The 57,039-nt window shown below is 70.0% G+C and carries 47 protein-coding genes and 1 pseudogene (2 of these 48 cut by a window edge); 34 read left to right on the top strand and 14 right to left on the bottom strand.

Going from position 1 to position 57,039, the window contains the following annotated elements:
- The 4 genes in view from ACMGDM_RS18065 to ACMGDM_RS18050 are tightly spaced (each overlapping or abutting the next) and all read left to right on the top strand, a layout consistent with a single transcriptional unit that may run on beyond the window.
- On the top strand, positions 1-380 hold the final stretch of the coding sequence (locus ACMGDM_RS18065; protein ID WP_436805518.1) for a 2-dehydro-3-deoxygalactonokinase. The gene continues 496 nt to the left of window position 1, outside the view; the window shows 380 of its 876 coding nt (coding positions 497-876); its start codon lies beyond the left edge, outside the window; its stop codon occupies positions 378-380.
- Positions 377-1,015: a 2-dehydro-3-deoxy-6-phosphogalactonate aldolase gene (locus ACMGDM_RS18060; protein ID WP_436805517.1), complete on the top strand. Its 639-nt coding sequence runs from the start codon at positions 377-379 to the stop codon at positions 1,013-1,015. Before ACMGDM_RS18065 ends, ACMGDM_RS18060 begins: the two co-directional genes overlap by 4 nt.
- Positions 1,012-2,007: an AraD1 family protein gene (gene araD1 / locus ACMGDM_RS18055; protein ID WP_436805516.1), complete on the top strand. Its 996-nt coding sequence runs from the start codon at positions 1,012-1,014 to the stop codon at positions 2,005-2,007. Before ACMGDM_RS18060 ends, araD1 begins: the two co-directional genes overlap by 4 nt.
- Complete coding sequence (locus ACMGDM_RS18050) at positions 2,004-2,960, top strand: Gfo/Idh/MocA family protein (RefSeq protein ID WP_436805515.1); 957 nt, start codon at positions 2,004-2,006, stop codon at positions 2,958-2,960. Before araD1 ends, ACMGDM_RS18050 begins: the two co-directional genes overlap by 4 nt.
- Positions 2,961-3,063: 103 nt before the next feature.
- Here ACMGDM_RS18050 and ACMGDM_RS18045 read toward each other — a convergent pair whose 3' ends face one another.
- Positions 3,064-3,876: a M15 family metallopeptidase gene (locus ACMGDM_RS18045; RefSeq protein WP_436805514.1), complete on the bottom strand. Its 813-nt coding sequence runs from the start codon at positions 3,874-3,876 to the stop codon at positions 3,064-3,066.
- Here ACMGDM_RS18045 and ACMGDM_RS18040 point away from each other — a divergent pair.
- The 4 genes from ACMGDM_RS18040 to ACMGDM_RS18025 all read left to right on the top strand — a co-directional run bounded on the left by ACMGDM_RS18040 (position 3,875) and on the right by ACMGDM_RS18025 (position 5,637).
- Positions 3,875-4,528 (top strand): RluA family pseudouridine synthase, encoded by a 654-nt coding sequence (locus ACMGDM_RS18040; protein ID WP_436805513.1) that lies wholly within the window; start codon positions 3,875-3,877, stop codon positions 4,526-4,528. The genes ACMGDM_RS18045 and ACMGDM_RS18040 overlap by 2 nt on opposite strands.
- A 34-nt stretch (positions 4,529-4,562) precedes the next feature.
- Positions 4,563-4,985, top strand: coding sequence for an alternative ribosome rescue aminoacyl-tRNA hydrolase ArfB (arfB, locus tag ACMGDM_RS18035; protein WP_436805512.1), 423 nt, complete (start codon positions 4,563-4,565; stop codon positions 4,983-4,985).
- A gap of 203 nt (positions 4,986-5,188) precedes the next feature.
- Positions 5,189-5,506, top strand: a complete 318-nt coding sequence (locus tag ACMGDM_RS18030) for a hypothetical protein (RefSeq protein WP_436805511.1) — start codon at positions 5,189-5,191, stop codon at positions 5,504-5,506.
- Positions 5,503-5,637: a hypothetical protein gene (locus ACMGDM_RS18025; RefSeq protein WP_436805510.1), complete on the top strand. Its 135-nt coding sequence runs from the start codon at positions 5,503-5,505 to the stop codon at positions 5,635-5,637. The genes ACMGDM_RS18030 and ACMGDM_RS18025 overlap by 4 nt, the downstream gene beginning before the upstream one ends.
- Positions 5,638-5,662: 25 nt before the next feature.
- Here the strand turns inward: ACMGDM_RS18025 and ACMGDM_RS18020 are convergent, their stop codons facing one another.
- Positions 5,663-6,898, bottom strand: coding sequence for a DUF1996 domain-containing protein (locus ACMGDM_RS18020; protein WP_436805509.1), 1,236 nt, complete (start codon positions 6,896-6,898; stop codon positions 5,663-5,665).
- A gap of 281 nt (positions 6,899-7,179) precedes the next feature.
- On the opposite strand from ACMGDM_RS18020, the gene ACMGDM_RS18015 reads away from it, so the two are divergent.
- The gene (locus ACMGDM_RS18015) at positions 7,180-7,665 is read left to right on the top strand and encodes a GAF domain-containing protein (RefSeq protein ID WP_436805508.1); all 486 of its coding nucleotides are present in this window, start codon (positions 7,180-7,182) and stop codon (positions 7,663-7,665) included.
- A gap of 52 nt (positions 7,666-7,717) precedes the next feature.
- Here ACMGDM_RS18015 and ACMGDM_RS18010 read toward each other — a convergent pair whose 3' ends face one another.
- Positions 7,718-9,019 (bottom strand): M20/M25/M40 family metallo-hydrolase, encoded by a 1,302-nt coding sequence (locus tag ACMGDM_RS18010; RefSeq protein WP_436805507.1) that lies wholly within the window; start codon positions 9,017-9,019, stop codon positions 7,718-7,720.
- A gap of 151 nt (positions 9,020-9,170) precedes the next feature.
- Between ACMGDM_RS18010 and ACMGDM_RS18005 the strand changes: the two genes are divergently transcribed.
- Positions 9,171-10,922, top strand: a complete 1,752-nt coding sequence (locus tag ACMGDM_RS18005) for an AMP-dependent synthetase/ligase (RefSeq protein ID WP_436805506.1) — start codon at positions 9,171-9,173, stop codon at positions 10,920-10,922.
- Between the two features lie 66 nt (positions 10,923-10,988).
- Here the strand turns inward: ACMGDM_RS18005 and ACMGDM_RS18000 are convergent, their stop codons facing one another.
- The gene (locus ACMGDM_RS18000; protein WP_436805505.1) at positions 10,989-13,952 is read right to left on the bottom strand and encodes a M16 family metallopeptidase; all 2,964 of its coding nucleotides are present in this window, start codon (positions 13,950-13,952) and stop codon (positions 10,989-10,991) included.
- A gap of 175 nt (positions 13,953-14,127) precedes the next feature.
- On the opposite strand from ACMGDM_RS18000, the gene ACMGDM_RS17995 reads away from it, so the two are divergent.
- The 9 genes from ACMGDM_RS17995 (at position 14,128) to ACMGDM_RS17955 (ending at position 20,736) form a co-directional block, all read left to right on the top strand.
- Positions 14,128-14,985 (top strand): aspartyl/asparaginyl beta-hydroxylase domain-containing protein, encoded by an 858-nt coding sequence (locus tag ACMGDM_RS17995; RefSeq protein WP_436805504.1) that lies wholly within the window; start codon positions 14,128-14,130, stop codon positions 14,983-14,985.
- 218 nt (positions 14,986-15,203) lie between these two features.
- Positions 15,204-15,776 carry a NifU family protein gene (locus tag ACMGDM_RS17990; RefSeq protein WP_436805525.1) on the top strand — a complete coding sequence of 191 codons (573 nt, stop codon included), beginning with the start codon at positions 15,204-15,206 and terminating at the stop codon, positions 15,774-15,776.
- Positions 15,777-15,820: 44 nt separating this feature from the next.
- Positions 15,821-16,411, top strand: a complete 591-nt coding sequence (locus tag ACMGDM_RS17985; RefSeq protein ID WP_436805503.1) for a malonic semialdehyde reductase — start codon at positions 15,821-15,823, stop codon at positions 16,409-16,411.
- The gene (tsaB, locus tag ACMGDM_RS17980; protein WP_436805502.1) at positions 16,362-17,051 is read left to right on the top strand and encodes a tRNA (adenosine(37)-N6)-threonylcarbamoyltransferase complex dimerization subunit type 1 TsaB; all 690 of its coding nucleotides are present in this window, start codon (positions 16,362-16,364) and stop codon (positions 17,049-17,051) included. The genes ACMGDM_RS17985 and tsaB overlap by 50 nt, the downstream gene beginning before the upstream one ends.
- The gene (gene rimI / locus ACMGDM_RS17975; RefSeq protein ID WP_436805501.1) at positions 17,048-17,524 is read left to right on the top strand and encodes a ribosomal protein S18-alanine N-acetyltransferase; all 477 of its coding nucleotides are present in this window, start codon (positions 17,048-17,050) and stop codon (positions 17,522-17,524) included. The genes tsaB and rimI overlap by 4 nt, the downstream gene beginning before the upstream one ends.
- 150 nt (positions 17,525-17,674) lie before the next feature.
- On the top strand, positions 17,675-18,094 hold the full coding sequence (locus ACMGDM_RS17970; RefSeq protein ID WP_436805500.1) for a Fur family transcriptional regulator: 420 nt from the start codon (positions 17,675-17,677) through the stop codon (positions 18,092-18,094).
- Between the two features lie 133 nt (positions 18,095-18,227).
- A complete protein-coding gene (locus ACMGDM_RS17965; protein WP_436805499.1) occupies positions 18,228-19,010 on the top strand; it encodes a lysophospholipid acyltransferase family protein in 783 nt (260 codons plus the stop codon).
- On the top strand, positions 19,001-20,347 hold the full coding sequence (miaB, locus tag ACMGDM_RS17960) for a tRNA (N6-isopentenyl adenosine(37)-C2)-methylthiotransferase MiaB (RefSeq protein WP_436805498.1): 1,347 nt from the start codon (positions 19,001-19,003) through the stop codon (positions 20,345-20,347). Before ACMGDM_RS17965 ends, miaB begins: the two co-directional genes overlap by 10 nt.
- Positions 20,348-20,592: 245 nt before the next feature.
- A complete protein-coding gene (locus ACMGDM_RS17955) occupies positions 20,593-20,736 on the top strand; it encodes a lmo0937 family membrane protein (RefSeq protein ID WP_219747946.1) in 144 nt (47 codons plus the stop codon).
- 103 nt (positions 20,737-20,839) lie between these two features.
- Here ACMGDM_RS17955 and ACMGDM_RS17950 read toward each other — a convergent pair whose 3' ends face one another.
- The 4 genes from ACMGDM_RS17950 to ACMGDM_RS17935 form a co-directional block, all read right to left on the bottom strand.
- Positions 20,840-21,658 carry a hypothetical protein gene (locus ACMGDM_RS17950; RefSeq protein ID WP_436805497.1) on the bottom strand — a complete coding sequence of 273 codons (819 nt, stop codon included), beginning with the start codon at positions 21,656-21,658 and terminating at the stop codon, positions 20,840-20,842.
- A 43-nt stretch (positions 21,659-21,701) separates the two neighbouring features.
- Positions 21,702-23,120 carry a dihydrolipoamide acetyltransferase family protein gene (locus ACMGDM_RS17945; protein WP_436805496.1) on the bottom strand — a complete coding sequence of 473 codons (1,419 nt, stop codon included), beginning with the start codon at positions 23,118-23,120 and terminating at the stop codon, positions 21,702-21,704.
- 6 nt (positions 23,121-23,126) lie between these two features.
- A complete protein-coding gene (locus ACMGDM_RS17940) occupies positions 23,127-24,131 on the bottom strand; it encodes an alpha-ketoacid dehydrogenase subunit beta (RefSeq protein WP_436805524.1) in 1,005 nt (334 codons plus the stop codon).
- A 204-nt stretch (positions 24,132-24,335) separates the two neighbouring features.
- Positions 24,336-25,613: a 3-methyl-2-oxobutanoate dehydrogenase (2-methylpropanoyl-transferring) subunit alpha gene (locus tag ACMGDM_RS17935; RefSeq protein ID WP_436805495.1), complete on the bottom strand. Its 1,278-nt coding sequence runs from the start codon at positions 25,611-25,613 to the stop codon at positions 24,336-24,338.
- Positions 25,614-25,922: 309 nt separating this feature from the next.
- On the opposite strand from ACMGDM_RS17935, the gene ACMGDM_RS17930 reads away from it, so the two are divergent.
- The 4 genes from ACMGDM_RS17930 to ACMGDM_RS17915 all read left to right on the top strand — a co-directional run bounded on the left by ACMGDM_RS17930 (position 25,923) and on the right by ACMGDM_RS17915 (position 33,558).
- Positions 25,923-26,672, top strand: coding sequence for an ImuA family protein (locus ACMGDM_RS17930; RefSeq protein ID WP_436805494.1), 750 nt, complete (start codon positions 25,923-25,925; stop codon positions 26,670-26,672).
- Positions 26,587-29,337 carry a DUF6504 family protein gene (locus ACMGDM_RS17925; protein WP_436805493.1) on the top strand — a complete coding sequence of 917 codons (2,751 nt, stop codon included), beginning with the start codon at positions 26,587-26,589 and terminating at the stop codon, positions 29,335-29,337. The genes ACMGDM_RS17930 and ACMGDM_RS17925 overlap by 86 nt, the downstream gene beginning before the upstream one ends.
- A gap of 37 nt (positions 29,338-29,374) precedes the next feature.
- Positions 29,375-33,046, top strand: a complete 3,672-nt coding sequence (locus ACMGDM_RS17920) for an error-prone DNA polymerase (RefSeq protein WP_436805492.1) — start codon at positions 29,375-29,377, stop codon at positions 33,044-33,046.
- A 110-nt stretch (positions 33,047-33,156) separates the two neighbouring features.
- Positions 33,157-33,558 carry a BLUF domain-containing protein gene (locus tag ACMGDM_RS17915; RefSeq protein WP_436805491.1) on the top strand — a complete coding sequence of 134 codons (402 nt, stop codon included), beginning with the start codon at positions 33,157-33,159 and terminating at the stop codon, positions 33,556-33,558.
- A gap of 8 nt (positions 33,559-33,566) precedes the next feature.
- On the opposite strand, the gene treF is transcribed toward ACMGDM_RS17915, so the two are convergent.
- The 3 genes and pseudogenes from treF to ACMGDM_RS17900 form a co-directional block, all read right to left on the bottom strand.
- Positions 33,567-35,120, bottom strand: a complete 1,554-nt coding sequence (gene treF / locus ACMGDM_RS17910) for an alpha,alpha-trehalase TreF (protein WP_436805523.1) — start codon at positions 35,118-35,120, stop codon at positions 33,567-33,569.
- Positions 35,121-35,122: 2 nt separating this feature from the next.
- Positions 35,123-36,124 (bottom strand): fumarylacetoacetate hydrolase family protein, encoded by a 1,002-nt coding sequence (locus ACMGDM_RS17905; RefSeq protein WP_436805490.1) that lies wholly within the window; start codon positions 36,122-36,124, stop codon positions 35,123-35,125.
- A 64-nt stretch (positions 36,125-36,188) separates the two neighbouring features.
- Positions 36,189-38,252, bottom strand: a pseudogene (locus ACMGDM_RS17900) (hybrid sensor histidine kinase/response regulator); the annotation flags it as partial.
- A gap of 302 nt (positions 38,253-38,554) precedes the next feature.
- Between ACMGDM_RS17900 and ACMGDM_RS17895 the strand changes: the two are divergent.
- Entirely contained in the window at positions 38,555-39,952 is a 1,398-nt protein-coding gene (locus ACMGDM_RS17895) for a DEAD/DEAH box helicase (RefSeq protein WP_436805489.1), read from the top strand.
- A gap of 179 nt (positions 39,953-40,131) precedes the next feature.
- Here the strand turns inward: ACMGDM_RS17895 and ruvA are convergent, their stop codons facing one another.
- From ruvA to ACMGDM_RS17880, 3 genes are all read right to left on the bottom strand, one after another.
- Complete coding sequence (ruvA, locus tag ACMGDM_RS17890; RefSeq protein WP_436805488.1) at positions 40,132-40,728, bottom strand: Holliday junction branch migration protein RuvA; 597 nt, start codon at positions 40,726-40,728, stop codon at positions 40,132-40,134.
- A gap of 230 nt (positions 40,729-40,958) precedes the next feature.
- Positions 40,959-43,448: a TonB-dependent receptor gene (locus ACMGDM_RS17885; RefSeq protein ID WP_436805487.1), complete on the bottom strand. Its 2,490-nt coding sequence runs from the start codon at positions 43,446-43,448 to the stop codon at positions 40,959-40,961.
- A 269-nt stretch (positions 43,449-43,717) separates the two neighbouring features.
- Positions 43,718-44,728 (bottom strand): adenosine kinase, encoded by a 1,011-nt coding sequence (locus ACMGDM_RS17880; RefSeq protein WP_436805486.1) that lies wholly within the window; start codon positions 44,726-44,728, stop codon positions 43,718-43,720.
- A 90-nt stretch (positions 44,729-44,818) separates the two neighbouring features.
- Here ACMGDM_RS17880 and ACMGDM_RS17875 point away from each other — a divergent pair, with 90 nt between their 5' ends.
- From ACMGDM_RS17875 to ACMGDM_RS17830, 10 genes are all read left to right on the top strand, one after another.
- Positions 44,819-45,487 carry an EI24 domain-containing protein gene (locus ACMGDM_RS17875; protein ID WP_436805485.1) on the top strand — a complete coding sequence of 223 codons (669 nt, stop codon included), beginning with the start codon at positions 44,819-44,821 and terminating at the stop codon, positions 45,485-45,487.
- A complete protein-coding gene (locus tag ACMGDM_RS17870) occupies positions 45,484-45,861 on the top strand; it encodes a hypothetical protein (protein WP_436805484.1) in 378 nt (125 codons plus the stop codon). The genes ACMGDM_RS17875 and ACMGDM_RS17870 overlap by 4 nt, the downstream gene beginning before the upstream one ends.
- A gap of 280 nt (positions 45,862-46,141) precedes the next feature.
- Positions 46,142-47,056 carry an ABC transporter ATP-binding protein gene (locus tag ACMGDM_RS17865; RefSeq protein ID WP_436805483.1) on the top strand — a complete coding sequence of 305 codons (915 nt, stop codon included), beginning with the start codon at positions 46,142-46,144 and terminating at the stop codon, positions 47,054-47,056.
- The gene (locus tag ACMGDM_RS17860) at positions 47,053-48,294 is read left to right on the top strand and encodes an ABC transporter permease (RefSeq protein ID WP_436805482.1); all 1,242 of its coding nucleotides are present in this window, start codon (positions 47,053-47,055) and stop codon (positions 48,292-48,294) included. The genes ACMGDM_RS17865 and ACMGDM_RS17860 overlap by 4 nt, the downstream gene beginning before the upstream one ends.
- A 191-nt stretch (positions 48,295-48,485) precedes the next feature.
- Positions 48,486-51,899, top strand: coding sequence for a TonB-dependent receptor (locus tag ACMGDM_RS17855; protein WP_436805481.1), 3,414 nt, complete (start codon positions 48,486-48,488; stop codon positions 51,897-51,899).
- 94 nt (positions 51,900-51,993) lie between these two features.
- Entirely contained in the window at positions 51,994-53,157 is a 1,164-nt protein-coding gene (locus tag ACMGDM_RS17850) for a sensor histidine kinase (RefSeq protein WP_436805480.1), read from the top strand.
- Positions 53,157-53,960: a LytR/AlgR family response regulator transcription factor gene (locus tag ACMGDM_RS17845; protein ID WP_436805479.1), complete on the top strand. Its 804-nt coding sequence runs from the start codon at positions 53,157-53,159 to the stop codon at positions 53,958-53,960. Before ACMGDM_RS17850 ends, ACMGDM_RS17845 begins: the two co-directional genes overlap by 1 nt.
- A complete protein-coding gene (trhO, locus tag ACMGDM_RS17840; protein ID WP_436805478.1) occupies positions 53,957-54,883 on the top strand; it encodes an oxygen-dependent tRNA uridine(34) hydroxylase TrhO in 927 nt (308 codons plus the stop codon). The genes ACMGDM_RS17845 and trhO overlap by 4 nt, the downstream gene beginning before the upstream one ends.
- Positions 54,883-55,260, top strand: coding sequence for a hypothetical protein (locus ACMGDM_RS17835; protein WP_436805477.1), 378 nt, complete (start codon positions 54,883-54,885; stop codon positions 55,258-55,260). Before trhO ends, ACMGDM_RS17835 begins: the two co-directional genes overlap by 1 nt.
- A 79-nt stretch (positions 55,261-55,339) precedes the next feature.
- Positions 55,340-57,039: the 5' portion of an ABC-F family ATP-binding cassette domain-containing protein gene (locus ACMGDM_RS17830; RefSeq protein WP_436805476.1), read on the top strand. Its footprint extends 163 nt past the window's final position; 1,700 of the gene's 1,863 nt are visible here — the first part of the coding sequence; the start codon lies at positions 55,340-55,342; the stop codon falls past the right edge of the window.

Below are 57,039 nucleotides of genomic sequence, written 5' to 3'. Positions count from 1 at the left end.
TCGCGTTGCTGCGCGGCCATGGCATCCTCAGCGCGATGCTCGACGGACCGGTCGCCGACGGCGCCACCTTTCGTGCCGGTGTCGCGCGCGGTGCGGGCGCGCGCGATCTCACCGTCGCGCTGTTCGAGGTGCGCGCGCGCGTGCTGCTCAACCGGCTCGACGCCGCTGACGCCGCCAGCTTCGCGAGCGGCGTGCTGATCGGCGCCGACGTCGGCGCGCGCACCGACCTCACGGGCCGCCCGGTCCAGCTGCTCGCCAGCGGCGACCTCGCCACGCTCTACGCCGCCGCGATCGGCGCGTGCGGCGGCACCGCTCTGGCGCTCGACAGCGAGCGCGCCTTCACCGCCGGAATTCACCGGCTGTGGGAGATGACCCGATGACCGAACATCTCGCGGCATTCGACGCCGCCTTCCGTCAGGCGCCGCTGGTGGCGATCCTGCGCGGCCTCACGCCGGCCGAGGCGCCCGCGGTGGGGGACGCGCTGGTCGAGGCGGGTTTCACGCTGCTGGAGGTGCCGCTCAACTCGCCCGAACCGATCGAGAGCATTCGCCTGCTCGCCGAGCGGCTCGCCGGGCGCGCGATGGTCGGCGCCGGCACGGTGCTCACCGCCGACGACGTCGCCCGGGTGCAGGACGCGGGCGGCACGCTGATCGTCTCGCCCAACACCAACCCCGAGGTGATCCGCGCCAGTGTCGCCGCCGGGCTGGTGTCGCTGCCTGGTTACTTCACCCCGAGCGAGGGCTTCGCCGCGCTCGCCGCGGGCGCTACCGCGCTCAAGCTCTTCCCCGCCGACGGCACCACCCCCGCCTTCCTCAAGGCACAGCGCGCGGTGCTGCCCAAGGCGACGCGGATGCTCGCGGTCGGCGGCATCACCCCGCACAACCTGGCCGAGTGGCGCGCCGCGGGCGCCGACGGCTTCGGGCTCGGCTCCAATCTCTACCGCCCCGGCAAGTCGGCCGGGGCGGTGGGTGCGGACGCCCGCCAGTATATCACCGCGCTGAAGGACCTCGCATGAGCTTCACCCGCCTGCTCCAGCATCGCGGCGACGATGGTCGTCGCCGCGTCATCCTCGCCGAGGGCGACGGCGCCTGTTTCCTCGACGGCATCGAGACGACGCGCGCGCTCGCGCTGGAGGCGATCGCGCACGGCACCACCCTCGCCGAGGCCGCCGCGGCGCGCCGCACCGACGAGACGGTCGACCTCGCCGCCGAGCTCGACGCCAAGCGCCTGCTGCCCGCGATCGATCATGAGGACGGCGCGCGGCTGCTGCTTGCAGGCACCGGCCTGACCCATCTCGGCTCGGCCGAGGGGCGCGATAAGATGCACAAGGCCGCCGCCGACGCGGCGCACCAGACCGACTCGATGCGGATGTTCCTCGAAGGCGTCGAGGGTGGCAAGCCCGCGGCGGGTGCGGTCGGCCAGCAGCCCGAGTGGTTCTACAAGGGCGACGGCCAGTCGCTGGTGGCGCCCGAAGCGCCACTCGCGTCGCCCGCGTTCGCGCAGGACGGCGGCGAAGAGCCCGAGCTCGCCGGCATCTACCTGATCGGCGACGACGGCACGCCCTATCGCCTCGGCGTCGCGCTCGCCAACGAGTTCAGCGACCACGTCACCGAAAAGCACAATTACTTGTGGCTGGCACATTCCAAGCTGCGCCAGGCCGCGCTCGGCGCCGAGCTGCTGCTCGGCACGCCGCCGGCGGACATCCGCGGCACCAGCCGCATCGTTCGCGACGGCGCGACCTTGTGGGAGAAGCCGTTCCTCACCGGCGAGGACAATATGTCGCACCACCTCGCCAACCTCGAGCACCACCATTTCAAATATGCCGGCTTCCGCCGTCCGGGCGACGTCCACGTCCATTTCTTCGGCACCGCGACGCTGTCGGTAGCGGATGGGGTGAAGACCCGGCCCGGCGACGTGTTCGAGATCAGCGCCGCGCCTTTCGCACTGCCGCTGCGCAACCCGCTGACCGATGCGCCCGCTGCGTCGGTGCAGGTGCGCACGCTGTGAGCGGGCGAGTAGAAGGCGGGCCGCTTCGCCTCGCGCTGGTCGGCATGGGCAAGATCGCGCACGACCAGCACATCCCCGCTATCGCGCAGAGCAAGAGCTTCGACCTCGTCGCGACGGTCAGCCGCAGCGGCGGGAGCGTGAACGGCCTCCCGTTCTTCCCCAACGTCGAGGCGCTCGCGGCCAGCGGAGTCGCGGTCGACGCGGTGGCGCTGTGCACCCCGCCGCAGGTGCGTCGCGCGATCGCCCAGTTTGCGATCGAGCAGGGCTGGCACGTCTTCCTCGAGAAGCCCCCCGGCGCGACACTGGCCGAGGTGATCGCGCTGCGCGACGCCGCGTCGGCGCGCGGCGTGAGCCTGTTCGCCAGCTGGCATTCGCGCTACGCCGATGGCGTGGAGCCGGCGCGCGCCTGGCTCGCCGAGCGCGAGGTGAAGCGCGCGACGATCACCTGGCGCGAGGACGTGCGCGTCTGGCATCCGGGGCAGGACTGGATCTGGGAGCCCGGCGGTTTCGGCGTGTTCGATCCCGGCATCAACGCGCTGTCGATCGCGACGCAAATCCTGCCGCGCCCCTTCTTCGTGGAGACCGCGGAGCTGGACGTGCCGTCGAACCGCGCCGCGCCGATCGCCGCGCGTGTCGCCTTCCGCGACACAGCTGGCAGCGCGATCGCGATGGATCTCGACTTCCGCCAGGAAGGTCCGCAGCACTGGGACATCGAGGTAGAGACCGACGCGGGCACGCTGCTGCTCGCCAAGGGCGGATCGGTGCTGACGATCGACGGCAAGAGAGCGGTGGCGCACGAGGCCGATCTGCACGGCGAATATCCGGGACTGTACCATCGCTTTGGGGCGATCGTGCGCGCGGGCGTGTCAGACGTCGACGTGGCACCGCTACGGCTGGTGGCAGACGCTTTCCTGCGCGGGCGACACAATAGCGTGGAGCCGTTCGTGGAGTGATGCGGGCGCCGATGCCGGCGCACGGGCCACCCGCATCACCCATCGTCCCGGACGTGCGCCGGGACGACGTAGCCCGGCGGCGCCGTCGCCGGGCGCGGGTCGACTATCGCCGCTTTACCTTCGGCAGGCGGCACTTGCCCTTGCGGCATTCCGGCGGCGCATAGGCGCCCAGATACACCGGCGGCGGGCTCACGCGCGCGATCACGATCGGGTCGGGCGTGACCGCCGGCACCGCCGGGAATGTCGCCCGGGCGCGTGCGAACAGCGCGCGGGCGCGCGCCGCGCCCGGCGTCGCGGCGCTCGCGCCGACCCAGCGCCAGTGCCACGGCTCCCATTTCACATGCTGGCGGTTGCCCGCTGGAAACGACATCTCGAAGCCGTATCGCGCCGCGTTGGCCATCAGCCAGCGGAACGCCGGAGTCGCCGCCCCGCACGCCTCGGCGTCGGGGCAATCGTTGACGCGCGGGCGGAAGGCGAAGTCGAGCGCATAGCCGGTCGCATGCTCGCTGTGCCCCGGCGGCGCCACCGACAGAGCGCGCTCCCCCGCCCCGGTCTGCGCCTCGCGACAGAACACCGCCTGCTGATAGCTGATGGAGCGGTGGCACGAGAGCGCGCGAATCTGCCCGCCCGCGGCCGCGACGAGCCGCGCGAGATCGGGCACCACCTCCCGCCGCAGCACGCATGGACCGACCGCCAGCTCCGGCGGCACCGCGACCAGGTCGCCCGGCGGCGCGTCGCCATAGGGGAGATGCCCGAACGCGCGCCCGTCCGCGCTGACCTGCGCGTTGCTGTTGTCGCAGAGCTGCGCCTGCGCCGGCACGGCGAGCGCGAGCAGCGGGGCGAGAAGAAGCACGGGAACGCGGCGCATCGCGCCCTCTGGCCACGACGACGCCGCGATGGCAAGGGCGTGGCGCATGTTAGGCCATCACGTCCTGTTCCTCGACGGCGAAGCGCTGGTGATCGACAAGCCCGCCGGGCTGCCGGTCGATCCGCCGCGCGACGGCGGGCTGAGCCTGGAGAATCATCTCGCCGGGCTCACCTTCGGGTTCAAGCGCTGGCCGGTCGCGGTGCACCGCCTCGACCGCGACACCAGCGGCTGCCTGCTGCTGGCGCGCAATCCCAAAGCGCAGGCGCGCTTCCAGCAGGCGTTCGAGGCGGGCGCGGTGCGGAAACGCTATCTCGCGATCCTCGACGGCGTTCCGGCGGACGAGGAAGGGACGATCGCGCTCCCGTTGCGCAAGGTTTCCAGCGCCGAGCGCGGCTGGCGGATCGTGGCGGACCTTCGCGGCAAGGCGGCGCGGACCGACTGGCGGCGGCTCGTGACGGTGGACGGTCGCGCGCTGGTCGAGTTCACCCCGCACACCGGGCGCACGCATCAGCTTCGCGTCCACGCACGCGAGGGACTCGGCGTCGCGATCACGGGCGATCCGGTCTATGGCACCGCGCACCGGGAAGGGATGATGCTCCACGCCGTCGCGCTGACGCTGCCGCGCCCGGGCAAGGACGACATCGCCGCGGTCGCGCCCTGGCCCGAGCGATTCACCGCGCTCGGCTTCGCCGCGAGCTGAACGGCTGACCGGCGCTGCGAAGGTCCGCGACGACATGGTAGCCATCCCCGTCTCCCGCTCGATCGCAATCGACAGCGACGAACTCGACGAGAGCTTTACCCGCGCGTCGGGGCCGGGCGGGCAGCATGTGAACACCACCGACAGCGCGGTGCTGCTGCGCTTCGATGTCGCGCGCTCGCCGAGCCTGCCGGAGGCAGTCAAGCATCGTCTCGCCGCCATCGCGGGATCGCGCATGACGCGGGAGGGCGTGCTGGTGCTGCGGAGCGAGGGCGCGCGCTCGCAGCTGCTCAATCGCCAGGAAGTGCGCGATCGCCTGATCGATATGATCCGCGAGGCGCTGGTCGTCCCCAAGAAGCGGCGACCGACCAAGCCAAGCAAGGCGTCGCAAACCCGCCGCGTTGACTCGAAGACGCGGCGCTCCGCGGTGAAGGCGGGACGCGGCAAGGTTCGCGAATGATCGCCGCTCGGGTTCGCTTCGCGCGCTGAGGTCGCGGTCGCGCGGCAGACGCGCGTCGCGCCTTGCGGGATCGCCCAAGTGAGATCGTCAAAGCCGCAACACGCGCGGCACATGTCCGCAACACGGCGTCACGCGCGCGCTACACGCCGGGCCCACGTCGCCGCTGCCGGCCTTCCCCCGACCGGCGCAGCAAGGACGCCCCGATGTACATCTCCTCGCGCAGCCGCGCTCCCCAGACGCGGCAGGCCACCCCGCCGCTGGTCGACAATCCATTTGCCGCTGAGCTGTTCGCCACCGGCTGTGCCGGCTTCACCCATCTCGGCGGCACCGTGGTGCTGACGCTGGAAGCGGCGCGCTGTGACCATTCCGGCGAGACCCCGGTGGTGGAACGCGTCGTCGCCGGCCGGATCGCGCTGACGATCGCGGGCGCCCAGGTTTTAGCGAGCGGGCTGAACCAGTTTCTCGAGCAACAGGGGCTGCAACCGACGCCCGGCGCGGTGAGCGGTGGAGGCGTGCGATGATCGCGCTGCGCTGCTGGGGCGTCGGGGCGCCCCATATCGCCGTGCCGCTTCTCACATATGACACCGCGCCGTCGCCGCTTCTTGAAGCAGGCTACGGCGCGGTGGTGGTCCGCTGGACGGTACGGGACTGAGATCCCGCACCAGAGGCGCGGCGGCTCAGCTCGGCATGTCGACCAGTCGCGGGTTGGCGTTCCAGCTGAAGTCGTCGCGCATCTTCAGCTGCAGGCCGTTGCCAAGGTCGCCGCCCGAACAGTTGAGCAGCTTGTTGATGCAGTTCTCGGTCCACATCGCGAGCACCTTGTCGTCCCAGGCGCCGATCCAGTCAGCATGGAAGGTGGTGCCGGGGCGCTGCGTCGGCATGCCGGGCATCGCGTCCGAGGCGAGCGACCACGTCGTGGTGTTCTCGTTCCACTCGCCCGAAGTGTCGAGATCCTCGTCCACCGTGTACCAGGCGCCGAGCGTGAAGGTCGGCACGATGTACGGGTGCGTCGCGGGGCACTTCAGGATACCGTCCCAGCCGTAGCTCGGGAACGCCATATGGCTGCGGTGGTCGCTCGGATTGAGCTGGCGACCGTTCCAGCAACTCGGCGCCTGGATCACCGCGCCGATGCGGTTGCCCACCGGGCACGCCTTGGCGGCGGACACCAGGTCCGGATAGTGGCCGGGCGTACCGGTCGGGCCGTCACAGTTGAAGTAGAAGTCGTTCTCGCTCTTGCCGGTGCCCATGTTGTAGCCGAAGATGAAGCGCAGACCGCGCGGCATGTCGACGCAGGCCTTGCCCTCGATCCGGCACGCCGGGCTGCTCTCGGGCAGACGCTTGTAATAGATCGACACGTAATCGGGGCGGACCACCTTGCCCTTGCCGTTGAGCATCGCCGGGATCCAATAGGCCGAGCGGTTCAAACGGTTGTTGCAGGTGCTGTCGCCGGTGAAGCGCAGCTTGCCGTAATCCGTGTATGCATTCGTTCCCGTGTTGCCGAAGAACTGGTGCAGGTGCGACTTGCCCGGCTGGTTCGGGAAGACGATCGGATCGTCCTTCAGCACTTGGCCGGGCATACAGATGAAGCGGAACGCGCCCACCACGTCCGGCGCGCCCGTCTGCGGGATCGCGCCCGTACCCCATGACGGGACGAGCAGGTCGTTGACCTTGAAGTTGCTGGCGTAGGAGGGCTGCTGCACCAGTCCGAGCGGCCCGGTCGCGCGTGGTGCGCCGGAAAGCGGGTCCACCACCGGTTTGACGGCCGCCGGGGGCGCCGCCACCACCTGCGCGACGGGCGCGGCCACGACGGTGACGAGCTTGCTCGCCGCTTGGACGACACCGACCGAATTGCTCGCGGCATAAGCGCTCGACGCGGCGACCAAGGCCGCGCCCGCGATCCAGAGTTTCTTCATGTAACCCCCGAAGAGATAGACGACCGGGCGGCATCCGTACCGCCATTTGAATTGGGCTCGACCGTTGCGGCCGATGTCGTCCTATAAGGGAAAATCTGACTAGAACACCTTAACGCCAATCCTTACCTAAGTTTAACCGGCGCTTTTGTGCAGACCGGCCAATACTTAAGAGAAGCTTTACAAAGTCAGGGCGAAAGCGAGCCGATCATGTGCTTCTTTTCATCTCATCGCTGCTGAGCAACCCTCTGGCGCAATCGTGTGCGGCACCCTAGGTCGATGGCATGTACGAGTTCGATGTTACCGCCGATTCGAAGGGTTCCCTCTACCGGGATCTGTTCGCCGCATTAGATGCACTGACTGCCGAAGAACCTGACGCGATAGCGAATTTCGCGAACGCCGCGGCGCTGCTGTGGCAGTTTCTGCCCGACCTCAATTGGGCTGGCTTCTACCGGATGATCGAGGACGAGCTGGTGCTCGGCCCCTTCCAAGGCAAACCTGCCTGTATCCGGATCACGCTGGGCCGTGGCGTGTGCGGCACCGCCGCGGCGCAGCGGACGACCCAATTGGTCGCGGACGTTCACGCCTTCCCGGGGCATATTGCCTGTGACGCGGCGAGCCGGTCCGAACTGGTGGTGCCGATCCTGCATGACGGCCGGCTGCTCGGCGTGCTTGACCTCGACAGCCCGCTCCCCGCGCGCTTCGACGCGGAAGACGCGCGCGGTTGCGAGGCACTGATGGCGCTGCTCGCGCCGCGGATCGCGAGTTAGCCGCCGATCCGTTCCAGGTGCGTGGCCGCTACCACCTTCACCGGATCACGCGTCAGCGCTTCTCGCGCCCGGCGAAGGTGACGAGGCTTTCCGCACCGTCCGGCGCCACCGCGGCGACACCGAAGAAATGGTCATCGACCGGCACTGCGGGCACGTCGAGCGTCGTGCCTGTCACCGCGCGCGAATCCTGCCAGTCGGCAGCGTCGGCGCGCCGCCAATAGACCTTGTACCCCGCCGCACCCGCGACCGGCGCCCACGACACCTTTGTGTCGTAGGACAGCGCGCCCGAAATCGCCGCGCTCGCCGGCGCGGCGGGGGCGGCGGCGAGCCGCGCGATCGTCGCGATGTTGATCGCGGTCACCTTGGCGAGATAGCCGAAGTCCATCCCCTCGATCGTATCGGCATAGACGCGGCCGTTCTCGGTGCGGACGTCCTGGTGCTGGCGGTCCCAATTCTCCGCCGCGACCGAGAAGCGCACCGCGGGATAGCCCTGCTTGAGGAAGGGCTCATGGTCGCCGCCGCGGCCGAACCGGTCGGGGCGGCGGTCGAGGAAGACGCCGAAGCCGCCGGACAGTCCCGCCGCCACGCCGCCGATCGCCTTGGCCAACGCGCGGCTGGGGCCATCGTCCTCGCCGCCGATGCCGCGCCGCTCGACCCCGTCGGCCAGCGACTCGCTCGATCGAATCCCTTCCGAAAAGACGCGGACGTAGCGGTCGTTGACCACCCCGCCCTGGCCGAGCGAGTTGCCAACAATGTCGTTGTTGAGCATTGCGTCGACCTGCCAGCCACGCGCGCGTGCGGTCTCGGCCAGCAGCGTCGCGCCCCACAGCCCCTGCTCCTCGCCCGAGAAGGCGACGTAGACGATATTGGCACGGAATTTTTCACGGTGGAGCAGTCGCGCCGCCTCGAGCACCAGCGCGACGCCGCTGGCATCGTCGTTGGCGCCCGGTGCATCGCTGGTGACGTTCATCACGTCGGTGACGCGGCTGTCGATGTGTGCGCCGACGATGACGTAACGGTTCGGGTCGGTGCCGCGCTGAATGCCGAGCACGTCCTCGATCACGACGCCCTCGGGCGCGCGCGGGCCGACGAAGCGGCGCGACAGTCGCTCGGTGGCGATACAGCCGCCGCACGCGCGCGACATCCGGGCGAACTCGCCCGCCACCCACGTCCGCGCCGCGCCGATGCCGCGCTTAGGATCGGTGGCGGAGGACAGCGAGTGGCGCGTGCCGAACGACACGAGCTTTTCCACGGTCGCGCGCTGGCGCTCCTGCGAGACCGCGTCGCGCGCCGCGGCGGGGGTGGCGATCGACAGCGTCAGAAGCGCGGCGGCAGCGGAGAAACGAAACGTCATCCGTTGCTTGTGGCGGGACACGGCGGGCCGCGCAATCACTCGCTGGACGCAGCCGCGGCAAGTCGGGCATGACATGACGAAAGTACGACCGATCAGCGAGAGGAGCGGCGCCATCACTCGACGCCTCGAACATTTCCCCAATCTGGTGACGATGTTCTATACGCGCGCGGCGGAGAAAGCCGACGCGCCGTTCCTATGGAGCAAGCGCGGCGGCGCGTGGCACCCGATCAGCTGGCGCGAGGCCGCCGAGACGGTGGCGCGACTCGCTGCGGCGCTGCGGGCGCTCGGGCTCGAGCGCGGCGACCGGGTCATGCTGGTCAGCGAGAACCGCCCGGAATGGTGCCTGTCGGACCTCGCGATCATGGCGGCGGGCTGCGTGACGGTGCCGACCTACACCACCAACACTGAGCGCGACCACGCGCACGTCATCGAGAATTCGGGCGCCAAGGCGGTGATCGTCTCGACCGACAAGCTCGCTAGGACGCTGATGCCCGCGATCCTGCGCTCGATCCGTCCGCAGATGCTGATCGGCATTGACCCGATGCGGCTGGGTCAGACACCGTTCGAAGTGCACGATTGGCGCGCGCTGATCGAGCGCCACCCTGCCGACGTGGCCGCTGCCGCGGCGCGCGCCGCGTCCGAGCTGGGCCGCGACGATCTCGCCTGCATCATCTACACCTCGGGCACCGGTGGTGCGCCGCGCGGGGTAATGCAGCATCACGGCGCGATCCTGCACAACGTCAACGGCTGCATCGTCATCATCGCGGAGGACTTCGGCTGGGACGACGAGGTGTTCCTCTCGTTCCTCCCGCTCAGCCACGCCTATGAGCATAGCGGCGGGCAGCACCTGCCGATCGGGTTGGGCGGGCAGATTTATTATGCCGAAGGGCTGGAGAAGCTCGCCGCAAATATCGAGGAGGTGCGCCCCACCATCATGGTGGTGGTGCCGCGCCTGTTTGAGGTGCTGCGCACCCGCATCACCAAGGGGATCGAGAAGCAGGGCGGCACGCCGCAGAAGCTGCTGCGGCTGGCGCTCGACGTGGGCACCAAGCGCTACGAAGGGCGGCTGGGGCTGCGTGACCGGCCCGCCGCGCTGCTCGTCGACACCCTGTTCAAGCGCAAGATCGCGCGCAAGTTCGGCGGGCGGATCAAGGCGATGGTGTCGGGCGGCGCACCGCTGACGCCCGAGGTGGGCGTGTTCTTCCAGTCGCTCGGCATCTGCTTCCTCCAGGGCTACGGCCAGACCGAGGCGGCGCCGGTAATCTCGTGCAACCGCCCGGCGGCGGGGTTGCGGATGGACTCGGTCGGCCCACCGCTTGCCGAGACCGAGGTGCGGATCGCCGATGACGGCGAGATCCTGGTGCGCGGCGAGCTGGTGATGCGCGGCTATTGGCGCAACGAGGCCGAGACCGCGCGCGTCCTGAAGGATGGCTGGCTTCACACCGGCGACATCGGCGAGCTCGATCAGCGCGGTCGGATCCGTATCACGGATCGCAAGAAGGACCTGATCATCAACGACAAGGGCGACAATGTCGCGCCCCAGAAGGTAGAGGGGATGCTGACGCTCCAGCCCGAGATCGGTCAGGCGATGATCTACGGCGATCGTCGCCCGCACATGGTGGCGGTGCTGGTGCCCGACCCGGAATGGACCTTCGAGTGGGCGCGCGCGCAAGGGCGGCGCGATCCCGTCACCCCGGACGATCCGGCCTATCGCGCTGCGCTCCAGGCGGCGGTGGATCGCACCAACAAGGACCTGTCGGTCACCGAGCGCGTGCGCCGCTGGATCGTCGCCGACTCGGCGTTCACGATCGAGAACGAACAGCTGACCCCCAGCCTCAAGATCCGCCGCCACGTGCTGCGCCAGGTATATGGCGCGCGCTTGGACGCGCTATACGGCGGGTGACGCGCGCGACCATCGGCGAGCCGTTCCCCAGCCTTCGCCGGGGAACCGTCATTTGCTCCGAGGACGCTACTTCGTCGGCGCCGCCTGAAGCGGCGACCCGGCCGGCGTAGCCGCCCCCGCCCCGCCCGCGGCCGCCTTCGGCACCACCGCCATAGTCCAGTCCTTCTCCGGCCGCAGATATTTGACCGCAGTCGCCTGGAGCCCCTCGGGGGTGACGCCGGTCATGTCGCCAACCAAACTCTGGCTGGCCTCGATCCGCTTGGGATCGAACGTGCCGCCCGAACTCTGGAGCAGCCAGAACTGGTTCCCCGACGAGGCGCGCGCCATATATTGCAGCATCGGCACGATCGTGCGGCGTAGCTCGTCCGCGCTGATCGGCGTGGAGACCAACTCCGCCGCGATCTGGCGCGAGAGCTGGAAGAACAGCGGCACCTTGTCAGGCGCGACCTTGCCGATCGCGATCAGCCGTCCGCCGCCAGGCAGGCCGACCGGCCACTGGCTCTGCGCGTTGGGCGAGTAGCTCGCCCCCGCCACCGAGCGCAGCCGATCGAACAAGCGGTCGGCGAAGACCGCCGCCAGCACGTCGAGCCGGCGCTGCTCGGCATGCTCGGCCGAGCCGCCCCCGGTCGGCCAGGCGATCACCGCGGCGGCCTGGTTGTCGTCACCGTCGTGGGTGCGCATCACCGGCGTGTTATTGTGCGCGGGGAAGCGCACCGGCGCCGGGGTCGCCGCGCCGGCAGGACGCGGCTTGAGCGCACCGAAGCTCTTGGCGATGGCGGCAATCGCCTCGTCCGCCTTGACGTCGCCGAACACGTCCACCTCGATCGGGCCGGTCGCTAGCAGCGGCTGCCACAGCTTGCGGAAGTCCTTGGCGTTGAGCGCCTTGATCTGCGCCAGCGTCGGCATGCCCCAGCGCGGGTCGCCGTCGCGCAGCAACCCTTCCAGGTCGCGCGCGAGCACGCCATCGGGCGACGAGTTGAGCCCGGCATAGCCGGTCAACATCGCCGCGCGCGCGCGCGCCACCGGCGCCGGGTCCCAGCGCGGCGCGGCGAGCTTGGCTGCCATCAGCGTGAGATTGTCGGCATAGTCGCTCGGCGTAGTCTGCGCACCCAGCAGGAACGCGTCGTCGCCGATGTCGAAGTCGAGCCCGATCCGGCGCCCCGTGGTGAGCGCGTCGAGCGCGCCCTGGTCGAGCGTCCCGATGCCGCTCGCGATCAGCGCGGTCTCGCCCGCCCAGGCCGGGGTGGGCCGATCGCCCGGCAGCGCCTGATAGCCGCGCCCGAAGCGCACGCGCAGATAAACGCGCCCGGTCTCGGACGGATTGGCGTAGATCAGCGCGCGCACGCCATTGGCGAAGGTCACCTGCTCCATCGGCGGATCGCCCACCGTGGTGCGTGCGGTCGCCGTGCCGGGGGTGCCGAGCTTGGGCACCTTGGAGAAATCGACCGCGCGCTGCTCGGCGCGCTTGCCGGCCAGCTTGGAAACGTCCGCGGTAAGCGCGGCGGCCAGCTTGGTCGCGGCGCTGGCGTCGGCGGTGCGGGTGTTGAGCAACGCGCGCTGCACGTCGCCCTTGAACAGGCGGTTGGTCGATTCCACCATCGCCGCGGGCGTGAACATGCCCTTGGTGCGCGCCTCCTGGAGAATGTCGTAGCTGGTCTTCGGCCCCGCCACGGTCTCGCGGATGTCGAGCGCGTTGACCATGTCGTCAGCCTGTTTGGCACCGGCCTCGACGCGCGCGGTGTCGACGTCGTTCTTCATCGCCGCATCGAATTCGGCGAGCTCGCGGTCGACCTCGGCCTGGCTCGGCGGCGTCGCCATCGCGTCCGCCACGACCGCGCGCACGTCCTTGAGCGCCGCTTCCCAATCGTCGCCGATCGGGACCACGTTGGTGAAGGTGCCGTTCGCCGAGCGCGACACGTCGTCCAGGCTGACCGACGCCTGGAGGAAGCTGCCCCCGGCGCGCGCGCGCGACTCGAGCCGGCGATTGATCAGCCGGATGGCGAGGAAGTCGACCAGCCGCTTCTGGTTGAAGATGATCGTGTCGTCGCGATAGACCCACGGCCGCAGCGTCGCGGTGGCTACCACCGGGGGCAGCGACGGCTCGGCGATCGTCTTGGTCGCGGGCGCCTTGGGATCGGGTTTGCCGAAGTCGGGATCGGCGGGGTCGGCGCCCTTGCCCGTCCAGCTGCCGAAGTTCTTCACCACCAGTCGGGCCGCGACATCGGGATCGATGTCGCCCGAGATGATCACCACCGCCCGCGACGGGCGATACCATTTGTTGTGGAACGCCTGCACCGTGGCGGGTGTGGCCGCCTCCAGCGTCTTGATCGTGCCGATCGGGGAGCGTTCGGCGAGCGGCTGGCCGGCGAAAAAGGTCTGGCGCACCGCGTCGCCGTAGCGCACCTGCGCGCCGGGGGCCTCGCGCTGCTCCGCCAGCACCGCCGGGCGCTCGGCGGCGAGCCCGGCGTCGGTGATCGCGGGACCGGCCATCATTCCGGCGAAGATCTTGAGGCTCTCGTCAAGCTTGACGTCGGTCGCGCCGGGCAGGTCGAGCTTGTAGACCGTCTGCGTCGGCGTGGTGGAGGCGTTCGAATCCGAGCCGAAGGTGGCGCCGAAGCGCTGCCATACGCGCTTGGCCTCTCCGTCGGGCACATAGGTGGAGCCACGGAACGAGAGATGCTCGATCAGGTGCGCGAAGCCCTGCTCGGCGTCGCTCTCGTACAGCGAGCCTGCATCGATCCGCACGCGCACCGCGACCTGCCCGGGCGGCACGCCGTTCTTGCGGACGGCATAGCGCAGCCCCGTCGGCAGCGCGCCGAAATGCCACTCCGGATCGGGCGGAATATCCGAGCCCTTGAACAGCCACGGCGAGGTGTCGACCTTGATCGCGGATGTCGGCGCGACGGGCGCGGCTTGGGCGGGAGTCGCGTCGGCACGACGCGCGCGCTGCTGCGCGGGTAGCGGCAGCGACACGGAGACGAGCAGAAGGGCGACGAGCGGCTTCGCGAGCGCGCGCGAATACGAAGGCATGTCCGCGCTTGTAGGGCGGCAGCGGGCCGGCCGCAACTCGCGCCCGCGAAACGATGCTTTTGGCCGCTGCTGCAAGCCTTTGCCAAGTCCGCGCCACGTTTTGGTCGCGTTGCGGGTTTAGCTGGCGGTGCAGCAAGAGCGGCAACGTGCGCGTCGCCGCCACGGGGATTGACCGATGAAGCACGACACCCGCCTGGCGGGCGCGACGATGTGGCGGGACGGCGGCGATGCCGTGGATCCCGTCCTCGTGCCCGACCTCAACGTGATCTCGGGCGCACCCGGCGACGGCGCCGGGCTGCGCGCCGAGCGCGACCGCCCGCTGCTGATCCGCGTTGGCAAGCATCTTCGCGGCCTGTTCGACCGGCTGATCGCCGGGTCGTCGCTGGTGTCCAACGAATCGGTGCTCGACGTCCGCGACTTTGCCTGGACCGCGCTGCTGCGCGATCATTGGCTGGCGATCCGCGAGGAGGCACGCACGGTGGCGCTCACCCGCCATGCGGCGCCGAGCTTGGCGACGATCTCGCCTGACCATCGTGCCATCGCCGAGGTCAACAAGTGGCGCTCGTTCTTCCTGTGGGGCTATGGCTATCCGATCCACGAGAATCTGGCCCGATGTCCGCGCACGCGCGCGGTGATCGAGCAGATCCCCGGGCTCAACTCCGCCTTCTTCTCCATCCTCGCGCCCGGGACGCACATCCCGGAGCATCGCGGCGTCACCAAGGGACTGATCACCTGCCACCTCGGCCTGATCGTGCCGCGCGACGGCGACGTGCGGATGCGGGTCGACGATCGCGTCGTGCGCTGGGCCGAGGGCGAGACTCTCGTGTTCGACGACACCTACCAGCACGAAGTGTGGAACGACGCCACGGGAACGCGCGTGGTGCTGCTGATCCAGTTCGAGCGTCCCTTGCGCAATCCGGGCAAGTGGATCGCCGACCTGTTCCTCGGTGCGGTGAAACGCTCCGCCTTCGTGCAGGAGGCACGCGCCAACGTCGCCAAGTGGAACGCCGCGGTGCGGCAGCTCGACGGGTAGATCCTCCCCGCTCGCGGAGACGTGGCAGCACGTCAGCGCTGACGAAGCGGGTTCTCCGCGCGTGGGCCGACCCGCTTGGGGCTCCCTGCTCCACCACTCGCCTGCGGCGAGCGGTCCCCCTCCCCGCCATGCGGCGGGGATTATACCTCTGCCCCCCGAAACAATCCCTTTCGCGCCGCCGGCTTGATCCCCCAGCCCCGAGGCGCCACATGCCCGCCATGCTGATCGAGACCGAAGCCACGCCCAACCCGGCGACCGTGAAGTTCCTCCCGGGGCGCATCGTGATGGACGCGGGCACGCGCGACTTCGCCACGCCCGAGGAAGCCGAGGCGAGCCCGCTCGCGGCTGCGCTGTTCGATCTCGGCGACGTCACCGGCGTGTTCTTCGGGCGCGATTTTGTGTCGGTCACCGCCGCGCCGGGGGTCAGCTGGAGCGACCTCAAGCCCGACGTGCTCGCGCTGCTGATGGATCATTTCACCGCGCAGATGCCGCTGTTCCGCGGCGGCGGCGCCGACTTCAGCGTGCCCGCCGAGAAAGAGACCTTCGCCGACGATCCCGCCGACGCCGACATCGTCGCGCAGATCCGCGAGCTGATCGACACGCGCGTGCGCCCCGCCGTGGCCAATGATGGCGGCGACATCGTCTATCGCGGGTTCGACAAGGGCAAGGTGTTCCTGCGCATGCAGGGCGCCTGCTCGGGCTGCCCCTCCTCCACCGCGACGCTCAAGAACGGCATCGAGCAGCTGCTGCGCCACTATGTGCCCGAGGTGACCGAGGTGCGCGCGGTCTGACGCGCGCGCCCGGTTGCTCCCTTCCTCTCACCGACAGGATCGCCATGCCCGCGCTCGACGACGCCGCGCTTGACCAGCTGTTCCGCACCGCGCGCACCTTCAACCATTATCGCGACGAGCCGGTGGCCGAAGAGACGCTGCGGGCGATCTGGGACCTGATGAAAATGGCGCCGACCTCGGCCAACCAGCTGCCCGCGCGGCTGATATGGTGCGTGTCGGACGAGGCCAAGGCGAAACTGGCCGCCGCCTGTTCGAGCACGAACAAGGACAAGGTGCTCGCCGCGCCGGTCAGCGTCGTGGTCGGCATGGACACCGATTTCCACCAATATCTCCCCGAGCTGTTTCCGCATGTCGACGCGAAGAGCTGGTTCGACGGCAACCGCGAACTGCGTGAGGCGTCCGCCTTCCGCAACTCGTCGCTTCAGGGCGCCTATCTGATCCTGGCGGCGCGCGCGCTGGGGCTGGGCGTCGGGCCGATGTCGGGGTTCGATGCGGGCGCGGTCGACCAGGCCTTCTTCACCGAAACACCCAGCGTGCGCACCAACTTCATCGCCACCCTCGGCTATGGCGACACCGCGACGCTCCATGAGCGGCTGCCGCGCCCGGCGTTTGAGACGTTCAACCGCGTCGCCTGACGTGAGCGACCGCCTTCTCGTCATCGACACCGCCACCGCGGCCTGTTCGGTCGCGCTGTTCGAGGGCGAGCGGCTCGTCGCGCGCGCGCACGAGGAGGTCGGGCGCGGTCATGCCGAGCGGCTGGTGCCGATGATCGCGGCGCTGCCCGGTGGCGGGCGCGCCGACCGCATCCTGGTGGATGTCGGCCCGGGCAGTTTCACCGGCATCCGCGTCGGCATCGCGGCGGCGCGCGGGCTGGCGCTGGGCTGGGGCGCGGCGGTATCGGGCTATGGCGCGCTGGCCCTCGTGGCCGCCGCGGCGCTGGCAGAGGGTACGGATCCCACGCCTCTTGCGGTGATCGCCGAAGGGGGCCACGGTGAGGTCTTCATGCAGCGTTTCGCTCGCCCGTTCCGGCCGCTCGACGCACCCCGCTCGCTCACCCCCGCGGCGGCGCTGGCCGCGCTCGACGGTGCCGTAGCGATCGGCAGCGGTACGCGCTGGCTGGCCGCGCTCGACCCGACGATCGCAGAGCGCGCGGCGCTGCCCGACGCGTCGCACGCGCTGCTCCTCCCGGCTGACGAGCGGCTGCTGCCGGCGACCCCGTTCTACGGACGTGCGCCTGATGCCAAGCCGCCCACGGCGGCACCCGCGACGCCGTGAGCAGCCGCGTGCGGTTGGTCGAGCTGGTCGCGGGCGGCGCCGCGGACGCCGAGGCGATCGATCGGGTGATGGCCGCTGCTTTCGATCCGCGCTTCGGCGAGGCTTGGACGCGCAGCCAGTGTGTCGGCATTCTGGCCATGCCAGGTGTGTGGCTGACTCTGGCACGGGTCGAGGAGACGGTGGTCGGCTTCGCGCTCAGTCGCGCGATCATGGACGAGGCCGAGCTGTTGCTGATCGCGGTCGATCCGGCGCACGCGCGATCCGGGATCGGCGCGACGCTGCTGCGCGGTGTCATCGCGGACTGCACGCTGCGCGGCGTCAAGCGGCTCCATCTCGAGGTGCGCGCCAACAATGCGGCGGTGGCGCTCTACACCAAACACGGTTTCTGCCGCGCCGGCGTGCGCCGCAACTATTATCGCAGTCGCGCCGGCGAGACGTTTGACGCGCACACCTATGCGCTCGCGCTGGGCTGAGCACGGAGCGTTGCTCGCCCTCGTCTCACGCCGGATGCGGCGACGTTCCCGCACCGATGGCGACGATCGGCTCACCCGGATCAGCGCAAATCACCCTGTTGCGAGTCGCTAGCGCTTTTCGCAACAAGGCGGGTGCACTACATAGCCAGTATGGCTCGCAAGATCGATCTCGAAGCGCTCTGTCACGAGAAGGGGCTGCGCATCACCGAGCAGCGGCGCATCATCGCGCGTGTGCTGTCGGAGGCGGAGGACCACCCGGACGTCGAGAAGGTCTATGCGCGCGCCTCCGCGATCGATCCCGGCATCTCGATCGCGACCGTTTATCGCACGGTGCGGCTGTTTGAAGAGGCAGGAATCCTCGACCGCCACGATTTCGGCGACGGGCGTGCGCGGTACGAGCCGTCCCCCGAGGCGCACCACGACCATCTGATCGATGTCGAGACGGGTAAGGTGATCGAGTTCGTCGATCCCGAGCTGGAGCTGCTGCAGAAGGCGATTGCCGAGCGGCTCGGCTTCCGCCTCGTCGACCACCGCATGGAATTGTACGGCGTTTCGCTCGACAAGAAGTGAACGGGTGGGTCGACGTCCCCCCATCGTTCCTCAGCGAAAGCCGGGGCTCAGGTGGGAAAGCGGTCATGATATCCGCTGACCTTTGCTCAACTGAACGGCGGCTTTCGCCCGGATACGCGAGAGAGATGGCGCCGTGGGTCATCGCTTTCCCGGTGGTCGCGCCGAGCGCCGCATGATTGCCTACCTTCGCCTTGCCGCGCTCGTCGGCTGGCTGCTCCTCGCCCTCGCGCTTCATGGCCTGTGGCGCCTTGTCGGCGCGCGCTCGCCCTGGCCGCGGCGCTTCCTCGGCGTGTCGGCGCGGCTGTTCGGTGCCCGCGTGCGGGTCATCGGCACGCCGCTGCGGCGCGATGCGGTGCTGCTCGCCAACCATCTCAGCTGGCTCGACATCCTGTTGCTCGCCGGGGCGAGCGGCTGCGCCTTCGTGGCCAAGGCGGAGCTGCGCGCCGCGCCGCTGGTGGGCTGGCTGTGCACGCTCCATCACACCATCTTCGTGCGCCGCGGCGACCGGCTCGGCGTCGGCGAACAGGTCGCCGCGCTGCGTCGGGCGATCGCGCGCGGCCAGCCGGTGGCGCTTTTCCCCGAGGGCACGACGAGCGACGGGGTCACGTTGCTGCCGTTCAAGGCGGCGCTGCTCGCCGCGCTCGACCCGGCGCCGCCCGCGCTGATGGTCCAGCCGGTGCGGATCGACTATGAGGCCGCCGCGCGCGACCTCGCCTGGGTCGGCGACGAGCCCGGCACGGCGCACGCGCGCCGAGTGCTGTCGCGGCGCGGCACCTTCGTGGCGACGCTTACCTTCCTCGAGCCGTTCGCGCCGGCGGGTGGCCGCAAGGCGATCGCCGCCGAGGCGCGCCGTCGAATCCTGGCGGCGGCTAGCGATGCGCGCCCCGTTCCGGTAGAGCGCCGACCATGTCCGTGATCGATGATATCCATGCCAAGGCCGCGCCGAAGAGCTTCCACGTGAAGTCGTTCGGCTGCCAGATGAACGTCTATGACGGCGAGCGCATGGCCGAGCTGATGGCCGCGGACGGGCTGGTCAAGACCGACGATCCCGGCGCCGCCGACCTGGTGGTGCTCAACACCTGTCACATTCGCGAGAAGGCGACCGAGAAGGTGTATTCGGACATCGGTCGGCTGCGCAAGGACGCACGCGCGCGCGGCGCGGAAGCACCGATGATCGCGGTGGCGGGCTGTGTCGCGCAAGCGGAGGGCGAGGAGATCGTCCGCCGCGCCAAGGTCGACGTGGTGGTGGGCCCGCAGGCCTATCACAACCTGCCACGGCTCGTGGCGCGCGCCGCCGCGGGCGAGGCCGCGCTCGATACCGACATGCCGCTCGCCTCCAAGTTCGCGAGCCTGCCGGCGCGTCGCCGCGTCGGTGCCAGCGCCTTCCTCACGGTGCAGGAAGGGTGCGACAAATTCTGCACCTATTGCGTCGTGCCCTATACCCGCGGCGCCGAGGTGAGCCGGCCGTTCGCGGCCATCCTCGACGAGGCCCGCGCGCTGGTCGATGCGGGCGCGCGCGAGATCACGTTGCTGGGCCAGAACGTCAACGCCTGGGAGGATGACGGGCGCGGGCTGCACGACCTCATCGTCGCGCTCGACCGCCTGCCCGGGCTTGCGCGCATCCGCTATACCACCAGCCATCCCAACGACATGGCGCAAGGGCTCATCGACGCGCACCGCGATGTCGAGTCGCTGATGCCCTTCCTCCACCTGCCGGTGCAGGCGGGCAGCGACCGCGTACTGCGCGCGATGAACCGGGCGCACACGGTCGACGGCTATCTGCGGCTGCTCGATCGGGTCCGCGCCGCGCGGCCGGACATCGCGCTGTCGGGCGACTTCATCGTCGGCTTCCCCGGCGAGACCGACGCCGAGTTCGAGGAGACCCTGCGGCTCGTCGAAGCGGTGGGCTATGCGCAGGCGTTCAGCTTCAAATATTCGCCGCGCCCGGGCACGCCTGCGGCCGAGCTGGGGGCGCAGCTTCCCGCCGCGGTGATGGATGAGCGGCTGCAACGGCTCCAGGCCGCGCTCAACCGCGACCAGGCCGCGTTCAACGCCGCAAGCGTTGGACGGCGATGCCAGCTGCTGATCGAGCGGCGCGGCAAGCTGCCGGGGCAATGGCTCGGAAAGTCGCCCTGGCTGCAATCCGTGCATCTCATCGGCGAGCATGCGATCGGCGATCTGGTGGACGTGACGCTCGCCGCGGCCGGTCCCAATTCGCTGACCGGCACTGTGACACTGCGCGCGGCGGCTTAGCATCTGAGCCTCGTCAACCGGCCCGTGCGGCGGCGAACGCCGGAGTCGAGCGTCGGAGGGCTGGCGTTTGCGGCGCTGGGCTCCTGCCTCCGCAGAAGCATCAGGTAGATCCGACGTTCGGCGCGTCGGCTCCGCCCGGCGTGGCACCGTCGGACCCGCCATCGGTGATGTAACGAAATGTTGCCGCCGTGCGGAACAGCCCCGGTTAGAACGTGTTTTTCTCCTACAACTCAGGAGATTGATCAATGCTTTGGACGATTGCGGTAATTCTCCTGGTGCTCTGGCTGCTCGGCTTCAGCCTCCATGTCGCCGGCGGTCTGATCCATATCCTGTTGGTGATCGCGATCATCGTCGGTCTGGTGCAGCTGTTCAGCGGCCGCCGCGTCTAGCGGAGCCGCGTCGCAGGCTGGCGTTCGGCCTGCCGTGAGCGCGCCGGACGTCACCAGACGACCATGGGCGATCGATGCACGTGACCTCGCAGGCGCGCCGACGTCAGGAGACGCGCATCCACAGTGCCGTCGCGTCGTCGCTTCTCTTGAAGCGTGGGTAGCGGCGGCAGGCGGCATCAGCGCGCTCGATCGCGCGCAATTCCTCAGCCAACGAGGCAAGTCCGCGGCTGCGCACCGCGGCGGTAAGTGACGCAGCGTCATAGACACTGTAGCTGTCCACCAGCGCGGCGAAGCCGTCGCTCATCAGCAGCAGCGTGTCGCCGGCCACGACGGTGACGGTGGCGTGATCGGTCGCCGCGGCTGATTCGGCCGCGTCGGTCCCCATCACCCTTCGACCCGGTCGCGCCCGCGCGGCGCGGCGATCCGCCAGCATCGCAGGGCTGCGCGGCCCACCGAGCGGCTCGCCCAGCGCGGCGGCCTCGGCGCTTTCCGCCGCGCGGTCGGGCGCGGGCGTGAGCCACTCCGCTTCACCAGCCGCATCCGCTCGCAGGATCGCGCAGTCACCCGCCCAGGCGACCGCGAGACGATCCGCAACCACTTGTACCGCGGCGAAGGACGCGCTCGGCAGCTCCCACGCGCCCGCAGCATCGCGCCGGCGCTCTGCGGCAAACCGCTCCGCCACCGTAGCGAAGACGCGCGCGCAGGTCGTTTCCAGATTTGCCGCCTCGCCCGCCCCGAACGCGGCATCTGCGGTCGCCGCGAGCCAGGCCGCACCGCCGCGATCGCCGAGCAACCCGGGCGCGCCGAGATCGGTGGCGCCGTCGATCACCCAGGCACAGCGCGCGCTGGCGCCGGCGCGATCGTCGTTGGGGGTCGCCGAGTCGCCGGCGAGGCTGAGGGACTGGATGAGGCCGAGGTGCATGGCGCGCCGGCTGTACGCGACGCGTTGTCCCGATGCACCCGGGTCAGTCGACGAAGAGCAGCGCCGGCACCTCGATCAGGCCCTTCAGCGCCTGCACGAAGCTGGCGGCGTCATGCCCGTCGACCACGCGGTGATCGCAGCTGATCGACAGGTTCATCAGCTTGGCCCGCCGGATCGCATCGCCGCGCCCGGCCTCCTCGGGAGCGACGAAGACGGGGCGCTCGACAATCTTGTTGGGCCCGATGATCGCCACCTCGGGTCGATTGATCACCGGCGTCGTCGCGATCCCGCCGAGCGGCCCCAGCGAGGTGAGCGTGATCGTGCCGTTGCCGAGCTCGTCGGGCCGCAGCTTCCCCGCGCGCGCCGCGGCGGCGAGTCGCGCGATCTCGGTGGCGAGCTGCCAGACGTTGCGGTCCTGCGCGTCGCGGATCACCGGGACGGTCAGCCCGGCGTCGGTCTGCGCCGCCATGCCGAGATGGACGCGGCCGTGGCGCGTCACCACGCCGGCCTCGTCGTCGTAGCGCGCGTTGAGCATGGGGAAGTCGGGCAAGGTGCGGCACAGAGCGACGATGAGGAGCGGGAGCAAGGTCAGCTTGGGCCGCTCGCCGCGGCGCGCGTTGAGCTGCGCGCGCAGCGCCTCCAGCGCGGTGACCTCGATCTCCTCGACATAGGTGAAATGCGGGATGTGGCGCTTCGCCGCGGCCATGTTCTCGGCGATGCGGCGGCGCATGCCGATGACGCGGACCTGCTCGTCCTGGCGCGCGCGGCTGGCGTGCGGCACGTGATAGCCCTCCCCGCCGCCGTAGCGGAGGAAGGCGTCGAGATCGGCGTGACGGACGCGGTCGCCCTCGGCGACGCGGACCTGCGCGAGGTCGACTCCGAGGTCGCGCGCGCGGGCGCGCACTGCGGGGGAGGCGAGAACTCTTAGATCCTGCCCGGCACGGAGCATCGGGTCGGATCCTCCCCCGGACGATCCTTGATCATGCGGGGCATGGTCAACCCGATGCTGGGCACCGCTCGCCGAAGGCAGGGGGCCGAGGGGGGGCTCCGCAGGCGTCGCGGATGGTAGAGGGGACTCCGCCGCCGGCAGCATCTGCGGCGCGCCCCCTCCACCACCGGCTTCGCCGGCGTGCGTACCGGGGAGAATTTGGCTCTCCTCCACGCCCGGATTCTCCGCCTCCAGCGTATCCACCTCCACCGGCGGCGGGACTGCACTATCCCCTTCGGTCTCGATCACCACCAGCGGCGCGCCGATCGAGACCTGGTCGCCGACCTCGCCGGCCCGCTCGACCACGACGCCCGCGACCGGGCTCTCCATCTCGACCGTGGCCTTGTCGGTCATCATGTCGGCGAGCTGCTGATCCTCCTCGACGCGGTCGCCGACCTGGACGTGCCAGGCGACGATCTCGGCCTCGGAAATGCCCTCGCCGATGTCGGGCAGCTTGAAGGTGAAGCGCGCCATGTGCGTTTAGTCCTTGAGAATCTTCTTGAGCGCCTGGCCAATCCGCACCGGGCCGGGGAAATAGGCCCATTCCAGGCTGTGCGGGTAGGGCGTGTCGAAGCCGGTGACGCGCTCGACCGGCGCCTCGAGGTGATAGAAGCAGCGTTCCTGCACCAATGCGGCCAGCTCGGCGCCGAAGCCGCCGGTGCGCGTCGCCTCGTGCACCACCATGCAGCGCCCGGTCTTCTTCACCGAGCGCTCGATCGCCTCGATGTCGAGCGGGACGAGCGTGCGCAGGTCGATGATCTCGGCGTCCACCCCCGTGTCGGCGACCACCTGCGCGCAGACGTGCACCATCGTGCCATAAGCGAGCATCGTCACCGCCTCGCCCGCGCGCACCACCTTCGCCTGGCCGAGCGGGACGGTGTAGTATCCGGTCGGCACCTCGCCGCCGGGATGCTTCGACCAATTCTCCGCCGGACGGTCCCAATGGCCGTTGAACGGGCCGTTGTAGATCCGCTTGGGCTCGAGGAAGAGCACCGGGTCATTGTCCTCGATCGCGGCGATCAGCAGCCCCTTGGCGTCGTAGGGGGTGGAGGGGATCACCGTCTTGATCCCCGAGACGTGCGTGAAGATGCCCTCGGGCGACTGCGAGTGGGTCTGCCCGCCGAAGATGCCGCCACCATAGGGCGAGCGCACGGTGATGGGCGCGGTAAAGTCGCCGGCCGAGCGGTAGCGCAGCCGCGCCGCCTCGGAGACGAGCTGGTCCAGCGCGGGGTAGATGTAATCGGCGAACTGGATCTCGGGCACCGGACGCAGGCCATAGGCGCCCATGCCGATCGCGACGCCGACGATGCCTATCTCGGTGATCGGCGTGTCGAACACGCGGGTCTTGCCGTACTTCTTCTGCAGCCCCGCGGTGGCGCGGAAGACGCCGCCGAAATAGCCGACGTCCTCCCCCATCACGATCACGTCGGGGTCGCGCGCCATCATCTCGTCCATCGCCGCATTGATCGCCTGGATCATGTTCATGCGAGTGGTGGTGGGGGTGTCGATCACATCGGTCATGTCAGTATCCAAATCCTCCCCGCTCGCGGGGAGGGGGACCGCGACGCGAAGCGGCGTGGTGGAGGGGGCTCTCCACCAGCGCTGTCGTCCGCGGAGAGCCCCCTCCACCACCACGCTGACGCGTGGCGATCCCCCTCCCCATTCTGGGGAGGATTGGGAGTGCCCTCGTCACTTCCGCGCCCACGGCCGCCCGCTGGCCGCTTCCTCGTCGATCATCATCTGGCGCTGCTCGCGCAGGTGCCAGGGCATCTCCTCGAACACGCCGTCGAACAGCGAGTCGAGCGGCTGCGCCAGGCCGTGGCCGAGGATGCCATTGGCCTCCGCCGCCTTCTGCGCGGCGCGGACCTCCTCGGCGACCTCGCGATCCATCGCCTCCTGCCGCGCCTCGTCCCATTCGCCGATCGTCACCAGATGGTCCTTGAGCCGGCGCACCGGGTCGCCCAGCGGCCAGGCGGTCGGCTCGCCGGTGGAGCGGTACTGCGACGGGTCGTCCGACGTGGAGTGGCCCTCGGCGCGATAGGTGAAATGCTCGATCAGCGTCGGCCCGACGTTGGTGCGCGCGCGCTCCGCCGCCCACAGCGTCGCGGCATAGACCGCGAGCGGGTCGTTGCCGTCCACCCGCAGCCCGGCGATGCCATAGCCGATCGCGCGCGCCGCGAAGGTGGTCGCCTCCGCCCCGGCGAAGCCCGAGAAGCTCGAGATCGCCCATTGGTTGTTGACGACGTTGAAGATCACCGGCGCGCGATAGACGGTGGCGAACGTCAGAGCGGAGTGGAAGTCGCCCTCCGCGGTGGAGCCCTCGCCGCACCAGGTCGCGGCGATGCGCGTGTCGCCCTTGGAAGCGGAGGCCATCGCCCAGCCCACCGCCTGCGGATATTGCGTGGTGAGATTGCCCGAGATCGAGAAAAAGCCGAAGCGCTTCTCCGAGTACATGATCGGCAGCTGCTTGCCCTGCAGCTTGTCGCCGGTGTTCGAGTAGATCTGGTTCATCATGTCGACCAGCGGGCAGCCCCGCGCGATCAGCAGCCCCTGCTGGCGATAGGACGGAAAGCACATGTCCTCGGCGTCGAGCGCGTGCGCCGCGGCCACCGCCACCGCCTCCTCGCCGAGCGACTTCATGTAGAAGCTGGTCTTGCCCTGGCGCTGCGCACGGAACATGCGCTCGTCGAAGGCGCGCACCGTCGCCATGTGGCGTAGCAGGCGGCGCAGCGTGTCGGGGCTGAGCCGCGGGTTCCACGGGCCGACCGCCTGGTGCTGCTCGTCGAGCACGCGCACCATCGTATAGGCGAGGTCGGTGAAGTCGCGCGGGTGCGCGGCGATGTCGGGGCGCGGCGCGGCGCCGGCGGGGGGCACCTCGAGGTCGCCGAAATCGGCCGCGTCACCGGGGCGGAAGCGCGGCTCGGGGACGTGCAGCGTCAGCGGCTTCAGGTTGCGGGCGTCGCCCAAGGTCCACTCTCCTGGCCGCCCGATTGGGTCCGGGAGGCTTCGCGGCGGCTTGTAATTATATTTCAAGCGAAGCGGAAGCCCCCTGCTGCGGGTGAGGAGGTAGAAGCTGCGGCGTGACGGCCACCTTCGTGTCGGTGGAACGCGACGCTACGGCCCGACGCCAGGAGGAGGCAAGCGTGTGGCAGAGACGCTCGGACAGCGCGCCCAGGGCAGGTAGCGCGACATGGCCGCCTCTCCTCACCACATAGCGACTCGACTCACGTCTACAGAACAAAGTAAGAACGACGCTCCACCAGCGAGTCGTCACCTGTGTCCGAGTCGAGCGTCCTCCAGTCCCTGCGCGATACGCTCAGCGCGATCGAGGGTGATGGCCATCACCGTCGCCCGGTGCTGCCGTTCGGCGTGCCCGCGGTCGACGAACGGCTCGCCAACGGCGGTCTGCGGCTCGACGCGCTGCACGAGGTCGCCGCCGCCACGCCCGCGATGGGCGATGACGCCTCGGCCACGCTGTTCCTCGCCGGCGTCGCCGCGCGCGCCTGGGGGCCGGTGCTGTGGGTGGTGCGGCGACGCGACCTGTTCGCGCCCGGCCTCTACCAGTCGGGGCTCGCGCCCGATCGCGTGCTCTACGCCGAAGCGAGCGACGATGCCGAGGTGCTCGCGCTAATGGAGGAGGGCCTGCGCCACCGTGCGCTCGGCGCGGTCATTGGCGAGACGCGCCGTGCGGCGATGGCCTCGACGCGCCGGCTCCAGCTCGCCGCCGAGGGCGGGCGCACCATCGCCTTGCTGCTCAAGCGCCACGCGCGCGAGGGCGCGGACCCGCTCGCGGTGCCCTCCGCGGCGGTGACGCGGTGGCGCGTCGGCTCTGCCCCCTCGGCGCCGCTGCCGGTCGCCGGCGTAGGGCGCGCGCGCTGGGACCTCGCGCTGGTGCGGCAGCGCAACGGCGAACCTTTTCAGACAATCGTGGAGGCATGCGATGAGACGGGTCGCATCGCTCTACCTGCCCGACTGGTCGATCGACCGGCTGCGGCGGGCAGAGCCGGCGCTCGCGCCGCCGCCTGAGCGAGTCGCGCTCAACCTCGCCGCGCTGAAGGCTGCGGGCGACGCCGAGCAGGGCGGCAAGCAGTGCGACGCGCCGCGCAACTCGGGCTGGCGCCCGGGCGCGCGCTGGGCGCGCGACGACGGCGGCTATCTGCCCGGCCCGCTGCGCGGTGTCGACGAGGCCACCGGCGGCGCAGGCGCGTGCTGGGCGGGCGAGACGCGCGCCGACGTCGCGCGGCGCGTCGCCGCGATCGCGCCGCACCAGCGTCCGCCGATGCGCGAGATGGGGCGGCGCAGCGAGGCGGCGGAACATCCGTTCAAGCGGCTGCCCGGTGACGACGGCGGCAAATCCAGCGGCTGGCCCGAGCCGGTGATGCCGCCGGTGCGCACCGGCGGCGAGGGCGTGCGGCCGACGTCGCGCCAGCGTGAGCGCGGCATGGGGGAGGCCGGGGCGCGACCGTTACCCGCCTTGCCGCCGTCCGACCGAGCGCAGGGTGCCGCGAGCCAACCCACCCCGGTGCCCGCGGCACGATGGACCCCGGCGCAAGGTCGGGGTGACGACGCGCGCCCCTTACCCTCTTCCGCTTCGTCATCCCGGATGTGTTCCGAAATCCGGGGTGCCGCGAGCGAACCGGCGGCGACTCGCGCGGGACGACGGCTCTCGGCGCAGGGCCGCGGTGACGAGGCGCGACCCTCGCTTTCCTCCCCTTCGTCATCCCGGACGTTTTCCAGGATCCACGGTTCCGCGCCATCAGCGGCCGAGGCGTGCGCGGAAGGCTGGATCCCGGAACAGGTCCGGGATGACGGAAAAGGGCGGGAGGGTGCGAGCCCCACCGTCCGCCTCGTGGCGCACGTCTCCACCGCAGCCGACGGCCCTCCGGCTTCCATCTCAGACACCCCCGTCGTACCGGATTCCCGCCCCGCCCCGCGCGCGCCCCACGTCTCCCCCGCGCTGAGCGGCGCGTTGAACGCGATGCCCGCGATCCGCTATCCCGGCGACGGGCCGCACCCGGACAAGACCGCCGCCAAGGAGCGCCGCCCCGGCTCGAACGACCCCGGCGCCGCGGTCAAGGAGATCGCCGCCTTCTTCGACACCGGCCGCACCACCGCCGGCACGGTCGCGCGCGTCTGTCGCGACGCCGCCGCGAGCGCCCCGGCCGACGTCGCAGCCGACCGCGCACCGCCGCTCGTCACCGTGCAGAAGGTGGGCAGCCGCGTCGAGATCGCCGCCGCCTCGCCCGCGGCTCGCGCGATCGGGGTCGAGCCCGGCATGGCGCTGACCCAGGTGCGCGCCGCCACCCCCGAGATCGTCGTGCGCGACGCCGACCCGGAGGGCGACGACCGCGCGCTCCACCGCCTCGCGGTCGCACTGGCGCGGCGCTGGACCCCGGTGGTGGCGATCGAGGATTCGCAGTCGCTGCTGCTCGACCTCACCGGCGTGGCGCATCTCCACGGCGGCGAGTCGCGGCTGGCGCGGCGGCTGGTGCGGCTGCTCGCGCGGCTCGGCATCACCGCGCGCGTCGCGATCGCCGATACCGCCGGCGCCGCCTGGGCCTGCGCGCACCATGCCGAACCCGAGCGGGGCGGCGTGACCATCCTGCCGCCGGGCGCGACGCTCGACGCGCTCGCGCCGCTGCCGGTGGCGTCGCTCCGCGTCGACGAGCGCGCGCTCGAGCTGCTGCGCCGGCTCGGCGTCGACACCGTCGGCCAGCTCGCCGCGCTGCCGCGCGCGCCGCTGGCACGCCGCTTCGGCACCGCGCTGGCGCAGCGGCTCGACCAGGCAAGCGGGCGCGCGCCCGAGCCGCTCGCCCCGGTGGTGCCGCCGGTGGCGATTACGGTGGAGCAGCGCTTCGCTGAGCCGCTGCTCACCGCCGAGCCGATCGCGCACTGGATCGGGCAATTGGTCGATCGGCTCGCCGCCGAGCTGGCGCGCGCGGGGCGCGGCGCGCGCCAGCTGCTGCTCGCCGCGACGCGGGTCGACGCCGCGGTGCAGACGCTGCGGGTCGGCTTCGCGCGGCCGACGCGCGCGCGCGATCACCTGCGCCGGCTGCTGCTGCGCCGCGTCGAGCGGATCGACCCCGGCTTCGGGATCGAGGCGCTGACGCTCCACGTCCAGCGCGCCGACCCGCTCTCGCCCGAATATCTCGATGGCGACCTCGCCGAGGGGGAACGCCCCGACCTCGCACCCCTCGTGGACGCGATCGTCAACCGCATCGGCGCGGCGCGGCTGTGGCGCGCGCGCGCGGTGGAGAGCGACGTGCCCGAGCGCTCGGTGACGGGTGCCGCGCCGCTCGACCCGCCCGAGCGTGCCGCGCCGACGCTGCGCCGCGACGACGTGCGCCGGCTCGACACGCGCGACGCGGATCATCCGTGGCACCCGCGCTGGCCACGCCCGACGCGGCTGCTGCGCCGCCCCGAGCCGCTCGACCATGTGCTGGCCGAGCTGCCCGACCAGCCGCCCAAGCGCTTCACCTGGCGCGGCGAGTCGCATGTCGTGGTGCGCGGCGACGGCCCCGAGCGGATCGCGGGCGAATGGTGGCGCCGCCGCGGCGAGCGCGACGCGGTGCGCGACTATTACCAGGTTGAGGACGAGGCGGGCCGGCGCTACTGGCTGTTCCGCCGCGGCGACGGCGAGCGCGGCGAGACCGGCGACCTTAGCTGGTACATGCACGGGACGTTCGGGTGAGCGGGACCATGCCACCTCGACACTGGCGCGCGTCTCTGTGACGTACAGCGAGCTCCAGGTCACCACGCATTTCTCGTTCCTGCGCGGCGCCTCGTCATGCGAGCAGCTGGTCGCCACCGCGGCGGCGATGGGCATGCCCGCGCTGGGCGTGGTCGACCGCAACTCGGTCGCGGGCGTCGTGCGCGCGCTCTATGCCTGCGACCAGGTGCGCCGCGACAGCGGGCTCGAGGTGCGCTCGATCCCGGGCTGCCGGCTCGATCTGGTCGACGGCGCCTCGCTGCTGGTCTGGCCCGAGGACCGCGCCGGCTGGTCGCGGCTCACCACCTTGCTCAGCCGCGGCAAGGCGCGCGCCGACGCGCAGCGCGGTGAGAAGGGGCGCTGCTTCCTCCACTGGGAGGACGTGGCGGCGCACGCACAGGGGCTGGTCGCCGCGCTCGTCCCCGGCCACGCGCCCGACCTCGAGCCAATGCGCTGGATGGCCGACCTGTTCGGCGAGGCCGGCCACGTCTGCCTCACCCATTATCGCCGACCTGGCGAGCAATTGCGGCTGCACCGGTTGAGCGAGGCGGCGCGCGCGCACGGGCTGACCCCTCTGGCCACCGGCGACGTGCTGTACCACGCGCCCGAGCAGCGGATGCTCCAGGACGTCGTCACCGCGATCCGCGAGAAATGCACGATCGACGAACTCGGCCTGCGTCGCGAGCGCAGTGCAGACCGCCACCTCAAGCCGCCGGGCGCGATGGCGCGGCTGTTCCGCGACCGGCCGGAGGCGCTCGCCGCCGCGGCGGCGATCGTCGAGCGCTGCACCTTCTCGCTGCGCGAGCTGCAATATCAATATCCCGACGAGTTGGTGATGAGCGGGCGCAGCGCGCAGGAAGCGCTGACCCGCCTCTCGCGCGACGCGCTGGCGCGGCTGTTCGAGGGCACGCCGCCGCCGCGCTACGCCCAGCAGCTCGAGCACGAGCTGACTCTGGTCGAGCGTATGGGCTACGCGCCGTATTTCCTCACGGTCAACTCGATCGTCAGCTTCGCGCGCGGGCAGCAAATCCTGTGCCAGGGGCGCGGCAGCGCGGCCAACTCGATCATCTGTTTCGTGCTCGGCATCACCTCGATCGACCCGATCAAGCACCAACTGCTGTTCGAGCGCTTCATCTCGGAGGAGCGCAGCGAGCCGCCCGACATCGACATCGATTTCGAGCACGAGCGGCGCGAGGAAGTGATCCAGTGGATCTACGAGAGCTACGGCCACGACCATGCCGCGCTGACCGCGGTGGTCAGCCGCTTCCGCACCCGCGGCGCGATCCGCGAGGTGGGCAAGGTGCTCGGCCTGCCCGAGGACATGACCAGCGCGCTCGCCAGCCAGGTATGGGGCTGGTCGAACGAGGGCGTGCCGACCGAGCATGTCGCGGCGCTCCACCTCGACGCCGCCGAGCCGCGGCTGGCGCTCGCGCTCGATCTCGCCAAGCAGCTGATCGGCACGCCGCGCCACCTGTCGCAGCACCCCGGCGGCTTCGTGCTGACGCGCGACCCGCTCCACCAGCTCGTCCCGATCGAGCCCGCCGCGATGGTCGACCGCCGTGTGATCGAGTGGGAGAAAGCCGATATCGAGGAGCTCGGCTTCATGAAGGTCGACATCCTCGGGCTCGGCATGCTGGGCTGCATGCGCCGCGCCTTCGACCTGCTCGCCGCGCACAAGAACGTCGACATGGACCTCGCCAGCCCGGCGCTGCAGGGCGACGATCCGGCGACCTACCGGATGATCCAGCAGGCCGACACGCTCGGCGTGTTCCAGATCGAGAGCCGCGCGCAGATGAGCATGCTGCCGCGGATGAAGCCAAGGACCTTCTACGACATCGCCATCCAGGTCGCGATCGTGCGGCCGGGGCCGATCCAGGGCAATATGGTCCACCCCTATCTCAAGCGCCGCGAAGGGCGCGAGACGGTGGAATATCCCAATAAGGCGCTGCGCGCGGTGCTGGAGAAGACGCTGGGCGTGCCCTTGTTCCAGGAGCAGGCGATGCAGGTGGCGATCATCGGCGGCGGCTTCACGCCGGGCGAGGCCGACGAGCTGCGCCGCGCGATGGCGACCTTCAAGTTGACCGGCGGGGTTGGGCGCTTCCGCGAGCGGCTGATCGCGGGGATGCGCGGCAACGGCATCAGCGAGGCGTTCGCCGAGCGGCTGGTGGCGCAGATCGAGGGCTTCGGCAGCTATGGCTTCCCCGAGAGCCACGCCGCCAGCTTCGCCAAGATCGCCTACGCCTCGTCGTGGATGAAATGCCACCACCCCGACGTGTTCTGCGCGGCGCTGCTCAACGCGCAGCCGATGGGCTTCTACGCCCCCGCGCAGATCGTCCGCGACGCGCGCGCGCACGGCGTGGAGGTGCGCCCGCCCTGCGTGCTGGAGAGCGAGTGGGACACGACGCTGGTGGAGGATTTGCCCGCGGCGCACGGGGGGAGTGTGCGGCGTGGTGCGGCCTCGGACGGCCGGAGAACGGCGACGCCCTCACCACCCGCTCCTCCGCCATCCCGGACGTGTTCCGGGATCCAGGGTGCCGCGCACGCCGTGATCGAGGCACCAGCGGAGGGCTGGATCCCGGAACACGTCCGGGATGACGGTTGGGGGAGAGTGACGCGAGAGCCGCGACGGCCTTCGCTACCGGACCACGGCCTGCGCCGGGGTGAGGCGGATGCCGAGTCTGCCTCATCAGGGCGTGATCGTGCTGCGGCGAACGCCGGAGCCCAGGGCCATGAGCGTGACGCGCACGGCACTAGGCTCCGGCGTGCGCAGGAGCACGGCCGCTCGAGCGAGGTCGGTCACACGCTCGTATCCACCGGCAAACCGCTACAACACGACGCCGCCCCGCTCGCCCCGCTCCGCCTTGGTTTGCGCATCATTCACGGCCTCTCGGGCGAGGACGCCGGCCGCATCCTCACCGCTCGCGCCCGCGCGCCGTTCACCTCGGTGGAGGATCTGTGGCGTCGCTCGGGCGTGCCGCTGGCGACGCTCGAAAAACTGGCGCGCGCCGACGCCTTTCACGCGCTCGGGCTCGACCGCCGCCAGGCGCTCTGGGCGATCCGCGGGCTGGGCGAGGCGCCGCTGCCGCTGCTCGCCGGGATCGAGCGGCGCGAGGAACCGGTGACGCTCGCGCGGCTCACCCAGGGGCGCGAGGTGGTGGAGGATTATCGCGCCACCCAGATGTCGCTGCGCGCGCATCCGCTTCAGTTCCTGCGCCCGCGGCTCGACGACGCGCGCGTCACCCGCTGCGCCGACCTCGGCCAACATGACGGCAAGCTGGTGGAGGTCGCCGGGATCATCCTGGTGCGCCAGCGCCCCGGCTCGGCCAAGGGCGTGCTGTTCATCACGATCGAGGACGAGACCGGGGTGGCGAACGGCATCCTCTGGCCCGACCGGTTCGAGGCGCAGCGCCGTACCGTGATGTCGTCGGCGATGGTCAGCCTCAAGGGTCGCGTGCAGAAGGAAGGCGCGGTGATCCATGTCATCGTTGATCGCGTGACCGATTGCACCGCGCTGCTGCGCTCGGTCGGCGACGTCGATCTGCCGCGGCTGGTGGCGCGCGGCGACGGCGCCACCTACCCCGGCGCGCCCGATCGCGGCGACAGGGGATGGCAGCCACGCCCCCGGTCCGACTATCATTTCCGTGAGCGTCACGACGACGTGATCCCGATCGCCACGCATGATTTCCACTGATGCGATCCACGTCACACCGACGGTGATATTCACTATCTCGTCCTGTCGTTCACCGTCATGCTGCACGTGGCGGCCTTATGCCGGCGCTTCAGACCGGACGCCCCCTCGCCATGGCCGACCCGCTTCACCAGATCGTCTATATCAGCCGCGCCACCACGCCGCTCGACGACGCGGCTGCCGCCGACCTGCACCGTGTCGCCGCCGAGCGGAATGCCCAGCAGGGCATCACCGGCCTGCTCCTCCATGACGGAACGCGCTTCATCCAGGCGATCGAGGGCAGCGCACCCGCGCTGCACGCGCTGATGGCCCGGATCGGGCGCGACCCACGCCATTATGCGATCGGCTGTGTCAGCGACGCGCCGATCGCGGCGCGGCAGTTCGGCGACTGGGCGATGGACTATCGCCGGATCGACGATCAGCCCGCCGCGGCCGCGTTCCTCGCCACGGTAAAGCGCGCACTGGCGGGCGTCGCCGCGTCGAACGGCCGTACGCTACCGCCCGAGCGACCATGATCCGAGAGTCACCGCGCCGCGGCACCATAACGCTGCTGAAGCGCGCGGGTGACGCCGTTGGTCCAGCCGAAGCCGTCCTGCGTGGGATATTCGCCGCCGCCGCCGGCGCGGCTTTCCTCGACGTCATATTTCTCGAGCAGCTTGCCCGAGGCGCGATACTCGCGCTCCACCGTGGCGAGAAAGCGGGTGCCGACCTGCCGCGCCAGCCGGTCGGCGCCATAACGCCGCAGCCCGTCCACCGCGATCCACTGCAGCGGAGCCCAGCCGTTCGGCCTGTCCCACTGCTGCCCCGTCGCTGCCTGGGTGGTGCGCAGACCGTTGGCGGCCAGCAGGGTGCGCGCGATCGTCGCCGCCACGCGCGTACCCCTCGCCCTCGCCGCCACCCCGGTAAAGAGCGGATAGGCCGTCGCGGCGGTCACGCCGGTGCGGAGCCGCTGTCGACGCAGGTCATAGTCGCCGTAGCACCCGACGCTGGCGTCCCACAGCCACCGCTCGATCGCGCGCTGGCGCACCTCGGCGGCGCGCTCGAAGGTCGCGGCGCAGGGGCGCCCGAGCGCGCGGCAGCGTGCCGCGATCGCCCGTTCCATGCCGTACAACAGGCTATTGAGATCGACGGCTATGATCTGCGTGGTGTCGATCGTCGCCAGCGTGCGGCCATCCCCTAACCAACGCGAACTATAGTCCCAACCGCTCTCGGCGCCGGCGCGCAGGTCGTTGTAGACGCGCGCGTCTCCCTTCCCTGTCTCGACGTCCTCGCGATAGCTCTCGTCGCGCGGGGTCGCCTTGCCGTCACCATAATGCTGCAGCCGCGCGCCATCGGGCATCGTCGCCGAACGCTGCTCGACCCAGAAGCGATGCTCGGCGATCAGCGCGTCGAGCCAGCGCGCCTGGGTCGAGCGATCCGCGTCGCGCACCAGCCCCATCATCAAATACAGAAACGGCGGCTGCGAGCGGCTGACGTAATAGGTGCGGGTGCCGTTCGGGACGTGGCCGTAGCGCTCGACCAGCGAGACGAAATTCTCCACCATGTCGCGCGTCAGCGCGTGCTCGCCGTCGGCTTCCAGGCCGAGCATCGTGAAATAGCTGTCCCAATAATACATCTCGCGGAAGCGACCGCCCGGCACGACATAGCGTCGCGGCAGCGCGAGCGCGGACGAGCCCGGCGGCGGGCTCAGCGGCGGCCGGGTGAGCTGCGGCCATAGCGCGCGGATATGCGTGGCGAGCGGCGGGCGCGCGGCACTGGGCGGTATGGTACGCCCCGGCTCGGGCACGTCGAAGTTGGCGTGCACGAAGGCGCGCAACGCAGCATCGTCGAGCGGACCGGCGCGGCGATAGTCGGCCATGATCGCCGCCGGCGCGCGCTTCGCGGTGGCATCGGCGAAGGTCTTGCCGTCGGGAAAGAGCCGGCGGCGCTGCACCTGATCGAACAGCGCGCCGAACAGCTCCGCCGGCGAGGCGGGATAGACGCGTGCCGCCGCTGCCGACGGTGCGGTCTGCGCCCAGGCCGTGCCCGGCAGCAGGGTGAGCGGCGCGAGCGCGAGCAACGCCGCGACGCGCCGCATGCTCACGCGACCACCTGCTCGATCGCGCCGAAGATCGTGTGGTGCCGATCATCCTCGGCCCAGATGCGCACCGTGTCACCACGGCGCAGGTACGGCGTCGTCGCCGCGCCGCCGCGCAGGGCCTCCACCGCGCGCAACTCGGCGAGACAGGAATAGCCCACCCCGCCCTCGCCCACCGGCGTGCCCGGGCCGCCATCGGCGTCGCGATTGGAGACGGTGCCCGAGCCGATGATCGTGCCCGCGCCGAGCCGCCGCGTGCGCGCGGCATGCGCGATCAGCGCCCCGAAATCGAACGTCATGTCCTCGCCCGCGTCGGCGCGGCCGAACGGCGTACCGTTCAGCTCCACCATCAGCCGGCGGTGCAGCTTGCCGTCGCGCCACCAGTCGCCCAGCGCCGCCGGGGTGACGAACACGGGAGAGAAGGAGGAGGCCGGCTTCGACTGGAAGAAGCCGAAGCCCTTGGCGACCTCGTCCGCCATCAGCCCGCGCAGCGACACGTCATTGGTGAGCCCCACCAGCAGGATCGAGTCGAGCGCCTGCGCGCGCGTCGCGCCCTGCGGCACATCGCCGGTGACGACCACCACCTCCGCCTCGAAATCGGCGTCCCAGCTCTCCTCGGCGAGCGCGATCGGATCGCGCGGGGCGAGAAAGCCGTCGGAACCGCCCTGGTACAGCAGCGGGTCGTGCCAGAAGCTGGCGGGCAGCTCGGCGCCACGCGCCTGCCGCACCAGCGCGACATGGTTCACATAGGCCGAGCCATCGGCCCATTGATAGGCGCGCGGCAGCGGCGCGGCGGCGTCATGCTCGTGAAAGCGCAGGCGCGGAATCGCCTCGTTGCGCAGATCGATCGCGAGCAGCTCGAGCGCGGGCGCGACCTGCGCCCAATCGTCGAGCGCCGCCTGCAGCGTCGGGCAGATGTGCGCCGCATCGGCGTACCAGGCGAGATCGTCCGAAACCACGGCGAGGCGACCATCGCGCCCCTCTTTCAGGCTGGCGAGTTTCATGCGCTGCTCCTCTCCCGCCTTGCGTATCGCGGAAGCGGAAAGGGCGCCAGCCTCGCCAGAGCCCTCAGCCCGCCAGCAGCGCGCGCACCTTCCCCGCCAGGGCCTCCATCGCGAAGGGCTTGGTCAGCAGCGCCATGTTGGGCGCGAGCTGGCCGTTGCCGATCACCGCATTCTCGGCGTAGCCCGTGATGAACAACACTTTCAGCCCGGGCATCAGCGCCAGCGCGGCGTCCGCCACCTGGCGGCCGTTCATTTGCCCCGGCAGCCCCACGTCGGTCACCAGCAAGTCGGGCCGCGCCCCCGCGCCGAGCAGCCGTAGCGCCGCGCCGCCGTCGCCCGCCTCGAGCGTGGCATAGCCGAGCCCGGCCAGCACCTCGACCACCAGCATCCGGATCGTCGGCTCGTCGTCCACCACCAGCACCGTCGGCGTTCCCAGCGCCGGCGGTGCCCGGTCGAGCGGCAGCGTCGCCGCCATCTCGTCGCTGGCGCTCCCGTAATGGCGCGGCAGGTAGATGCAGAGCGTCGAGCCCTGTCCCAGCTCGCTGTAGATCCGCACCTGCCCGCCCGACTGGCGCGCGAAGCCGTAGATCATCGACAGGCCAAGCCCGGTGCCCTCGCCAAGCGGCTTAGTGGTGTAGAAGGGATCGAAGGCGCGCGCCTGCACCTCCGGGGTCATGCCCGTACCCGTGTCGGTGACGCAGAGCGACAGATACTGGCCCGGCGGCAGGTCGCGATCGCGCGCGGCGCGCTCGTCGAGCCAGCGATTGGCGGTCTCGATCGTGATCCGACCACCCTCTGGCATCGCGTCGCGCGCGTTGATGCACAGGTTGAGCAGCGCGTTCTCGAGCTGGTTGGGATCGACCAGCGCGTCCCATAGCCCGGCGGCGCCGACCACCTCCAGCGTGATCGCCGGCCCGACGGTGCGGCGGATCAGCTCCTCCATGTCGCTCACCAGCCGGTTCACGTCGGTCGGTCGCGGGTCGAGCGTCTGGCGGCGCGAGAAGGCGAGCAGCCGATGCGTCAGCGCAGCGGCGCGGCGCGTCGCCCCCTGCGCGGCATTGACGTAGCGGTCGAGGTCGCCGATCCGACCCTGAGCGACGCGCACCTGGATCATCTCCAGCGCGCCCGAGATCCCGGTCAGCAGATTATTGAAGTCGTGCGCGAGCCCGCCGGTGAGCTGGCCGACCGCCTCCATCTTCTGCGCCTGGCGAAGCTGTTCCTCGGCCCGCATCAGCTCGGCGGTGCGCGCCTCCACCTCCTGCTCGAGCCGCGCGGTGAGATCCGCGAGCTCCCGCTCGGCGCGGCGGCGCTCGACCGCGTCGCGGGTGCGCTCGGCGACCTCGCGGACGAACGCCTGCTCGTCCTCGCTCCAGGTCCGCGGCTGTGCATGGTTGAGGTACAGCAGGGCGACGAACCCGCGCTGCTCGGTCACCGGCATGTTGATGAACGACATTGCCGCGAGCTGGCGCAGCCCCTCGGCGGTCTCGCGCGTGCGCGGGTCCTCGCGCACGTCCGCGATCGCCACCGTGACGCCGCGCTTCAGGTCCTCGATATAGGAGCCATAGTCACGGAAGCGGAGCACGCTGGGCAGCGGCGCGATGCCCTCGGCACAAAAGGCGCGCTCGGTGGTGATCGTCTCGGCGTCCGCATCCACCGTGCCATAGCCGGCGCGGCTGACGTCGAGCGCGCGACCCAGCACCTCGGCGGCAGCGAGCGCGAGGTCCCCGGCGTCACCCGGTTCGCGCAGCCGGTCGCTCAGCTCCACCAGCGCAGCGAGCCGGATCTCGGCGCGCTTGCGCTGATCGATGTCGAAGCTCACGCCGGGAAAGTGCACCGGTGCACCGTCCACATCGCGGTCGACCTGGCCCTGCGCCGCGACCCAGCGCGACTGGCCTTCGATCCCGATCAGCCGGTATTCTGCCTCGAACGCGTTGCCAGTGGCGATGCTGTGATCGATCGCGGCCCGGACGCGCGGCAGGTCTTCGGGATGAATGCCGCCGAAGAAGTCGGCGATCGGCGCGCCCTCGCGCGCCAATTTGGGGTCGACACCGTACAGCGCCGCGAAGCCGACGTCCGAGGTGACGCGATCGGCGCGGATGTCCCAATCCCAGCGCCCGATGCTGGGCGCCTCGGCACGCTGGCGCGGCGAGGAAGAACGTTCGGTCATGTCAGATCGACTGCGATAGGTAAGGTCACGGCTCCCAAACACCGCGGCGGGCCACCGGTTCATTCGCCCGACCTTGACTTTTTGCGCTTCCTGGACCATCTGCGCCGCATCGAGACGTATGCAGCGTGATCGGATCCTTGCGGGTCCAGGCTCCGTCTCGGTCGTTATTCATGGGCTTCCCAAGTCACGCGGGGCGTCATCTTACCCCGCCACCCGTGCGTCCGTGCGACGCACGGTGGGCCCGTTTCGCAGGATTCTCTCACATGTCATTTTCCCATCTCGGCCTGGCCGAGCCGCTCGTCCGCGCGCTCGAGGCCAAGGGCTATAGCGAGCCGACCCCGATCCAGCGCGACAGCATTCCGCTGCTGCTCGAGGGCAAGGACCTTCTCGGCATCGCCCAGACCGGCACCGGCAAGACCGCGGCGTTCGTGCTGCCGTCGATACAGCGGCTGTCCGAGGCGAACAAGCGCGTGCTGCCGACGCACTGCCGCATGCTGGTGCTGGCGCCGACGCGCGAGCTCGCCAGCCAGATCGCCGAGTCGGCGCGCGGCTATGGCCAGTTCTCCAAGATGTCGGTGGCGACCGTGTTCGGCGGCACCAGCATCGCCAAGAACCGCAACGACGTCGCGCGCGGCGTCGACATCCTGGTTGCCACGCCGGGTCGCCTGATCGACGTGATCGAGCAGGGCTTCCTCAACCTGTCGATGCTCGAGATCCTCGTGCTCGACGAGGCCGACCAGATGCTCGACCTCGGCTTCATCCACGCGCTCAAGAAGATCGTGCGCATGCTGCCGCGCAAGCGCCAGTCGCTGTTCTTCTCGGCGACGATGCCGCCGTCGATCCGCCAGCTCGCCGACCAGTTCCTCACCGATCCGGCGACCGTCTCGGTGGTGCCGCAGTCGACCACCGCGGAGCGGGTCGACCAGTCGGTGATCTTCTGCAACCAGACCGAGAAGCAGGCGCTGCTCACCATCCTGCTGCGCGAGACCAAGATCGATCGCGCTCTCGTGTTCACGCGCACCAAGCATGGTGCCGACCGCGTCGTGAAGCTGCTCGCGGGCAACGGCATCGCCGCCAACGCGATCCACGGCAACAAGTCGCAGCCGCAGCGCGAGCGCGCGCTGGCGGCGTTCAAGGCGGGCGAGGTGCCGATCCTCGTCGCCACCGACATCGCCGCGCGCGGCATCGACGTCTCGGGAGTGAGCCACGTGTTCAACTTCGAGCTGCCCAACGTGCCCGAGCAATATGTCCACCGCATCGGCCGCACCGCGCGTGCCGGGCGCAGCGGCGAGGCGATCGCCTTCTGCGCGGACGACGAGCGGCCGTACCTGAAGGACATCGAGAAACTGACGCGGCAGAAGGTGACGCAGCGTGAGCTGCCTGAGGACTTCCTGCGCCGCGCCGAGCAGCTCAAGAGCGAGCGCGTCAAGGCGATCGGCGCCGACCCCGCGCCGCGCGAGGACCGTCCGCGCGGCGCGCGCCCGCCGGCGCGTCCGAAGGCCACGCACGCTCCGCGCCCGACCGCGGGTTCGCCGCAGAGCCGCAATTATGCCAATGCGAGCGCGGGTCCGGCCGGCGGCAACGGCGGCGGCAATCGTCGTCGCCGTGGCGGCCGCGGTCGCGGTGCCGGCGGCGGTGCGGGAGCGCCCGCCGGCCGGTGAGCCGGTCGAGGCCTCGCCTTTTAGGGATCATGTCGTAGACCTACCGTCATCCCGGCCTTGGGCCGGGATCCATCGTGCGGCGTACACTCACGGCGGTGACACTCGCGGCGTGATGGATCCCGGCCCCAGGCCGGAATGACGATCGTGAGACGCGATGCCCCCGCCGCTCCGTTCGCGCCTTACTTGGCCGCCTTGCGCAGCGCGAGCCGCACCAGCGCGTCGAGCCCGGCACCCGCGCCCAGCTCCTCCTCCGCCCCCGCCACCGCGGCGCTCGCCTCGGCGGGGCGGAAGCCGAGGTTGAGCAGCGCGGACACCGCATCGGCGCCCGCTCCCGCCGGCACCACCTGCGCCGCCGCAGCCGGACCGAGCGCCACACCACCGACCTTGTCCTTCAGCTCGCGCACGATCCGCTCGGCCAGCTTCGGCCCGACACCATTGGCGCGCGCCACGGTCGCCTTGTCCTGCGCCATCACCGCGCGGCTGAGGTCGTTGGGCTCGAGCGCGGAGAGGATCGCCAGCGCGACCCGCGCCCCCACCCCCTGCACGCCGGTGAGCAGCCGGAACCAGTCGCGCTCGGCGGCGCTGGCGAACCCGACCAGTCGCAGGAAGTCCTCGCCCACCAGCAGCTCGGTGTGGACGAGGCAGGCCTCGCCTGCTGCTGGCAGCGCGGCGAGCGTGCGCGCCGAGGCGCCGACGAGATAGCCGACCCCTGCGACCTCAATCACCGCGTGGTCGATCCCGGTCGACGCGACCAGCCCCTTGAGATGCGCGATCATGCGCGAGGCGTTAGGCGATGCCGGGCCGGCCGTCGATGGGGGTGACGATCCGAGGCTCCCTCAGTCGGCACCGACGGTCTGATCGCACGCCGTGTTCTCCTATCATCGTCATCCCGGACTTGGTCCGGGATCTACTCGTCCGCGAGAGCAACGCCTCTTGAGTATGCGGCACGGTGGATCCCGGAACAGGTCCGGGATGACGGAGCGAGAGGTACGGTTGCCTTTGCGCCTCAGAACCCCGCGCTGATCGTGGCGAACACCTGACGCGGCGCGACCGGGAAGAAATTATACGTCCCGCTCGCCGCGCCGATGCTGATCGTGCTGGCGCCGCGCTGGTCGGTGATGTTGGTGACGTTGAGGCTCACTCCGAGCTTCTTGGCCAGCCCCTGACCCGACAGCGGCATGTCGAACCCGACGCGGCCGGACAGGGTGAAATAGCCCTTCACGCTCAGGTCGTTGGTATAGGTCGCGTAGCGTGCGCCGATATAGTCGCCGACCAGCTGCAGCTCGACGCCATCGGTGCGCAGCGTCGCCACCGTCTTGTTGAGCCACTCCGGCGAGCCCGGCACCTTCTTGCCCGCGGTCGGCACCACCGTCTGCGCCGCGCCGACGGTGTAATCGTCGTCGTAGCGCGAGTTGTTGTACGATAGTGCATTGTACAGCGAGAACGTGTCGCCGAAGCGGAGCGTGCCGGCAACGTCGACGCCGTCGGTGGTCACGCTGCCGACGTTGGCAAGGATCGTCGCGCCGCTCGCCACCGCGCTGATCGTCTGGGTCGGGCTGACGCCGAGCAGACGATTGGAGAAGTCGACGTGATAATAGCTGATCTGGCCCTCGAAGCCGGTGATTGGTCCGAGATCGAGCGCGCGGCGGGTGCGCACGCCGCCCTCATAGGTCCAGCTCGTCTCGGGCTTGGTCTGGTCCTTGAACGTTTCGAACAGGGTCTGGCTGCCCAGCGCGAAGGGTGACAGCCCCGCCGCTGCGCTCGTCTGGAACTGGCGGATGTTCTTCTGCGCGTTGACGAACACCTGCTCGCTCGCGGTGACGTCCCAGAGCACGCCGGCCTGCGGCAGGAACCATTCGTCGGTGTTGAGCCGGCCGACCGGCAGCTCGCGCGAGCCGGTGAACGAGCCCGGGATCGGCTGCACCGGCACCGCCTGGCGCGCCTTCTGGAACGTGCTCTTGAAGCCCGCCTGCACCAACAGCGTCGGCACGATCTGCCACGCGTCCTGGATGTGCGTCTGGATCTCCTCGACGCGCACCTCGCTGCCGTATTGCGTGATCAGCGGGTCGGCGTAGCTGTTGGGGCGGCGATAGACTGAGCTGGGGTCGTTGATATCGAAGGCGTACCAGCGGCGGTAACTCGACGAGCTCTGCCGCTCGTACCAGCCGCCCAGCTCGATCTGGTGGTTGCCGAGCTCGACCTTGAGCGTCGACAGGCCCCCATAGCGGTCGATGCGATACTCGGTGGTGCGCGTCGCCAGCCCCGAGTTGCCGAAGATCGTCGACAGCCGCGCGAGATTGGCCGGCGAGGTCGGGCTGCTCCCCGCGGCGCCCGGGTAATAGAAGGAGAATAGCAGCGGCAGGCCGGCGGCGGTGATCGGGCCGGCGATGATGCCGACACCGTCATTGTGGTGGAAATAGACCTGGTTCGACCAGGTCGCCCGGTCGGTCGCGCGCCAGTCGTATTTGGCGTAGCCGAGATAATCGGTGCGCAGCGCGCCGCCGTAATAATTGCTATAGTTGTTGCCTGCCGCGGCGTAGCTCGCCGCGCCGTTGTAGGCGTACTGGTTATTGAAATATTTGAGCGTATTGGCAAGGTCTGAGTAGAGGAACGGACGGATATAGGGCTGAAACGTCTGGTTCGCCGCGACGACGGTGGCGTCCTCATTGGGCTCGGTCTTGTCCGAATAAGCGAAATAGGCGGTCAGCTTGCCGCGGCTGTCGTCGTGGACCAGCTTGGCATTGCCCTGCCAGCCGTTCTGATAGCCGTTGAAGTCCCACGCCCGCGCGCGCTGGCGCACGCCCGAGACATAGAGCCGCGTGTTCTGCCCGATGTCGCCGCTGTCGAGGCGGAGGTAGGAGCGAGTCGCCTGATAGCTGCCGACGGTCTGCGCCGCGGTGAGGCCGAAGTCGGCGCGCGGGTCGCTCGAGAAGGTGTCGATCGTGCCGCCGAGATTGCTGGTGGAGGCGGTGCCGAGATCGCCCGCGCCCGAGGCGAGCGTGACGCGGCCGACATTCTCCGAAATGATCGCGCGCTGCGGGCTCAGCCCGTTGTAATTGCCGTATTGCTGATCGCCGAGCGGGACGCCGTCGAGCGTGTAGCCGAGCTGCTGCGCGTTGAAGCCGTGGATGAAGAGCGAGATGTTCTGCTCGTTGTTGCCCCACGGATCGGCGGTCAGATAGGTCACGCCGGGCAGCGTCTGGAGCGCCTTGAGCGGGCTGATGCCGGGCAGGATCTTCTGGATCTCGACGCTGCCGATCTGCGTGACCGAGCGAGTGACCGCGCCGGTGACGACGACGTCGGTCGCCGCGGTGTCGTCGCTCGTCGCCGGGTCGGCGCCTGCACCGGGTGCGGGGTCCGCCGGCGCGGCCGCGGCGGTGGCAGGCGCAGCGCCGGTGCCGTCGCGCACGATCTGCAACTCCTGCGCCGCGGCGGGCGCGATCGGGAGGACAAGCGCGAGCGCGGCAGCGCCCGTGAGCAGCATCGTACGGTTCATGTGATCGTTCCCCAGCGGGCGCTGATCCGCCCGTCTGCGGCGCGCTGTGCGATCGTCATCTTGCAACGCGATGACGTTACTGGGTCAATTCAATGACATGCGCTGGATGGGGCCTGGGGTGGCACTTCGTTCTTACTTCCGTCATCCCGAACTTGCTTCGGGATCCACCGCGCCGCGTCCTCAGGGGGTGCGGCGCTTGCGATACAGTGGATCCTGAAACGAGTTCAGGATGACACCAACAACGGCATGAGCGGTGAGAGCCCCTTCCCTCAGACCGCCGCGGTGATCGCCTTGAGGTCGACGATCGGGCGCGCGCCGAAATGCTGGATCACCTCGGCGGCGCAGATCGCACCCAGCGTCAGCGACGACTCGAGCGACTTGCCGCGCGCCTGGCCGAACAGGAAGCCCGCCGCGAACAGGTCGCCCGCGCCGGTCGTGTCGACCACCTTGTCGATCGGCTGCGCCGGCACCGTCACGCGCTCCTCGCCCGCGATCGCGGTGGCGCCGCGCTCGCTCAGCGTGACGACGACCAGCGGCACCTTGTCCTTCACCGCCGCGATCGCCGCCTCGACGTCGCCCGTCTCGGTCAGCGACATGATCTCCGCCTCGTTGGCGAAGAGCAGGTCGATCAGCCCGACGTCGATCAGCTCATGGAAGGCGGCGCGGTGGCGGTCGATCACGAACTCGGCGGAGAGCGTGAACGCCACCTTGCGCCCCGCCGCGCGTGCGACGTCGATCGCGGCGCGCATCGCCGCGCGCGGCTCCTCCGGATCCCACAGGTAGCCTTCGAGATAGAGGTAGCGCGCGTCGGCGATCAGCGCGCGGTCCAGCGCCGCCTCGGGGAGATAGTGCGAGGCGCCGAGGAAGGTGTTCATCGTCCGCTGGCCGTCGGGGGTCACGAAGATGAGGCAGCGGCCGGTGGTCGGCGCGCCGGCGCGGGCGGGGGTGTCGAAGCGGATCCCGGCAGCGCGGATGTCGTGCGCGAAGACGTCCCCGAGCTGGTCGTCGGCGACTTGGCCGATGAACGCGCAGGACGCGCCCAGCGCCGCCATGCCCGCGATCGTATTCGCCGCCGAGCCGCCCGACACTTCCTGCCCCGGCCCCATCTTGGCGTAGAGCGCGTCCGCTTCGTCAGGCGAGAAGACCAACGCCATCGCGCCCTTGGTCATGCCGTTGTCGGCGACGAAGGTGTCGCTCGCCGGCGAGAGGATGTCGACGATCGCGTTGCCGATCGCGACGACGTCGTAGGTCGGTTCGGCTTGGGGGCGGGGTGCGGTCAAAGGGGTTGGTCCTGCTGTCCGGGAAAGCGCCCGCCTATCCGCCGACCGCGGCTTGCGCAACCGCGGCGGACGGCGCATCGCTGCACGACGATGCTGCGCGCGCTGCTGCTCTCGATCGGTCAGCTCGGCGACCCGCCGGTGGTGCGCGTGCTGGCGCAGTCACTGGCGGTGACGCTGGCGCTGTTCGCCGCGCTGGCGCTCGGCCTGTGGTGGCTGGTCGACGCCGCGCTGGCGGGCTGGACCTATCACGGAGCGATGGCGGGGCTGGCCGCGATCGTGGTGACCGCCCTCGCCTTCTGGCTGCTGTTCCGCGCGATCGCGATCCTCGTGGTCGGGCTGTTCGCCGACCGGATCGTGGCCGCGGTGGAGCGACGCCACTACCCCGCCGCGGCGGCGAGCGCGCGCGAGGTGCCGCTGGCGCGCGGGCTGGCGATGGGGCTCGGCTCGGCGGCGCGCTTCGTCCTGGTCAACCTCGTGCTGCTGCCGGTCTATCTCGCGCTGCTCGTCACCGGGGTCGGCACCGCGGCGCTGTTCTTCCTGGTCAACGCCTGGCTGCTCGGGCGCGATCTCGGCGACATGGTCGCAGCGCGCCACCTGCCCCGCGCGGCGATGCGAGACTGGCGCACGGCGACCGCGGGGCGGCGCTTCGTGCTGGGGCTTGCGGGCACCGCGCTGTTCGTGGTTCCGCTGCTCAACATCCTCGCGCCGGTGCTCGGCGCGGCGATGGCGACCCACCTCTACCACGGAGCCCGCCGATGATCCCGCCCCGCCGTCTCGCCGCGCTGCTCGCCGCGCTCGCGGCCGCGGGCTGTACCGCGACGGCGCCGACCACCGCGCCGCGGCCGCAGCCGGTCGCGGCCGCGCTGCCCAGCGTGGGGCTGGAGAGCGTGATCGGGCAGAACGCCGCGGCGCTGGTACGCAGCTTCGGCCCGCCCGACGCCGACGTGCGCGAGGGCACCGCGCGCAAGCTGCAATTCTCCAGCGCGATCTGCATCCTCGACGCATACCTGTACCCGCCCAGCGGGGGCGGCGAGGCCAAGGTGACCTGGGCCGACTCGCGTCAGCGCGACGGCCGCGCGATCGACCGTGCCAGCTGCGTCGCGGCGCTGACCCGGCGCGAGGGGGGTAAGTAGCGGCGGTCGAGCGTCAGCGAGGCAGGCGATAGAGACGCCTTACCCGCCGTCGTCGCCCACGCAGATCCTCCCCGGCACGGGGAGGGGAACCATGCGAAGCATGGTGGAGGGGGGGCTTCCACAAGCGCTGCACTGTGGGGAGAACCCCCTCCACCACCGCTTCGCGGCGGTCCCCCTCCCCGCTAGCGGGGAGGATCGGCGTGGCGCAGCCCAAGCCCCCCTCCCCGCTAGCCCTGGCGCGCGCGCTCGCCTAGGCTCGTCCGCGACAAGGGGGCGTCGGGTGGCGGATAACGAGATCGCGGTCAGCGCCGAGGCGCTGGTGAAACGCTACGGCGAGCGACGCGTGGTCGACGGGGTCGATCTCGCGGTGCCCGCGGGCGCGATCTACGGCGTGCTCGGCCCCAATGGCGCGGGCAAGACCACGACGCTGCGCATGCTGCTCGGCATCATCGAGCCCGATTCCGGCCGGCGTCGCCTGCTCGGCAGCGATGCCCCGCGCGACGTCGGCGACCGCGTCGGCTATCTGCCCGAGGAGCGCGGACTCTACCCCTCGATGACCGCGCGCGAGGCGATCGCGTTCATGGGTGCCATGCGCGGGCTCGACTGGCGCACCGGGCGCGCGCGCGCCGCAGCGCTGCTCGACTCGAGCGGGCTGGGTCACGCGATCGACAGCAGGATCCGCAAACTGTCCAAGGGCATGGCGCAGCTCGTCCAGCTGCTCGGCGCGATCGTCCATCAGCCGGACCTCCTGGTGCTCGACGAACCCTTCTCCGGGCTCGACCCGGTCAACCAGGATCGGCTTGAGCTGCTGATCCGTGCCGAACAGGCGCGCGGCGCGACCATCCTGTTCTCCACCCATGTCATGCAGCATGCGCAGCGGCTGTGCGACCGGCTCGCGATCATCGCACGCGGCCAGCGCCGCTTCGAGGGCACGGTGGACGCGGCGCGCGCGCTGCTACCGCAACAGGTCCGCTACATGCCGCATCGCGCCGACCCGGCGATCGCGCGGTTACTGCCCGCGGACGCGCGCGCGGAGGGCGGGGGCTGGCGATTCGAGCTGCCGCCGGAAGGGATTGAGGCAGTGCTGACGCGGCTGATCGCGGCGGGGCACGGGATCGCCGAACTGTCGATCGAGCGGCCCGGGCTGCACGAGGCGTTCGTCCGCGTCGTCGGCGACGCGAAGGCGCGCGCATGACGCCGCTGCGCCGCTACCTCCGTCAGACGCTGACGATCGCGCGGCGTGATTTCGTCGCCACGGTGTTCACCCCGATCTTCCTGCTGTTCCTGTTCGCGCCGCTGTTCATGGCGTCGTTCGGCGCGGTCGGCAGCCTGGGCGCGGCGAGCGCAACCGACAGTTCGGCCGCGCGCACGCGACTGGTGGTGCTGCTTCCCACAACCGAGGCGGCCGCGGTGCTCCAGGCGGACGCGCGCTGGCGTGCCGCCGACGGGCATTCGTCGCGACCGCAGCTCGAACCGCGGCGCATCGACGATGCCCCGGCGCGTCAGGCGGCGGCGCTGATCGCGACCCGCGCGCGCGACGGCGACGCTGTTGACGTCGCCGCGGTGCTCTACGGCACGCTCGACCGGCCGGCAGTACGTTACGCCGCGGGTGAGCGCAGCAGTGCGCGCTACCTGGCGGTGCTGGCGCGCGACGCTGCGCTCACGATGCGCGCCGGTCGCGACGGACCGCGCGCGGCGACGCTGACCACGGTCCGCACCGCCGCACCGTCGCAGGGCGTGCGCAAGACCACCGGCTTCTTCGCCACCTTCGGGATCTTCTTCCTCACGCTCTTTCTCTCCGGCCAGGTCGTCGGCACGATGGCGGAGGAGCGCAACAACAAGGTCATCGAGGTGCTTGCCGCGGCGGTTCCGCTGGAAAGCGTGTTTCTGGGCAAGCTGGTCGGCATGTTCGGCGTGGCGCTGCTGTTCGTCGGCTTCTGGGGCGTGGTGATCAGCCAGATCGGCGCGCTGCTGCCGGGCGATCTGGGCGCGGGTGTCGGGGCGCTTCAGCCCGCTGTCGGCGCGGGCTGGTTCGCGTTGCTGTTCGGGGGCTATTTCACCATGGCCTATCTGCTGCTCGGCTCGGTGTTCCTCGGCGTCGGCGCGCAGGCCGCGACGATGCGCGAGATCCAGATGCTGTCGCTGCCGATCACGATCGTCCAGGTCGCGATGTTCGCGCTGTCGTCCGCGGCGGTGTCGCATCCCGACAGCTGGGTGGCGACCGCCGCGCAGCTGTTCCCGCTCTCCTCGCCCTTCGCCATGGCGGGCCGCGCGGCGAGCGACGCAACGCTGTGGCCGCACGCCGCCGCCCTGGCGTGGCAGGCGCTGTGGGTGGCGATCTTCATCACCGTCGGCGCGCGCCTGTTCCGCCGCGGCGTGCTCCAGTCCGGCAACCCCAAAACGGCGTGGAAGCGGCTGTTCGCGCAACGCTAAACGGCGCCTGCGGGCGGTCGTATACGACACCGCCGCTGTCGCTTTTATGCAACGCCTTTCCAGAGTGTTGCGCTGCGGAACGAAAGCGCTTCCCGCTGTCATGCAACAGACATAATCGGAGACCATCGGCGCGCCCAACGACGACGAATTCCGTCGCGCACTTGGCATAGCGCCACAGGGGACTTCATCCGATGCGAAACAACCTTCTCATGGGCGCGGCGCTGGTCGCGCTGGTCGCGCCCGCCACCGCGATGGCGCAGGAAACCACGTCGACGATCCGTGGCCTCGTCACCGCCGAGGGGGCGCCTGTCGCGGGTGCGAGCGTGACGATCGTCAACGTGCCGACCGGCGCGCGCTCCACCGCCACCACCGACGCAAGCGGCGGCTTCACCGCGAGCGGCCTGCGCGCGGGGGGCCCTTACACGGTTTCGGTCACCGCCGCCGGCTATGCCTCGGCGCAGGTCACCGACATCAACACCACCGTCGCGCAGACCTTTGAGCTGCCGATCGAACTCGCGGCTGAGGGAGCTGCGGGGGGCGACATCGTCGTGACCGCCGCCAGCCTGCCGAGCGCGCGCTCGCTGTCGCAGGGACCGGCGACGGTACTCAACGCCGAGCAGATCGCTAATGTCGCGACCGTCAACCGCGACATCCGCGATCTCGAGCGGCGCGACCCGTTCGCGCGACTTGATGACACGCCCAGCGGCGGTCGCTCGGTGTCGTTCGCGGGCCAGAACGCACGCTTCAGCCGGTTCTCGGTCGACGGCGTACCGATCACCGATAACTTCGGCCTCAACACCGATGGTCTGCCGAGCCGCCGTTCGCCGATTCCGCTCGATGCGATCGGCCAGTTTCAGGCGAAGATCGCGCCCTATGACGTGCGCGAGGGCAATTTCACCGGCGGCGCGGTCAACCTCGTGCTCCGCTCCGGCACCAACAATTTCCAGGGCACCGGCTTCTACGCGCAGCAGACCGACGGGCTGACCGGAGAGCGCACCAAGGATCTTCGGGTCACGCTCCCCAAGTACAAGCAGGAGAATTACGGCGCCGAACTGTCCGGCCCGATCATCAAGGACAAGTTGTTCTTCATGGTCGCGGGCGAGCGCATCCGCGGCGGCTTCCCGCAGCAGCAGGGCCCGAGCGACGCGAACGCCGGCATCGCGATTCCGAACCTCAGCCTGGCGCAGGTTAACCAGGTGATCGACATCGCCCAGTCGCGCTACAATTACGCCGCGGGCGGCGTGGTGACCGACTCGGGCGACAAGGACGACCGTCTCGTCGGCAAGCTCGACTGGAACATCGCAGACGGGCAGCGCTTTGCGCTGACCGGCACCTATGCGAAGGACGAGATCAACATCAACTCGTCCAACACGTTCACCACGGCGAGCCCGACCACCGGGCTGAGCCTCGCGTCGAACAATTACATCTCGGGCAACCGGCTGTGGACCGTCGTCGGTCAGCTCAACTCCGACTGGACCGACGAGATCTCGACCGAAGTCCGCGGCTTCTACAAGGACTATGAGCGTCTCGCCGAGCCGCTGCTGGGGCGCGGCTTTGCGCAGTTCCGTGTCTGCGTCGCGCCGACCTCAGACCGCGCCGCCGCGGGTGCGGCCAACAATGCTTCGACCCAATGCCCGGCCAATTCCTCGATCGTGTCGATCGGCCCGGACAATTCGCGCCAGACCAACGAGCTGACCTCGAACACCTGGGGCGGACTGGTGCAGCTGCGCTACAACAAGGGCGCGCACGACCTGCGCCTGTTCACCGAGGTGCAGAGCACCCGCGTGTTCAACTCGTTCCTGCAGAACAGCGCGGGCAATTATTACTTCGACTCGCTGGCTGATTTCGCCGCAGGCAACGCGCAGTCGCTCGGCTATGGCAACGCGATCCCGTCGCTCAACCCGGACGATGCCGCAGCGCGCTTCAGCTATCAGCAGTTCACGTTCGGCATCCAGGACAATTGGCGCGTCACCGACACCTTCGATATCTCCTACGGCGCGCGCTACGACCTGTACGCGGGTCACACCTTCCCGACGTTCAACAGCAACTTCGCGAGCCGCTACGCCAATGGCGCGGTGGTACGCGGCGAGCAGACCACGATCGGCGGCAACAACGCCTACATCAACGGCCTGGGCGTCTTCCAGCCGCGCGTCGGCTTCAGCTGGCGCCCGGACAGCCGGCTGACGCTGCGCGGCGGCGGCGGCATCTTCGCCGGCGGCACCCCCGACGTCTATGTGTCGAACAGCTTCTCGAACACCGGCGTGCTCAGCAATTCGGTTTCAATCACGCAGCTCAACAACGGCGCGTTCAACGGCAACCAGGGGGCGCTGCCCGCTGGGGTCGGCGCGGCAGCGCTCCAGGGCGTCACCGGTACGGGCATCGCCACGTCGGTGAACCAGTATCTGCTCAACGGCACCGTGTCGCAGAACGCCACCACCAACGCGCTCGATCCCAACTTCAAGATCCCGAGCCAGTGGCGCTCGACGCTGAGCGCCGACTATCGCTTCGACATCCCGGGCGGTGAGCTGACGATCGGTGCCGACGGCCTGTTCATCGGCGTGCGCGATCAGGTGTATTTCACCGACCTGCGCTCGCAGCCGGTCACCGGCGCGTTCGCGCTGACGCCCGATGGCCGCCAGCGCTACCGCCCAGTGACGACCTTGGCCAACGGGCTGCCGAACTATTCGGACACAGGCTCCGACATCCTGCTGACCAACACCAACAAGGGGCGCAGCTGGATCGGCGTCGCGCGCTTCGACGCGCGTTGGGACTTCGGCCTCGCCGCTTACGGCAGCTTCACCTATCAGGACGTGAAGGACCAGGCGCCGGCGACGTCGTCGACCGCGAGCTCGAACTATAGCAATGGCGCGTTCGTCGATCCGAACAACGTGTCGTACGGCGTGTCGAACGACCAGGTGCAGTACCAATTCAAGTACGGTCTCACCTTCGATCACGCCTTCTTCGGCAACGCCAAGACGCAGATCGCACTCTTCGGCGAGACCCGCAGCGGCCGCGCCTACAGCTACACGTTCAACGATCAGGTTCCCTCGGGCTCGCGCAGCGCCAACTTCGGCACGATCGGGACGGCGACGCGTTACCTACTGTACGTTCCCACCTTTGGCGGTGACTCGAAGGTCTCGTACGGCAGTGCGGCGCAACAGCAGCAGATCGAGGGCTATTTCCGCGCGCAGGGCCTCGGCAAGTATCAGGGCAAGATCGCGCCGCGCAACTCGGCGCGTTCGCCCTGGTTCACCCGGCTAGACCTCCACCTTGCGCAGGACATCCCGACCTTCGTCGGCGCCTCGCGCGTGCAGGTGTTCGCGGACATTGAGAACTTCACCAACCTGCTCAACCGCAAGTGGGGCCAGATCTCGGAATACGTGTTCCCGTACAACGTCGCGCCGGTCCGCGTGACGTGTCTCCAGGCGCCGGTCGCGACCGGCGCGGCGGGGGTGCAGACCACCACCACGGGTCAGGCCTGCGGCCAGTATCGCTACACCCCGGCGGCCACCGACGCGGCGGGCAATTTCGTTGCGCCGACCCAAACGGTGTACGGTCGCCAGTCGCTCTACACGATCCGGCTGGGCGCGCGCTTCAGCTTCTGATCACGCGACGCGTTCACGGCGAGGCCGCCACCCCCTGCCGGGGTGGCGGCCTTCCTTTTTGCGCCAAGCGGTTCGCGGGTGTAGAGGGGGGGCGATGGCGACCTCCGCGACCCAAGCGCCCACCGCGTCCCCCAGCCCCGCTTCCTCCTCTACCAGCGCCGCGAGCCCGGCGCGCCAGCTGTTCGTGCGCCCCTTCTTCGAGGACAAGGCAGCGGCCTTCTGGAAACTCCAGGCGGCGGGCTGGACCGGCTATCTGCTGCTCCGCTCGGTTTCGTCGCTGTCGGTCAGCTTCACGCTGAAGTCGATCGTGCCAGTGATCATCGAGTCGATCGTCGGCTATTGCATCACCTTGCTGCTCTCGACGCTGTACGGCTTCTATCGACGGCTGCCGCGCGTCACCGGCATCATGCTGTCGATCTTCACACTCTCGGCCGCGACCTTCCTCTACGCCACCCTCGACGCTTTCTCGTTCAGTCTGATCAAGCTCGCCGCGCCGGGGATCGACCTGTCGGTGCTGCTGGCGACGCTGTTCCTCAATTTCACCGTGCTGGCGGGCTGGTCGGCGCTGTACTTCGGGATCAATTTTTATCTGATCGTCGAGGATCAGATCGATCAGATGGAGCATCTCGAGAACCAGGCCTCGAGCGCGCAGCTGGCGATGCTGCGCTACCAGCTCAACCCCCACTTCCTGTTCAACACGCTCAACTCGATTTCCACGCTGGTGCTGCTCAAGCAGACCGAGCGCGCCAACGCGATGCTGTCGCGGCTCGCCTCGTTCCTGCGCTACACGCTCGCCAACGAGCCCACTGCGCACGTCACCGTCGCGCAGGAGGTGGAGACGCTGAAGCTGTATCTCGAGATCGAGAAGATGCGTTTCGAGGAGCGGCTGCGCCCCAAGTTCGACGTCGACCCGGCGGTCGAGAAGGCGCGGCTGCCGTCGCTGCTGCTCCAGCCGCTGGTGGAGAATGCGATCAAATATGCGGTCACGCCGCAGGAGGACGGGGCCGAAATCTGCGTCACCGCGCGGCTCGTCGGCGACAGGGTGCTGCTCGGCGTATCCGACACCGGACCGGGTTTGATGCCGACCAAATCGCGGCCAAGCCTTTCCACCGGCGTTGGCATCGCCAATATCAGGGAGCGGCTGGCACAGGCCTACGGGCCGGACCACCGCTTCGATGTGCGGGCCATGCCGACGGGCGGGTTCGGGGTCGAGATTGAGATCCCGTACCAGCGCGACGTACCGAATAGAGAGGTGTGATGAGCATTCGTACCATCCTCGTCGACGACGAGCCGCTTGCGATCCAGGGGCTCGAGCTCCGGCTGGCGGCGCACGACGACGTCGAGATCATCGCCAAGTGCCAGAACGGGCGCGAGGCGATCAGCGCGATCAAGACCCACAAGCCCGACCTCGTCTTCCTCGACATCCAGATGCCGGGCTTCGACGGCTTCTCGGTGGTGCAGGGGCTGATGGACGTCGAGCCGCCGCTCTTCGTCTTCGTCACCGCCTATTCCGACCATGCGATCCGCGCCTTCGAGGCGCAGGCGACCGATTATCTCATGAAGCCGGTCGAGGAGGCTCGGCTTGCCGACACGCTCGACCGCGTGCGCCAGCGCCTGTCCGAGCGCCAGAGCGTCGGCGAGGCGGAGAAGCTGAAGGAGGTGCTCGCCGAACACGCTCCCCAGGCTGCCGCCGAGATGGGCGATGGCGGCGGCGACTCGGTCAACGCCAGCCGCTTCGAGAAGATGATCAACATCAAGGATCGCGGCCAGATCTTCCGCGTCGACGTCGACACGATCGAGCGGATCGACGCCGCGGGCGATTACATGTGCATCTACACCGGGGACAACACGCTGATCCTGCGCGAGACGATGAAGGACCTCGAGAAAAGGCTCGATCCGCGCCGGTTCCAGCGCATCCACCGCTCCACCATCGTCAACCTCGACCTCGTCAAGCAGGTCAAGCCGCACACCAACGGCGAGTGTTTCCTGGTGCTCGACTCGGGCGCGAGCGTGAAGGTGAGCCGCAGCTACCGCGACGTGGTGGCGCGCTTCGTCCATTGAGCGACGCGCCCGTCCGCGTCGACGCGCTCTACCGCTTCGCCCGGCTCGACGACCCGCACGCGTTGCGTGGCCCGCTGCTGGAGATCGCGCGCGCCGGTGGCGTGCGCGGCACGCTGCTGCTCGCGAGTGAGGGGGTGAACGGTACCGTAGCGGGGGCGCCGGACGCACTCGACCGGCTGCTCGCGCCGATCCGCGCGCTGACCGGCGGCACTTTGTCGCTCAAGCACAGCTGGGCCGACGACTCGCCCTTCCACCGGCTCAAGGTGAAGGTGAAGCGTGAGATCGTGACGATGGGCGAGCCGGTCGATCCGCTCACCGAGGCGGGCTGCTACGTCGCGCCGTCCGAGTGGAACGCGCTGATCGACGATTCCGCCACGCTCGTGATCGACACGCGCAACGCCTATGAGGTGCGCGTCGGCACCTTCGCCGGCGCGGTCGACCCGGGCACCGCGAGCTTCGCCGACTTCCCCACCTGGTTCCGCGCCCACCGCGACACGCTGCTGGCGGGGAAGACGCGCGTGGCGATGTTCTGCACCGGCGGGATCCGCTGCGAGAAGTCGACCGCCCTGCTCAGGCGCGAGGGCGTCGAGCAGGTCCACCATCTCGACGGCGGCATCCTGCGCTATCTCGAGGAGGTGCCCGCGGCGGAGAGCCGCTGGTCGGGCGAGTGTTTCGTGTTCGACCAGCGCGTCGCGGTTGGCCACGGTCTCACGCCGGGGACTCACCTGCTGTGCCACGCCTGCCGCATGCCGGTGAGCCCGTCGGATCGCGCCTCACCGTTGTACGTGGAGGGGGTGAGCTGTCCCGCCTGCCACGACTCGCGCGACGACGCGCAGCGCGCCGGCTATGCCGAGCGCCACCGCCAGCAGCGGCTCGCCGAGTCGCGCGGCGAGGAACATGTCGGGCGGCAGTCCGAGGCGTGATGCTGGCGGGTGATCGCTCCGGCGGGCGGCGGCGATGGCGCTTAATCGCGCTGCTGATCGGCAGCCTGGCCTATTGGCTGCTCGTCTGCCGCATCGACGATGTCGCGGAGCCGTGGGACGGCAGGAACTACTGGCGGCTCTGGTATCCGGCGTCGGTCGCGGTGGCGGCGCTCGCCGGGTGCTGGTTGCGGCAGCGCGGCTGGAGCGCCGGGGTGATCGTCACCTTCGCGCAGTGGCCTGTCATGTGGCTGACCAGCCGTCAGCCGACGATCTCGCCCATCGCGCCGCTGATGCTCGCGGCGCTGGCGCTCATTCCGATCGCTGTCGCCACGCTGGCCGCTGGGTGGCGCGGCCGGTCGCCTGTCGGATCGAACTAGGGCGGAGAAGGGTGAGGTCTACCGCCGCCCCACCCAACCCACCTTTCCGCCCCGCCCGCGATCGGGTAGACGCGCGCGCATGCTCAACCTCAACGGCATCACCGTGCGCCTCGGCGGGCGCACGATCCTCGACGGCGCGACCGCGGCGCTGCCGCCCGGCAGCCGCGTCGGCCTGATCGGACGCAACGGCGCGGGCAAGTCGACGCTGGTGCGCGTCATCGCCGGCCAGCTCGAGCCCGACGACGGTTCCGCGGACATGCCCAAGGGCGCGCGGCTCGGCTATATCGCGCAGGAAGCACCCGCCGGAGACGCCACGCCGTTCGACACAGTGATTGCCGCCGACCTCGAGCGCGCGGCGCTGATGCTCGAGAGTGAGACCTGCGAGGACCCGGACCGGCTCGGTGACGTCTATGAGCGGCTGATCGCGATCGACGCCTATACCGCCCCTGCGCGCGCGGCGCAAATTCTGATCGGCCTCGGCTTCGACGAGGAGATGCAGCAGCGCCCGCTCGACAGCTTCTCGGGCGGGTGGAAGATGCGCGTCGCGCTGGCGGCTCTGCTCTTCTCGCAGCCCGACCTGCTGCTGCTAGACGAGCCCTCGAACCACCTCGACCTCGAGGCGGTGATGTGGCTGGAGGACTTTCTCAAGGGCTATCCGGCGACGATCGTCGTGGTGAGTCACGAGCGCGACTTCCTCAACAATGTCGTCGACCATATCCTCCACCTACAGGGGGGCAAGATCACGCTCTACCCGGGCGGCTATGACGCGTTCGAGCGCCAGCGCGCCGAGCGCATGGCACAGCTCGAGGCGGCGCGCGCCAACCAGGCGGCGCAGCGCGAGAAACTGCAGTCGTACATCGCAAAGAACTCGGCCCGCGCCTCCACCGCCAAACAGGCGCAGAGCCGGCAGAAGATGCTCGCCAAGATGCAGCCGATCGCAGAGATGGCGAACGACCCGACCCTGTCGTTCGGCTTCCCCGATCCGAGCGAGCTGCGGCCGCCGCTGATCACGCTCGATCTCGCCAGCGTCGGCTATAACGCGACCCCGATCCTCAAGCGGCTCAACCTGCGGCTCGATCCCGACGACCGCGTCGCGCTGCTCGGGCGCAACGGCAACGGCAAGACCACGCTGGCACGGCTGCTCGCGGCGCAGCTGACCCCGCTGGAGGGCGCGATGAACGCGACCCCGAAGATGAAGGTCGGCTATTTCACCCAGTATCAGGTGGAAGAGCTCGACACCGACGACACGCCGCTCGAGCATATGACGCGCATCATGAAGGGCGCGACGCCCGCGGCGGTGCGCGCGCAGCTCGGCCGCTTCGGCTTCTCGGGCGACAAGGCGACCACGAAGGTGGGCAAGCTCTCGGGCGGCGAGCGCGCGCGGCTGGCGCTGGCGCTGATCACGCGCGAGGCGCCGCACCTGCTGATCCTCGACGAGCCGACCAACCACCTCGACGTCGACGCGCGCGAGGCATTGGTGCAGGCGCTCAACGCTTACTCGGGCGCGGTGGTGCTGGTCAGCCACGATCGCCACATGCTCGAGCTCACCGCCGACCGGCTGGTGCTGGTCGACGAGGGCACCGCGCGCGAGTTCGACGGCAGCCTCGACGATTACATCGCCTTTGTGCTCAAGGGCGATCCCGCCAAGCCGGGGATGAGCAAGGCCGAGCGGAAGGCCGACAAGAAGGCCGCGGCGGAGCGGCGCGACCGCGACGCCGCGCTGCGCAAGACCGTCCGCGAGCTGGAGGCGGAGATCGCGCGGCTCACCGCGGAGCGCTC

This window comes from Sphingomonas larreae, assembly GCF_051400595.1.
GTDB lineage: Bacteria > Pseudomonadota > Alphaproteobacteria > Sphingomonadales > Sphingomonadaceae > Sphingomonas.
The sequence above is the reverse complement of the archived record's forward strand: the minus strand, read 5'-3'. Positions and strand labels throughout refer to the sequence as shown.

Bases quoted from the DNA above. Each gene is read 5' to 3' on its own strand.
- ACMGDM_RS18020 (WP_436805509.1), bottom strand. From the start codon at position 6,898: ATGAAGAAACTCTGGATCGCGGGCGCGGCCTTGGTCGCCGCGTCGAGC.
- ACMGDM_RS18060 (WP_436805517.1), top strand. From the start codon at position 377: ATGACCGAACATCTCGCGGCATTCGACGCCGCCTTCCGTCAGGCGCCG.
- ACMGDM_RS18045 (WP_436805514.1), bottom strand. From the start codon at position 3,876: ATGCGCCACGCCCTTGCCATCGCGGCGTCGTCGTGGCCAGAGGGCGCG.
- ACMGDM_RS17855 (WP_436805481.1), top strand. From the start codon at position 48,486: ATGCGAAACAACCTTCTCATGGGCGCGGCGCTGGTCGCGCTGGTCGCG.
- ACMGDM_RS17835 (WP_436805477.1), top strand. From the start codon at position 54,883: ATGCTGGCGGGTGATCGCTCCGGCGGGCGGCGGCGATGGCGCTTAATC.
- miaB (WP_436805498.1), top strand. From the start codon at position 19,001: ATGTCCGTGATCGATGATATCCATGCCAAGGCCGCGCCGAAGAGCTTC.
- ACMGDM_RS18010 (WP_436805507.1), bottom strand. From the start codon at position 9,019: ATGACGTTTCGTTTCTCCGCTGCCGCCGCGCTTCTGACGCTGTCGATC.
- arfB (WP_436805512.1), top strand. From the start codon at position 4,563: ATGGTAGCCATCCCCGTCTCCCGCTCGATCGCAATCGACAGCGACGAA.
- ACMGDM_RS18030 (WP_436805511.1), top strand. From the start codon at position 5,189: ATGTACATCTCCTCGCGCAGCCGCGCTCCCCAGACGCGGCAGGCCACC.
- ACMGDM_RS17940 (WP_436805524.1), bottom strand. From the start codon at position 24,131: ATGAACATGATCCAGGCGATCAATGCGGCGATGGACGAGATGATGGCG.
- ACMGDM_RS17995 (WP_436805504.1), top strand. From the start codon at position 14,128: ATGAAGCACGACACCCGCCTGGCGGGCGCGACGATGTGGCGGGACGGC.
- ACMGDM_RS17870 (WP_436805484.1), top strand. From the start codon at position 45,484: ATGATCCCGCCCCGCCGTCTCGCCGCGCTGCTCGCCGCGCTCGCGGCC.
- treF (WP_436805523.1), bottom strand. From the start codon at position 35,120: ATGCGGCGCGTCGCGGCGTTGCTCGCGCTCGCGCCGCTCACCCTGCTG.
- ACMGDM_RS17955 (WP_219747946.1), top strand. From the start codon at position 20,593: ATGCTTTGGACGATTGCGGTAATTCTCCTGGTGCTCTGGCTGCTCGGC.
- ACMGDM_RS17875 (WP_436805485.1), top strand. From the start codon at position 44,819: ATGCTGCGCGCGCTGCTGCTCTCGATCGGTCAGCTCGGCGACCCGCCG.
- ACMGDM_RS17925 (WP_436805493.1), top strand. From the start codon at position 26,587: ATGAGACGGGTCGCATCGCTCTACCTGCCCGACTGGTCGATCGACCGG.
- ACMGDM_RS17985 (WP_436805503.1), top strand. From the start codon at position 15,821: ATGCCCGCGCTCGACGACGCCGCGCTTGACCAGCTGTTCCGCACCGCG.
- ACMGDM_RS17950 (WP_436805497.1), bottom strand. From the start codon at position 21,658: ATGCACCTCGGCCTCATCCAGTCCCTCAGCCTCGCCGGCGACTCGGCG.
- ACMGDM_RS18025 (WP_436805510.1), top strand. From the start codon at position 5,503: ATGATCGCGCTGCGCTGCTGGGGCGTCGGGGCGCCCCATATCGCCGTG.
- ACMGDM_RS17850 (WP_436805480.1), top strand. From the start codon at position 51,994: ATGGCGACCTCCGCGACCCAAGCGCCCACCGCGTCCCCCAGCCCCGCT.
- ACMGDM_RS18040 (WP_436805513.1), top strand. From the start codon at position 3,875: ATGTTAGGCCATCACGTCCTGTTCCTCGACGGCGAAGCGCTGGTGATC.
- ACMGDM_RS17990 (WP_436805525.1), top strand. From the start codon at position 15,204: ATGCTGATCGAGACCGAAGCCACGCCCAACCCGGCGACCGTGAAGTTC.
- ACMGDM_RS18015 (WP_436805508.1), top strand. From the start codon at position 7,180: ATGTACGAGTTCGATGTTACCGCCGATTCGAAGGGTTCCCTCTACCGG.
- tsaB (WP_436805502.1), top strand. From the start codon at position 16,362: ATGAGCGGCTGCCGCGCCCGGCGTTTGAGACGTTCAACCGCGTCGCCT.
- ACMGDM_RS17905 (WP_436805490.1), bottom strand. From the start codon at position 36,124: ATGAAACTCGCCAGCCTGAAAGAGGGGCGCGATGGTCGCCTCGCCGTG.
- ACMGDM_RS17970 (WP_436805500.1), top strand. From the start codon at position 17,675: ATGGCTCGCAAGATCGATCTCGAAGCGCTCTGTCACGAGAAGGGGCTG.
- ACMGDM_RS17945 (WP_436805496.1), bottom strand. From the start codon at position 23,120: ATGGCGCGCTTCACCTTCAAGCTGCCCGACATCGGCGAGGGCATTTCC.
- araD1 (WP_436805516.1), top strand. From the start codon at position 1,012: ATGAGCTTCACCCGCCTGCTCCAGCATCGCGGCGACGATGGTCGTCGC.
- ACMGDM_RS18000 (WP_436805505.1), bottom strand. From the start codon at position 13,952: ATGCCTTCGTATTCGCGCGCGCTCGCGAAGCCGCTCGTCGCCCTTCTG.
- ruvA (WP_436805488.1), bottom strand. From the start codon at position 40,728: ATGATCGCGCATCTCAAGGGGCTGGTCGCGTCGACCGGGATCGACCAC.
- ACMGDM_RS17895 (WP_436805489.1), top strand. From the start codon at position 38,555: ATGTCATTTTCCCATCTCGGCCTGGCCGAGCCGCTCGTCCGCGCGCTC.
- ACMGDM_RS17845 (WP_436805479.1), top strand. From the start codon at position 53,157: ATGAGCATTCGTACCATCCTCGTCGACGACGAGCCGCTTGCGATCCAG.
- ACMGDM_RS17860 (WP_436805482.1), top strand. From the start codon at position 47,053: ATGACGCCGCTGCGCCGCTACCTCCGTCAGACGCTGACGATCGCGCGG.
- ACMGDM_RS17885 (WP_436805487.1), bottom strand. From the start codon at position 43,448: ATGAACCGTACGATGCTGCTCACGGGCGCTGCCGCGCTCGCGCTTGTC.
- ACMGDM_RS17915 (WP_436805491.1), top strand. From the start codon at position 33,157: ATGGCCGACCCGCTTCACCAGATCGTCTATATCAGCCGCGCCACCACG.
- ACMGDM_RS18005 (WP_436805506.1), top strand. From the start codon at position 9,171: ATGTTCTATACGCGCGCGGCGGAGAAAGCCGACGCGCCGTTCCTATGG.